Annotated in this window: 61 protein-coding genes, 2 pseudogenes and 1 riboswitch (1 of these 64 running past the window's edge); of the genes and pseudogenes, 15 read left to right on the top strand and 48 right to left on the bottom strand. The window is 34.1% G+C overall.

The annotated features are described in order from the left end of the window. Positions 1-163 precede the first annotated feature (163 nt). The 9 genes from ACK1U5_RS02305 to ACK1U5_RS02265 all read right to left on the bottom strand — a co-directional run bounded on the left by ACK1U5_RS02305 (position 164) and on the right by ACK1U5_RS02265 (position 11,132). Positions 164-937, bottom strand: a complete 774-nt coding sequence (locus ACK1U5_RS02305; RefSeq protein ID WP_000738991.1) for a DUF6612 family protein — start codon at positions 935-937, stop codon at positions 164-166. Positions 938-1,018: 81 nt separating this feature from the next. Next, complete coding sequence (locus ACK1U5_RS02300; RefSeq protein ID WP_000025025.1) at positions 1,019-1,384, bottom strand: hypothetical protein; 366 nt, start codon at positions 1,382-1,384, stop codon at positions 1,019-1,021. A 455-nt stretch (positions 1,385-1,839) separates the two neighbouring features. After that, the gene (locus ACK1U5_RS02295) at positions 1,840-5,253 is read right to left on the bottom strand and encodes a DUF4132 domain-containing protein (protein WP_069604644.1); all 3,414 of its coding nucleotides are present in this window, start codon (positions 5,251-5,253) and stop codon (positions 1,840-1,842) included. A gap of 110 nt (positions 5,254-5,363) precedes the next feature. After that, the gene (locus ACK1U5_RS02290; protein ID WP_000312088.1) at positions 5,364-6,146 is read right to left on the bottom strand and encodes a DnaD domain-containing protein; all 783 of its coding nucleotides are present in this window, start codon (positions 6,144-6,146) and stop codon (positions 5,364-5,366) included. Between the two features lie 455 nt (positions 6,147-6,601). Beyond that, complete coding sequence (locus tag ACK1U5_RS02285) at positions 6,602-8,401, bottom strand: S-layer homology domain-containing protein (RefSeq protein ID WP_069604652.1); 1,800 nt, start codon at positions 8,399-8,401, stop codon at positions 6,602-6,604. A 335-nt stretch (positions 8,402-8,736) separates the two neighbouring features. Beyond that, positions 8,737-9,195, bottom strand: a complete 459-nt coding sequence (locus ACK1U5_RS02280) for a hypothetical protein (protein WP_000591634.1) — start codon at positions 9,193-9,195, stop codon at positions 8,737-8,739. Between the two features lie 155 nt (positions 9,196-9,350). Then, positions 9,351-10,307 carry a DUF3994 domain-containing protein gene (locus ACK1U5_RS02275; protein WP_000992211.1) on the bottom strand — a complete coding sequence of 319 codons (957 nt, stop codon included), beginning with the start codon at positions 10,305-10,307 and terminating at the stop codon, positions 9,351-9,353. Between the two features lie 55 nt (positions 10,308-10,362). Continuing rightward, positions 10,363-10,692, bottom strand: a complete 330-nt coding sequence (locus ACK1U5_RS02270) for a hypothetical protein (RefSeq protein WP_000587853.1) — start codon at positions 10,690-10,692, stop codon at positions 10,363-10,365. A gap of 101 nt (positions 10,693-10,793) precedes the next feature. Next, complete coding sequence (locus ACK1U5_RS02265) at positions 10,794-11,132, bottom strand: DUF4064 domain-containing protein (RefSeq protein ID WP_000831724.1); 339 nt, start codon at positions 11,130-11,132, stop codon at positions 10,794-10,796. A 285-nt stretch (positions 11,133-11,417) separates the two neighbouring features. Between ACK1U5_RS02265 and ACK1U5_RS02260 the strand changes: the two genes are divergently transcribed. Then, on the top strand, positions 11,418-12,125 hold the full coding sequence (locus ACK1U5_RS02260; RefSeq protein WP_000364670.1) for a DNA alkylation repair protein: 708 nt from the start codon (positions 11,418-11,420) through the stop codon (positions 12,123-12,125). Between the two features lie 110 nt (positions 12,126-12,235). Here ACK1U5_RS02260 and ACK1U5_RS02255 read toward each other — a convergent pair whose 3' ends face one another. The 21 genes and pseudogenes from ACK1U5_RS02255 to phaZ form a co-directional block, all read right to left on the bottom strand. Continuing rightward, positions 12,236-12,562 (bottom strand): DUF3895 domain-containing protein, encoded by a 327-nt coding sequence (locus ACK1U5_RS02255; RefSeq protein ID WP_001071909.1) that lies wholly within the window; start codon positions 12,560-12,562, stop codon positions 12,236-12,238. A 243-nt stretch (positions 12,563-12,805) separates the two neighbouring features. Beyond that, positions 12,806-13,013, bottom strand: a pseudogene (locus tag ACK1U5_RS02250) (hypothetical protein). Positions 13,014-13,190: 177 nt separating this feature from the next. Next, on the bottom strand, positions 13,191-13,679 hold the full coding sequence (locus ACK1U5_RS02245; RefSeq protein WP_001233207.1) for an SMI1/KNR4 family protein: 489 nt from the start codon (positions 13,677-13,679) through the stop codon (positions 13,191-13,193). Then, positions 13,676-14,047 (bottom strand): HNH endonuclease, encoded by a 372-nt coding sequence (locus tag ACK1U5_RS02240; RefSeq protein WP_000610642.1) that lies wholly within the window; start codon positions 14,045-14,047, stop codon positions 13,676-13,678. Before ACK1U5_RS02240 ends, ACK1U5_RS02245 begins: the two co-directional genes overlap by 4 nt. A 126-nt stretch (positions 14,048-14,173) precedes the next feature. After that, complete coding sequence (locus ACK1U5_RS02235; protein ID WP_000551888.1) at positions 14,174-15,409, bottom strand: IS110 family transposase; 1,236 nt, start codon at positions 15,407-15,409, stop codon at positions 14,174-14,176. 158 nt (positions 15,410-15,567) lie between these two features. Beyond that, positions 15,568-16,350 carry a recombinase family protein gene (locus tag ACK1U5_RS02230; protein WP_069604645.1) on the bottom strand — a complete coding sequence of 261 codons (783 nt, stop codon included), beginning with the start codon at positions 16,348-16,350 and terminating at the stop codon, positions 15,568-15,570. Positions 16,351-17,085: 735 nt separating this feature from the next. Then, positions 17,086-17,640 (bottom strand): T6SS immunity protein Tdi1 domain-containing protein, encoded by a 555-nt coding sequence (locus tag ACK1U5_RS02225; RefSeq protein WP_050821999.1) that lies wholly within the window; start codon positions 17,638-17,640, stop codon positions 17,086-17,088. Between the two features lie 14 nt (positions 17,641-17,654). After that, a complete protein-coding gene (locus tag ACK1U5_RS02220) occupies positions 17,655-18,131 on the bottom strand; it encodes a polymorphic toxin type 15 domain-containing protein (RefSeq protein ID WP_050399644.1) in 477 nt (158 codons plus the stop codon). Positions 18,132-18,581: 450 nt separating this feature from the next. Next, positions 18,582-18,776 (bottom strand): annotated as a pseudogene (locus ACK1U5_RS02215) (immunity protein YezG family protein); the annotation flags it as partial. Positions 18,777-18,813: 37 nt separating this feature from the next. Continuing rightward, the gene (locus ACK1U5_RS02210) at positions 18,814-19,515 is read right to left on the bottom strand and encodes an SMI1/KNR4 family protein (protein WP_000095661.1); all 702 of its coding nucleotides are present in this window, start codon (positions 19,513-19,515) and stop codon (positions 18,814-18,816) included. Between the two features lie 31 nt (positions 19,516-19,546). Beyond that, on the bottom strand, positions 19,547-21,238 hold the full coding sequence (locus ACK1U5_RS02205; protein WP_080481802.1) for a hypothetical protein: 1,692 nt from the start codon (positions 21,236-21,238) through the stop codon (positions 19,547-19,549). A 33-nt stretch (positions 21,239-21,271) separates the two neighbouring features. Next, a complete protein-coding gene (locus ACK1U5_RS02200) occupies positions 21,272-21,598 on the bottom strand; it encodes a hypothetical protein (RefSeq protein WP_001198201.1) in 327 nt (108 codons plus the stop codon). After that, positions 21,598-22,317: a DUF5081 family protein gene (locus tag ACK1U5_RS02195; RefSeq protein WP_000514121.1), complete on the bottom strand. Its 720-nt coding sequence runs from the start codon at positions 22,315-22,317 to the stop codon at positions 21,598-21,600. The genes ACK1U5_RS02200 and ACK1U5_RS02195 overlap by 1 nt, the downstream gene beginning before the upstream one ends. 22 nt (positions 22,318-22,339) lie before the next feature. After that, the gene (locus ACK1U5_RS02190; RefSeq protein ID WP_000014535.1) at positions 22,340-22,645 is read right to left on the bottom strand and encodes a WXG100 family type VII secretion target; all 306 of its coding nucleotides are present in this window, start codon (positions 22,643-22,645) and stop codon (positions 22,340-22,342) included. A gap of 26 nt (positions 22,646-22,671) precedes the next feature. Then, positions 22,672-23,094, bottom strand: coding sequence for a hypothetical protein (locus ACK1U5_RS02185; protein WP_000883469.1), 423 nt, complete (start codon positions 23,092-23,094; stop codon positions 22,672-22,674). Between the two features lie 601 nt (positions 23,095-23,695). Further along, positions 23,696-24,427, bottom strand: coding sequence for a M15 family metallopeptidase (locus ACK1U5_RS02180; protein WP_000241986.1), 732 nt, complete (start codon positions 24,425-24,427; stop codon positions 23,696-23,698). A gap of 48 nt (positions 24,428-24,475) precedes the next feature. Beyond that, positions 24,476-25,711, bottom strand: coding sequence for a CapA family protein (locus tag ACK1U5_RS02175; RefSeq protein ID WP_069604646.1), 1,236 nt, complete (start codon positions 25,709-25,711; stop codon positions 24,476-24,478). Positions 25,712-26,309: 598 nt separating this feature from the next. Continuing rightward, a complete protein-coding gene (locus ACK1U5_RS02170) occupies positions 26,310-26,510 on the bottom strand; it encodes an NETI motif-containing protein (protein ID WP_000166303.1) in 201 nt (66 codons plus the stop codon). Next, positions 26,494-27,690 carry an MFS transporter gene (locus ACK1U5_RS02165; protein WP_000062798.1) on the bottom strand — a complete coding sequence of 399 codons (1,197 nt, stop codon included), beginning with the start codon at positions 27,688-27,690 and terminating at the stop codon, positions 26,494-26,496. The genes ACK1U5_RS02170 and ACK1U5_RS02165 overlap by 17 nt, the downstream gene beginning before the upstream one ends. Before the next feature lie 117 nt (positions 27,691-27,807). Continuing rightward, positions 27,808-28,041, bottom strand: a complete 234-nt coding sequence (locus tag ACK1U5_RS02160; RefSeq protein ID WP_000554161.1) for a hypothetical protein — start codon at positions 28,039-28,041, stop codon at positions 27,808-27,810. Between the two features lie 60 nt (positions 28,042-28,101). Beyond that, on the bottom strand, positions 28,102-29,004 hold the full coding sequence (gene phaZ / locus ACK1U5_RS02155) for an intracellular short-chain-length polyhydroxyalkanoate depolymerase (RefSeq protein WP_069604647.1): 903 nt from the start codon (positions 29,002-29,004) through the stop codon (positions 28,102-28,104). Between the two features lie 189 nt (positions 29,005-29,193). Between phaZ and ACK1U5_RS02150 the strand changes: the two genes are divergently transcribed. From ACK1U5_RS02150 to ACK1U5_RS02140, 3 genes are all read left to right on the top strand, one after another. Continuing rightward, complete coding sequence (locus ACK1U5_RS02150; protein WP_000343675.1) at positions 29,194-29,610, top strand: MarR family winged helix-turn-helix transcriptional regulator; 417 nt, start codon at positions 29,194-29,196, stop codon at positions 29,608-29,610. 15 nt (positions 29,611-29,625) lie between these two features. Next, positions 29,626-30,825 (top strand): MFS transporter, encoded by a 1,200-nt coding sequence (locus tag ACK1U5_RS02145; protein WP_001190318.1) that lies wholly within the window; start codon positions 29,626-29,628, stop codon positions 30,823-30,825. A 100-nt stretch (positions 30,826-30,925) separates the two neighbouring features. After that, positions 30,926-32,185, top strand: coding sequence for a serine hydrolase domain-containing protein (locus ACK1U5_RS02140; RefSeq protein ID WP_044584690.1), 1,260 nt, complete (start codon positions 30,926-30,928; stop codon positions 32,183-32,185). A gap of 146 nt (positions 32,186-32,331) precedes the next feature. Here the strand turns inward: ACK1U5_RS02140 and ACK1U5_RS02135 are convergent, their stop codons facing one another. Further along, the gene (locus ACK1U5_RS02135; RefSeq protein ID WP_000597312.1) at positions 32,332-32,814 is read right to left on the bottom strand and encodes a hypothetical protein; all 483 of its coding nucleotides are present in this window, start codon (positions 32,812-32,814) and stop codon (positions 32,332-32,334) included. Between the two features lie 347 nt (positions 32,815-33,161). Here ACK1U5_RS02135 and ACK1U5_RS02130 point away from each other — a divergent pair, with 347 nt between their 5' ends. Next, complete coding sequence (locus ACK1U5_RS02130) at positions 33,162-34,508, top strand: short-chain fatty acid transporter (RefSeq protein WP_069604648.1); 1,347 nt, start codon at positions 33,162-33,164, stop codon at positions 34,506-34,508. Between the two features lie 40 nt (positions 34,509-34,548). Here ACK1U5_RS02130 and ACK1U5_RS02125 read toward each other — a convergent pair whose 3' ends face one another. From ACK1U5_RS02125 to ACK1U5_RS02110, 4 genes are all read right to left on the bottom strand, one after another. Continuing rightward, positions 34,549-34,902: a group-specific protein gene (locus tag ACK1U5_RS02125; protein WP_069604649.1), complete on the bottom strand. Its 354-nt coding sequence runs from the start codon at positions 34,900-34,902 to the stop codon at positions 34,549-34,551. Then, entirely contained in the window at positions 34,899-35,474 is a 576-nt protein-coding gene (locus ACK1U5_RS02120; RefSeq protein WP_448814763.1) for an NAD(P)H-dependent oxidoreductase, read from the bottom strand. Before ACK1U5_RS02120 ends, ACK1U5_RS02125 begins: the two co-directional genes overlap by 4 nt. Before the next feature lie 23 nt (positions 35,475-35,497). Next, the gene (locus tag ACK1U5_RS02115) at positions 35,498-35,887 is read right to left on the bottom strand and encodes an SWIM zinc finger family protein (protein ID WP_000271521.1); all 390 of its coding nucleotides are present in this window, start codon (positions 35,885-35,887) and stop codon (positions 35,498-35,500) included. Positions 35,888-36,149: 262 nt separating this feature from the next. Then, a complete protein-coding gene (locus tag ACK1U5_RS02110) occupies positions 36,150-36,407 on the bottom strand; it encodes a hypothetical protein (RefSeq protein ID WP_000171476.1) in 258 nt (85 codons plus the stop codon). A 100-nt stretch (positions 36,408-36,507) separates the two neighbouring features. Beyond that, positions 36,508-36,606: riboswitch (SAM riboswitch) on the bottom strand. A gap of 122 nt (positions 36,607-36,728) precedes the next feature. On the opposite strand from ACK1U5_RS02110, the gene ACK1U5_RS02105 reads away from it, so the two are divergent. Then, entirely contained in the window at positions 36,729-36,920 is a 192-nt protein-coding gene (locus ACK1U5_RS02105) for a hypothetical protein (protein WP_000554032.1), read from the top strand. A 30-nt stretch (positions 36,921-36,950) separates the two neighbouring features. On the opposite strand, the gene ACK1U5_RS02100 is transcribed toward ACK1U5_RS02105, so the two are convergent. From ACK1U5_RS02100 to rraA, 7 genes are all read right to left on the bottom strand, one after another. Then, positions 36,951-37,673, bottom strand: a complete 723-nt coding sequence (locus ACK1U5_RS02100; RefSeq protein WP_000779978.1) for a YwiC-like family protein — start codon at positions 37,671-37,673, stop codon at positions 36,951-36,953. Between the two features lie 182 nt (positions 37,674-37,855). Continuing rightward, positions 37,856-38,557 (bottom strand): ECF transporter S component, encoded by a 702-nt coding sequence (locus ACK1U5_RS02095; RefSeq protein ID WP_000044901.1) that lies wholly within the window; start codon positions 38,555-38,557, stop codon positions 37,856-37,858. Beyond that, positions 38,530-40,191 (bottom strand): ABC transporter ATP-binding protein, encoded by a 1,662-nt coding sequence (locus ACK1U5_RS02090; protein WP_061139082.1) that lies wholly within the window; start codon positions 40,189-40,191, stop codon positions 38,530-38,532. The genes ACK1U5_RS02095 and ACK1U5_RS02090 overlap by 28 nt, the downstream gene beginning before the upstream one ends. Beyond that, positions 40,164-41,042, bottom strand: a complete 879-nt coding sequence (locus ACK1U5_RS02085; RefSeq protein ID WP_044584695.1) for an energy-coupling factor transporter transmembrane component T — start codon at positions 41,040-41,042, stop codon at positions 40,164-40,166. The genes ACK1U5_RS02090 and ACK1U5_RS02085 overlap by 28 nt, the downstream gene beginning before the upstream one ends. Before the next feature lie 22 nt (positions 41,043-41,064). Next, a complete protein-coding gene (locus ACK1U5_RS02080) occupies positions 41,065-41,904 on the bottom strand; it encodes a DUF4430 domain-containing protein (protein WP_000048895.1) in 840 nt (279 codons plus the stop codon). Between the two features lie 57 nt (positions 41,905-41,961). Next, the gene (locus ACK1U5_RS02075) at positions 41,962-43,863 is read right to left on the bottom strand and encodes a DUF4430 domain-containing protein (RefSeq protein ID WP_061139081.1); all 1,902 of its coding nucleotides are present in this window, start codon (positions 43,861-43,863) and stop codon (positions 41,962-41,964) included. Positions 43,864-44,202: 339 nt separating this feature from the next. Continuing rightward, positions 44,203-44,682 (bottom strand): ribonuclease E activity regulator RraA, encoded by a 480-nt coding sequence (gene rraA / locus ACK1U5_RS02070; protein WP_000266033.1) that lies wholly within the window; start codon positions 44,680-44,682, stop codon positions 44,203-44,205. 199 nt (positions 44,683-44,881) lie between these two features. Between rraA and ACK1U5_RS02065 the strand changes: the two genes are divergently transcribed. Beyond that, a complete protein-coding gene (locus ACK1U5_RS02065) occupies positions 44,882-46,312 on the top strand; it encodes a YfcC family protein (RefSeq protein WP_069604965.1) in 1,431 nt (476 codons plus the stop codon). A 157-nt stretch (positions 46,313-46,469) separates the two neighbouring features. Here ACK1U5_RS02065 and ACK1U5_RS02060 read toward each other — a convergent pair whose 3' ends face one another. Together ACK1U5_RS02060 and ACK1U5_RS02055 are read right to left on the bottom strand one after the other, a co-directional pair. Next, on the bottom strand, positions 46,470-47,297 hold the full coding sequence (locus tag ACK1U5_RS02060) for an endonuclease I family protein (protein ID WP_000672200.1): 828 nt from the start codon (positions 47,295-47,297) through the stop codon (positions 46,470-46,472). A gap of 500 nt (positions 47,298-47,797) precedes the next feature. After that, positions 47,798-48,154, bottom strand: coding sequence for a hypothetical protein (locus ACK1U5_RS02055; RefSeq protein ID WP_001229425.1), 357 nt, complete (start codon positions 48,152-48,154; stop codon positions 47,798-47,800). Positions 48,155-48,667: 513 nt separating this feature from the next. Here ACK1U5_RS02055 and ACK1U5_RS02050 point away from each other — a divergent pair. Next, positions 48,668-48,997 (top strand): hypothetical protein, encoded by a 330-nt coding sequence (locus ACK1U5_RS02050; RefSeq protein WP_000566272.1) that lies wholly within the window; start codon positions 48,668-48,670, stop codon positions 48,995-48,997. Between the two features lie 293 nt (positions 48,998-49,290). Here the strand turns inward: ACK1U5_RS02050 and ACK1U5_RS02045 are convergent, their stop codons facing one another. Together ACK1U5_RS02045 and ybaK are read right to left on the bottom strand one after the other, a co-directional pair. Then, on the bottom strand, positions 49,291-49,431 hold the full coding sequence (locus ACK1U5_RS02045; RefSeq protein WP_001156924.1) for a hypothetical protein: 141 nt from the start codon (positions 49,429-49,431) through the stop codon (positions 49,291-49,293). A 303-nt stretch (positions 49,432-49,734) separates the two neighbouring features. Further along, a complete protein-coding gene (gene ybaK, locus ACK1U5_RS02040) occupies positions 49,735-50,211 on the bottom strand; it encodes a Cys-tRNA(Pro) deacylase (RefSeq protein WP_000710861.1) in 477 nt (158 codons plus the stop codon). 339 nt (positions 50,212-50,550) lie between these two features. Between ybaK and ACK1U5_RS02035 the strand changes: the two genes are divergently transcribed. From ACK1U5_RS02035 to ACK1U5_RS02025, 3 genes are all read left to right on the top strand, one after another. Beyond that, a complete protein-coding gene (locus ACK1U5_RS02035; RefSeq protein WP_061139079.1) occupies positions 50,551-51,828 on the top strand; it encodes a histidine--tRNA ligase in 1,278 nt (425 codons plus the stop codon). 157 nt (positions 51,829-51,985) lie between these two features. After that, the gene (locus ACK1U5_RS02030) at positions 51,986-52,297 is read left to right on the top strand and encodes a hypothetical protein (protein ID WP_061139078.1); all 312 of its coding nucleotides are present in this window, start codon (positions 51,986-51,988) and stop codon (positions 52,295-52,297) included. A gap of 221 nt (positions 52,298-52,518) precedes the next feature. After that, entirely contained in the window at positions 52,519-53,118 is a 600-nt protein-coding gene (locus ACK1U5_RS02025) for a hypothetical protein (protein ID WP_000914244.1), read from the top strand. Positions 53,119-53,208: 90 nt separating this feature from the next. Here ACK1U5_RS02025 and ACK1U5_RS02020 read toward each other — a convergent pair whose 3' ends face one another. Then, positions 53,209-53,589 (bottom strand): winged helix-turn-helix transcriptional regulator, encoded by a 381-nt coding sequence (locus ACK1U5_RS02020; RefSeq protein WP_000340642.1) that lies wholly within the window; start codon positions 53,587-53,589, stop codon positions 53,209-53,211. 128 nt (positions 53,590-53,717) lie between these two features. Here ACK1U5_RS02020 and ACK1U5_RS02015 point away from each other — a divergent pair, with 128 nt between their 5' ends. Both ACK1U5_RS02015 and ACK1U5_RS02010 read left to right on the top strand, forming a co-directional pair. Beyond that, entirely contained in the window at positions 53,718-54,401 is a 684-nt protein-coding gene (locus ACK1U5_RS02015; protein WP_025966656.1) for an NAD(P)H-dependent oxidoreductase, read from the top strand. Positions 54,402-54,554: 153 nt separating this feature from the next. Beyond that, on the top strand, positions 54,555-54,836 hold the full coding sequence (locus tag ACK1U5_RS02010) for a DUF1292 domain-containing protein (protein WP_002005464.1): 282 nt from the start codon (positions 54,555-54,557) through the stop codon (positions 54,834-54,836). A 53-nt stretch (positions 54,837-54,889) separates the two neighbouring features. On the opposite strand, the gene ACK1U5_RS02005 is transcribed toward ACK1U5_RS02010, so the two are convergent. Continuing rightward, positions 54,890-55,948, bottom strand: a complete 1,059-nt coding sequence (locus ACK1U5_RS02005) for a pyruvate kinase (protein ID WP_061139077.1) — start codon at positions 55,946-55,948, stop codon at positions 54,890-54,892. Positions 55,949-56,230: 282 nt separating this feature from the next. On the opposite strand from ACK1U5_RS02005, the gene ACK1U5_RS02000 reads away from it, so the two are divergent. Next, positions 56,231-56,707 carry a XoxI protein gene (locus ACK1U5_RS02000; protein ID WP_069604660.1) on the top strand — a complete coding sequence of 159 codons (477 nt, stop codon included), beginning with the start codon at positions 56,231-56,233 and terminating at the stop codon, positions 56,705-56,707. Between the two features lie 71 nt (positions 56,708-56,778). Then, a protein-coding gene (locus tag ACK1U5_RS01995; RefSeq protein ID WP_061139076.1) for a hypothetical protein crosses the window boundary here: on the top strand, positions 56,779-57,671 show its 5' portion. It continues 46 nt past the right edge of the window; 893 of the gene's 939 nt are visible here — the first part of the coding sequence; it begins with the start codon at positions 56,779-56,781; its stop codon lies beyond the right edge, outside the window.

Below are 57,671 nucleotides of genomic sequence, written 5' to 3'. Positions count from 1 at the left end.
CCTATAATTTTTGCCTTTCTTGATTATTTTATACAACGTTTCACATTTATTCCAGAAAAAAATGAAGTGCCGTTCAACTATATTCATATAAATCTTCTAAAAATAGTAGGAAAAATAAAAAAGGAGCAGATTTCCGCTCCTTTTTATCCTTTTACGATTGAAATTATTGAATCCCTTCTGGTAACTTAATTGAATCAAACTTTTCATATGAATCAATCTTTATACTCACAACTGCATCCAATTTTTCCTTATCTGTACTAGCTTTTTTATCTGAGTTACTTTCACTCACTTTTATAGTTGTTCGCATCTCTTCAAATTTATAATCTTTTGTTATTATATATTCAATATTAAACGCATCCATATTAAATCCTTCCGTTAATTTTTTCATATCTCCATTAATTTTTTGTAACGTATCTACCGCTTCTTTTCCCTTTAATTCAAGTGTAAGTTTATATGTGTCTCCATCTTTCTTTGCTTTCATTTTCTTAGCCAAAGCTTCCGGTAAATCTAACTCATTAAGTAAATTTTTACTGACCATTACATCATTTACATTAAATTGATCATTAGGTATCGTGACTAACTCTCCTGTATCAGGATTTTTCACTTGAGCAGCGACCTTTCCATCTACTTCATACGTTACAATATCTGTACCACTTATTTTCATTTCAGCTCTAGAATTCTTCAGTTTCGGCTCCATTTGTATTTTCATTTTAATTTCTTCTGATTGGCCGCTCCCCTTCATTGACATAAGAGATGTCAATGTAAGATATTCCTCTTGTTTTAATCCGTCAGCTGCTTTTTTAAAAATATCTTTCGCTACTAACTCTTTTTCTTTTTTTACAGATACTGTTTTAGGTCCACTTGTTTTTTCACTGCTACAACCAGTTGTTAAACCTACTATTAGCGCCAAACTAGATATTACAACCATTTTCTTCATACTGATTCTCCCCATTTCCCACTTAAAAATATTTTCATCCCATGTATAGTAAATCAACTGAAATAAATATATATACAATAATTATTTAACCTCTAAACGAAACCAGTTATTCAATCCGTATACTAATGTAACTAAAGCTCCTATCATACCAAAAACAACAATATTTATACCAATTGACGAACCAAATAAAACAGCCATCATTGACACCATCAGTAATAGCATAGCAATACTATTTATCTTAATTTCTACTACATCGCCATCCTTTACTTTCTTTTCTTTACTTCCAAAAAAGAATTGTTTTACTTTAATATTCGCTTCATCTAATTCAAAAGGAAGCGTATATTCTTCGTTATTCTCAAGTTTCATTACTACTTCGTTATCTACCTTTACAGCAACTCTTGCTGCTCCTCCCATTACCCCTGTTGCTCTTATTACTTTAATACTCATGCTAAATCTCCTCTCCCCCTATGACTTCTCCATGTCATTCATTTTTGTAATTCTTCTCTTATGAAATCCTTGAATGTAAAACAAAAAATGTATTTGTATGACATCGAAATCTTTTACGCTATACACCCATTTCTCGTTAAACAAAATATTCCAACAGAAATTATAACAAGTTCCTGCAAATTTTTTTGTCAAATTTTGTCGCGTTTACAAAAAAAGAGACTCTTACATATAGTAAAAGTCTTTTCTATCATTACCGTGGCTGTAACGTTAACATTTTCCCTTCTATTCCCGCTGTATTCAGTGTAGTCGTATGATAAATCATCTATTTGATCATGATACCAATCCCTTCTAAAAGGATAAAAATCCTCTTCCCCCTAATTCGCTTCTATTATGAAAGAACCTTTTGAAACATTGAAAAACCCCCTTCATTTTCCTACCAATGAAGGGGGTTTTTCTTATCGTTCGCTACGCCAACTTTCATTATGCCCAAGATTTGAATCTGTCGCTACTTGCACATCATATAACATTTCACTAAAGAAGCGTTTATCTACTTCTTTTGGTACAATGCGTCTTTCATCATCAATCTCATCGTATTCATATGAACCACGATTCACTGTACCTGCTTTATAAAATTGAATGTCAAATACACATACATCTTCTTCATCTTCATAACCAATCGGCGCTCCGCTAAATGACAATTGCACGCCTAATCCGGTACGAGTATCTTCTTTGTAAAATGTATAATACACACCGCCATCTTGAACAGACCCACGGATCCATCCAAGCTTCGTCATCTTACCGAATAACGAACGACCATTTAGTAAAATACCGCCAAATCTCTCAATAGCACTCTCATCATTCTCTTCTACTACAAACACTGGACGCTCAATTTGTAGGAACGGCTGAACAATTCCCGCACTTTCTAATTGCTCTTTCCATAATTCCTTCTCCGCCCCAGACAATTCTAACGGATGAACGAAACCAATAACAGTGCCAGATGAAAGTTCATAACTCTTCCCGTCAATTGTACAGAACACGCCACCTTCTGCATAACGGAATGCCTTCAGCAACTTCCCCTCCTTATACTCACCCCAAATGAGTGAAATAGAAAATTGCTTCATAATTGGATTATCCATAAATACAGACTTCCATGCATTATGTGACCAATAACGCTTTAATGAAAGTGCCGTTTCCAATCGTTGTTTTTGCATGGAAAGAGTATTTCGGAGTTCCTTCTTTAAAGAGGCTAATTCTTTTTTAGCCTCTTCAGCCTTTTCTACATTATCTTTTGCATTCGGCTTTGGAAGTGACTTCATACGTTTTCCTTCTTCTGTCTCTAACTCAATTTTTGACTCTGTAGTTAAAATGGCAGTAAAACTTCGATTCCCGAAATCCATTATTTTTTCACCATGTATAGTAAAGCCAAGGTCCGGCACCAATTGATCTTCCAGCTCTTCCTCTGTTATACCACGTGTTTTCGCAGCAAGACTTAGCGCTTCTTTTGCTGCATTACGTACTTGCTTATGTTTATATTTAAATGCTATTGCATGAATAGACATAAGTGCAAGCTTAGATGAAGACAAACCTAAAGCACGAACGGCATCCGCTGCTATCTTTCCTCTCATTTGAAGCACCCATTCATCAATTTGCTTTATAAGTATGTCGACCATTTTGTCGTCACTATACATTCCGTATAGCGAAAGAATTCCACGTTTCTTCACATCTGCGTCTTGAGAAATCCATATTTGATATATTGTTTGCACATATTCTTTTAAGTCCTCTTCATTTAAAGCTCTACCAATTACTTCTGCTGTTTCTTTCTTCTCAATAACAGCATCTGAAATATACTGTTGTAAATAGGCTAACGGAATTGCAGCATCAGCAATTTCATCAGAGTCACGTAAACGGATTTGTGGCTCATCCCCAATCAATTGCAGAAGTGAATTTCTTGTTTGTTCAGTTAAAATACGTGCACATAGTTCTTCTATCTTTTCTTCCTCCGTTTGAAATAAAAACGAGAATTTTCCTGCGAAAGATTCATTTTTACTTTCTTGCAAAGCTTCCTGTACAAGTTTCGTATATTTTTCAAGCTTATACTCTATAAGTATTTTCATCACATTTTCACGAACAATTTTCTTTTTATTATGAAGTTCAACTGCTACATCTGCTGCAGCTTCTACATCTTTTGAAAGCAGTTTAACTACAGACTCACGCATTTTTTTAGATGAATCTCCTAAGCTTTTAATTAAAATTGGACGCATTTTAATCATGTTATCCTTTGCTAACTCTTCTAAAATATATGCTTTGGCCACAGCAGAATACTCATCAAATCGTTCAATGATGTACGCTTGTTCTTTTACAATTACACAAACAAGCGCTTCCTTCGCCTTATTTCGCTCTTCACTGTAGCATGCAGCTTCTTCAACTGCATAAGCGATAAGCTTTTCCTTACTTAATCCATACGAAAGCAGATCTTCTAATACTTGTTTCGGTTCTACTCCTCTGACAGAACATTCGTAAAGAAGTTCGTATAAATTAACACTATCTTCATTTCCAAACTGTAGTGTAAGTACAGCTTCCCTCTTCGCTACATCATCTATATCCCAAAGAAGCGCAACCTCTAACACCGGCATACCCCAATACATACTTCTATATTTCGGATTTTTAAGTATTTGCTCCATATCCTCAAGTGACAATTTCCCTAGTAAATAATCACGATATGTATCCCGCACTGTAGACAATTTTATTTGCAAAGCAGCAACAAAAAATTCTTCTCGCATTTTCCCTCTATTTAGCTCATATCCTTTTTCAGCTAGCGTTCGTGCGACGATGAGATAATTCATTCTACTTACATATTGCAAAGTACATTGAATAAATTCAGAATCTTCCTCCAACATAAAGCATAGCAATTCATATTCATACGTCTTACAAAAATCCTCACTATTTAAATCATGTTGCCTTAGACGATGCGCAAAAAATCTTTCCTTAGAAATCCAAAACTGTGTACAAAAACTTTGAATTTCTTCATATATTTCTCTATTTACACTACCAGTTTTTTTGTAGTTTTGAGACTGACCGAGAGTGTGACACATATAACGTGTTGCATAGTTTATAAAACCCCAAACATTTTTCTTCGCCAATATTTCAATATATCGCCTCGCAACATTCGAATATTTATGAACACAAAATAATAGCCGCCAAATATGTTCCGGTAAATTCCCACCTATAAATACTTCACTATCATCTTTACCTTTTAAATACCGTTTAACTGCTTCAACCTTTTCCTTTTCCCCTAGCAGTTTCAATATAAATTCTGTATGTTCTTCTAACCTCTCATTCAATAAAGAACTATATGTACGAAACTTTTCATAATCTACATCAAACATTACAAGAAGTAATGTTACTTGCTGGTTAGTTGGTAAAGTATGTAATTGTCCCTCTATATAGTTCGGATTCTCTCTTGTTAACTCTCTAAGAAAAACATCTGCTTCATTCACATAACTTGAAATACTGGATAAATATTTGCATGCGATTGCTACAAGTTTGTCCAAAGGAAGTGCACTTTTTTCTAAATAAATCTTCATTTTAGAAAAACTGACATGCGCAAAACGGACTACAAGAACATTTAATAATTGCTCCTCGAGTATATGGTAAAATAATTGAAAAAAATCCGGATCTTGTTTATGCACTTTCCTAAAATCGTTTATAAATCGCTCCGCAAAATCGCTTCTTTTTTGATCACGAATTGTCGTTAGTTGAATATCTTTTAAAATCTCTTCTTCTTTTGTCTGTAAATATCGTTGTGATAATTGTTTCTGTTCTTCTATCATATTAATATATTGAAACAACTCAGATGTACTAGTAGTCAAACTTTGTACCCCCCGCATCTTTTTATCTATTATAAAATACCCTTATTTAATGGTAGTATAGCATAAATCCCACAAAAACGAACATACATTCTATGTTAAGTTAATGTAAATTAAAATACACTACTCAAAATACATTTCCTTCTCTCTAAACTTCCCATTACGCACTTCTCCCCACTAAAATCCTTTAATTTTTCACTACACCAATTCCTCAAAATCCCCTTCACATAAGCTAACGTTTTCTTATTATTTTCAAACGCAATTTTAAGTGCCTCTAACACTTTCTCTCCAGAAAGTCTTTGTATCCAATTCTTCAATTCCTTCACAATATATGGGGATAAACTACTAATATTTTGTTCATAAAACTTATAAACTTCACTATTTGGAACGTCCTCTTCTATGGTTTCCACCTCTATCTCTTCCGCTTCTTCTTTCTCTTCAATAACTACTTGTGAACTACTATTATCCTCTTCTTTTGGCATACCAAAATGCTGCAATAATAATGGAATCTTGTATTCTTCTTCAAGGCATTTACGTAAAAATATATGTATGAACTCATTACTTTTTATAGTCTTTAACTCACGTAATACGCACTTCTCCACATTCGTATTTGAAATAGGGTTATAGTGTAACCAATTTATTATGAATACCTCTTTCGTTTCCGTATCATATAAAATCTTTCCATACTCAACAAACCTGTTTAGCAACTTCTCAACAGTCTCCATACTATAACCTGTTTCAAGCTCTGCCACACGCTTCGGTAATATGTAAATACCACATTGCTTTGTTTTCGTACCAGTTAACAAATATATGTAAAAATAACGCTCCTCTGGCGTTAAATCTAATATGAATTCATCTTGCCAAAAGTTCACCTGCACATTACGGTATACCGCCATATGTTTCCCTCCACTCTTTGCTAGTAAATAGGAAAATTTTAATCCTTCATTATAAAGATAGGCATACGGGAATGGTTTTGGCATTCGAATTACAATTTTTTTACTACTACAACGCCGGTTTCATTTTTTCGCGCTTGTTTTGTTCTTGTTCTTGTTTTTGTTTTTGTTTTTTCTTAGTGATTTATTACTTGGTAGGGGCTTATAAGGGGCTTAGAAGGGCATTCTACATTACAATCTATGAAATACAATTTGTTCTTCCTACTAAATAGGAGCTATTCCAAATTATTATTTTGGATAGCTCCTTTCAAATTCTTCTTATTTTTTACTTCTACCAATGTCAGCTTCTACATACCATTTATTCTGCTATTTGCGGGCAGTAAAACTCTCATTTCAAAATTCGGTGAATAAACTGCTCGATTGCAGTGCGAGTGGCCCTCACTGATTAAAGTTTCCTTTTATTTTTGCATTGAATCTAACATCTTCACAATAAAGGCAGCTGCCTGACCACGAGTTGCTGTACCTCGGGGATCAAACTCATTATTTCCAATACCATTAACTACCTTTAGACTGTATAATCGTTGAACCGATTCTTTGTATGTTATTAAATGCTTATCTGTAAATGGTAATGCTACTAACTCACCTGTAATTCCTTTATATCGCAATGCTTTGTCAATCATAATAGATACTTCTTCACGAGTAATTGGTGAGTTAGGATCAAAAATCCCTTCACCACGACCATTAATAATTCCTGCACTTGCACAACGTTTAATACCGTCATGAAGTGATGGATGTGCCTCATTAATATCTACAAATGACTTATTTCCCTCTGGTAGTTTAAGAGCATTCGAGATTAATTTCGCAAACTCCGCTCTCGTTACATTTCGATATGGCGCAAATACACCATTACCTTCGCCTTGCATAATACCTAGACTGTTTAATTTACGAATATGCCCTTCAAACCAGCCACCTGTAATATCATCTTTTGGTTTTTGTACTTCTTCCTTAGGCTTTTGTACTTCTTCCTTTGGTACATTGTAGTTAATTTTAATCCAACTTGGGTCATAGAAAATCCATTCTCCATTACCTACTTTATACCAACCATTTTTAACGGCTAATACTTTGTAACGATCTCCGTTTGAAGCTTTACGTACAACACGATGTTCAATACCCGCATCACTACGTACATTGATGCCACTACCATTTACCACTAGTTCCATGCTAGGTTCAGCTGGATTATTTTCATTTGGATTAAATGAGTCATTTTTATCTTGTAAAGGCGTATCAATCTGCGCATTTATATTTGCATACCACTGAATTCCTTGTACGAAACCAGCCCAATTACCACGTGAAATTAAAATGTCAGGACATTTTTTCCCGCTCCATTGTTGATGCTTGTAAATATGATCTGCACCAATTCCTTCTTTGTTCATTAAATAACCTGCAAGTCGTTTTGCATTTTCTAACGCTTTATTGTAATCACCGTCTTGGTTAACCGCAATCTCGATACCGATAGACTCCCTGTTTCCTGAACCATCTCCATCTCCTGCATGCCAACCATTTTCGTTTGTTGGTAAGTGTTGATAAATTTGTCTATCATCTACAGTAAAATGCCATGAAGCTGTTCGGAAAGTGCCTTCAGTTGCTTGCTTGTATAAATATTTCGCATGATTTTCAGCATTAGCACCAGCGGCTGTATTTGCGGTCTCATGAATTGTAATGTAACGTGCTTTCATCGGATTTGCAGGACGAATATCAGGATTTCCTGCTGGAACAATCCACTCCACAAATGGAACTCCTGCAAGTGTTCCATATTTCTTCGTACTCTGTGCACTATATTGAATACCTCTTGGCTTTGCAACAGGTTTCATTTGACGATCAGATCCATCATTTCGACCATCTACAGATTCAAATGCCTTTTCAATGTTTGAAATAGCTTCCTTTTCTGCTACTTGTCCCTTCTTAGCATCTTGCATTTTGTTTAATTCTTCTGTTTCATCATGTTTATGCTTATATTCTTCTAAAAGCATTTTTTCATTTTCAGATACTTCTGCTTCGTTAATTTGTACATGATTAGGAACTTCCAACTTGAAATTAGAATAATTTAATCCGCTCGTTCCGTGTTCTCCTTGGGCAATATTAAGTTGATCAGTTTGAGAGTTGTTTATCTCTTCTGCTGATGCTGATAAAGGTACGCTCCCTAAAATCACTAGACTTGTTGATAGTGCGATTACTTGTTGTTTGATTGTCTTATTCATTATTATAATAAATACATACACACTCCCACCGTGTATGTATCTCAACCTCCCTTTATTGTTACATTAATTTTTTAAAATATGAATCTACTATGTACTTCCAATACATTTTATTTTTTATTTATATATTTAAATTATCATATTTTATACTCATTAAGAAAATATTTATATGTCATCCCTACAGATGAATTTCATCTAACATACTTTTTATAAAATTCGTCAACAAACATTATTTTACAACTAATTACAAATACCGTCAAAATAATCAATTTAAACTTAGACAAATAACTGGCATACAATTTCATAATAAGAGATCCTATACTATCGAAATACATCTATTACAAATTCCCTTTAACGTTTTCAACAATCTCATTTATCGTATTCCGATCAAACTTATCACTAATTTCATATGACTCACGATCCCCTACGAATTGCACGCCTACGATATCATTGCGATCCTTACCGTATTGCACTTCAATAATAGATCCTCGCTCTATTTGTTTCCAAATGAGACCTGCTTCATCTTTATTATCTAAAATAATGCAGTCTTCAATATTTTCGTCAATCCCAATTAACTTATTATCATCCATATATCCAATCTCGTATTGTTGCCGTTCTTTCGCTTTGCCACTTACTAATATACCTTTGCTACCATATGAGTAATCCATATAGTCCTTTTTCTCCGTTTGTACCGCTTTCGGCTTTTGTGCTTCAGTTTTTTCAGCAGCCCCACAACCTGTAATAAGACTGATTGGGATAACCACTATTAATACTAATCTAGTAAATTTTTTTATCATTTGTAACCAACCTCATATATTTAATGCAAAACTCCATTTATTACTCTATTAAAGAATAACATGATACTAAGTAAACAGAACGAAAGATAACATATTATTTACATACTCGCACTTTAATGAAGGACCAGGCCATTTAAACCTAGTCCTACATAACTTTAACTTTGCTTCACATACTTAATTGTATTAAATGACGTCTCATTAAATAATTGCAAGTTTTCCCCATCATAATCTTGAACTTTATATGCTATTTTCTTTTTTTGAATTGTATCTTCTACACCGTCTACTAAACGTTTATTGAGATGTAAATAGATTGTAAAAGCTTCCTTATCATATTCCCAAGTTCCTTCAATATAATTCTTTTTATTTGGATACTCACCTTTACCATATGTTTCAAATGTCTTATCACCTTTTAAAATGAGTGACATATTGAAACCGTCTGTTCCTTGGAATCCCCAATTACCGATTAATTCCGTACCATCTTTCACATTCTTCATAACGTTATCTGTATTAATTCCAGCTTTCTTATCTAACTCTTTCAAATCTTTCATTGATACTGTACCATCACCGATTTTAATATCCCCTTCAAGATCTTTGAATGCCTTAAGCCAGTAAATATCTCCTTCTTTCACTAACTTTTCAGATTTCTCTATTAACTCTTTATCAGTCTTATCACCTTTTTCTCTTTTTTCTTTTCTGGTGAATACTTCATTTATTAAAGAAAAAGACTCTCTAAAATAACTAATTGCTTTTTCAAAATCTTTTTGTTGGTTTACATACTCTGTAGGGGGATCTATTGACTCAAATTTATCTAACACTTTATTTAATTCTTTCACACTATCTACTATATCTGATTTCTTTTTCTTACCGTCAAAAACCTCTCTTGTAATATTGTTATGCTCCGCAAACAACTTATCAAACTCTACTCCTAATTTATACACTTTATTAGGATAGTCTTCCTTTGAAACTTTTTCTTTCTTACTATTAGACTTCGATTCTTTTACTTTAGACTCTTCCGTTTTCTCCTGTTTAGAAGTGTTCGTTTTCTCAGAAACTCCACAACCAAATAACAACATGACCGGAACTGCTACCCCTAGTAGTTTCTTTGCATTCATGACTAATTTCTCCTTCTACTTGAATAGATTACTCTTGCTATACCCATCCTCTTTTTTATCTTGTAATTAAAGTTACAATCGCAATAACTCCTAGAATCGGTCCCCAATATTCCATTTTTATAAAAAATAATGAGTGCTTTTTGTTAAACATAACTTTTTCACCAGTTTCGGCATCTATATAAACTTTCCCATCTGGCTTATTAATATATTTACCTAAATACCAAGACATAACCCCCGATATAATAAACATTACCGCCATTGGCCAACTATGGTCTTGAAAATATGTAGCGTCCCCCGTTATAGATCCAAAGATAGCCTTACCCAAAAGAGTATTAATAATTACAATAATTGCGACTAAAAAACCCCAACCAGACCAAATAATCATCTATTTCTCCTCCTAAAGCGTACAACTTTGTACTTTATGTTAATTTGAACTGCAAACGAAAATGTTTAAAAAACCGAATATTCAGACGTTAATAATTATATTTAGCTTACATTCGATTCTAACTTTAATGTCCTAAATGCAAATGAACCAGATATAATTTGTAAAATTGTCGGAATAAGTAAAAAGAATAATGACATAAATAACATAACTATAGGAATCACAATCATACAAACTCCATAAACTTTATTATTAACCTTGTTTACTAAACACGATAAAATGAACAATCCTATTTGAACCGTTAAAATAATAGAGTAATAAGCTAAAAGTTCGTAATCAACACCTTCCATAATATTAAACGCTACAACTATTAATATTATGGAAATAATAATTCCCAAAATGCCACCAATTAAACCTAATACGAATTCAGGTGTTCTTTTCAATTCAATCCCCCTTTTATGAACCACTAACAACTTGTATATTTTTCCCATTCACCATCATACCAAATATTCATTGGAAAAACTATACAAATGTATTTTTTATTCTACTATACTTTGCTTCTAACTATAGATAGCTTGTAGCAGTCACAAAATCAAAAGCTTCAAAATTACTAACTGGTTTTGATACCTTTAGAAAGTAGACATACCTCTTGAATACAATTAGTATTAACATATGAAATACGAAAAGCTTAAAAAGGCTTTCACATGAAGAAAGGAAGTTGCACAACTATGGATCTTAAAACAGTTATGCAAGAACTTGAAGCTCTAGGTAAGGAACGAACGAAAAAAATATACATATCTAACGGTGCGCATGAGCCAGTATTCGGAGTAGCTACAGGTGCTATGAAACCAATCGCTAAAAAAATAAAATTAAATCAAGAGTTAGCTGAAGAGCTTTATGCCACAGGTAACTACGATGCTATGTACTTTGCAGGTATTATTGCCGATCCAAAAGCTATGAGTGAGTCTGATTTTGATCGCTGGATAGACGGGGCATATTTTTATATGCTATCTGATTATGTAGTGGCAGTAACTTTATCGGAGTCAAATATTGCACAAGATGTTGCTGATAAATGGATTGCAAGTGGGGACGAGCTTAAAATGTCTGCCGGATGGAGTTGCTACTGTTGGCTTTTAGGAAATCGCAAAGACAATGAGTTTTCCGAAAGTAAAATTTCCGATATGCTTGAAATGGTGAAAGATACAATTCATCATTCTCCAGAACGAACAAAATCCGCTATGAATAATTTCCTAAACACTGTGGCAATATCATATGTACCACTACATGAAAAAGCAGTCGAGACTGCAAAAGAAGTTGGTATAGTTGAAGTCAAACGTGATAATAAAAAAAGCAGTTTGTTAAATGCTTCTGAAAGTATTCAGAAAGAACTAGATAGAGGAAGACTTGGTTTTAAGCGTAAGTATGTAAGATGTTAAAAGTATGAAGGTGTCAATCTAGGAGAGATTGACACCTTTTTTGTGGACATTACTAGACTAACGGAGCTGCAAGTTAAAGGGAACCAATCATTCATCTCCCACTATACATCTCAAACTTCTTCTTTCAATTTATATACCCTATCTCTTTTCTCATCATCTTTGATAAAAATAAGTTTTCCTTCTGTAACAAAACCTTCTAATAGTAAACATACTTGTCCATATGCTTTAGGCTTATTCGTAGTGAATCTTTCATCGGGTATTTTACCAGATCGTATTAATCGTTCACATAGCTCAAGCGCACTTATTTCTTCAGAATCAATTAATTCTAAAATATCTTTTTGTAATGGTGATAAAGGGGCTGGTACCTTACATACCTCAGCTACCTCCACCTTTTCTTTTTCTTCTTCAAATAAATCTTCAAATGAAATTTGATTCATTACATCTGTTCCTTTCTAACGATTGATTTGTATAATATGAACTGAATCCTATAGCGTATTTATTATTATGTATTACTTACCTTTTTTCATAAATCTCAAACTCATGTACATCGTTTCATATAGTATGTTTTGATTATACCAAATATACGTTCTGTTTTCTATTGTAGAATTTTCATAACAGAAATGAAAGTAATAGTAAACATTTCTCTTCTCGTTAGTTATATAGAAAACTATGTAAAAAGTTTACATAATAAAATTATAGTGATCTGTTAAATTTCTATGCAAAAAAGAAGCACTTGTTGTCTCAAGTAGACAATCAAGTGCTTTAAGTTCATATGTTTTTAAGTAACATTAAATTTGTAAATTTTATTGTAACAGTTTGACACCTTTTATATGTCGTGACAACTACTACGTTAAAACTTACGAGTTTGTACGAGTTCGTTAGTTTTATGTCTCTTCCATGCGTTTAAATGTCATCTCGCCTAAGCTCGCACCTCTTTTTCTGTTCTATCATTGTACGTAACACTCCATGATGGTACAACCATCATGGAGTATCTATTTTCAAACACCCTATTATTTTTTCTATCCACTTCACATAAAATTTATTTTTCATTCATCATTATATTTTTTAATCGTGTAATTTACTTAAAAAATCAGTAAATGTATCTGCAATGTAAAATACATTTTCTCTTGCGATTTTCTCTGCTTCTTCTGCCGTAATCCCTTCACTTTCCATCAGCGCTTCCTTTTCCCATGCATCTTCATGTTCCCAAAAAACAACAATTGGATTTTCTTCATGATTTTTATAATCAAAGCAAATTAAATTTCCTGCTGGGTCAAATGCAAACGGAATTAATTCTTTAGGTAATGTACCATTAAAGTCATTATATACTTCAACTATATATTCGTCACTATTTTCATCAAAAGATAATAAATTCCCAAAAACTCTTTCATGATTATTCACATTAAATATTTCTGGTTCCACATTAGCACCATTATTCACAGCTACACATTTTATATAATCGTTTGGAAATTTAACACCTATTTCATTACCAATTTCCCCTACAAAATCTTCACTTACAGTTGCATCAGCAAATTGCCAATCTACTTTTCTCATCTAATTCCATCTCCCCATAATTTATTTCCGCCTAAGTGATTTACTTTATGTACTTTTGAAATAACTAATTGCATCTTGCCAGGGACTTGATGGTGATGCCAAGTTAATCCTTTTATTCTTGCCTTACCAGCATTTATTTGAGCTAATTGATCTGGAGAAAACAATTCTTTTGAAATCTTGCCTGAATCAATCGCTTCTTTTAATTTCCTTGTACATTCCTTAAATTGTGCCTCATCTGGACTAATATGTAAATTCTTATCTAGTCTCATTTTCGTTTTAGTATTCGAATATGTTTCTGTTAGTCCCACAACTTCTTTAAACTCTTCAACACTATCATATCCCTTAGGCACAATTGATCTATTAATCAAATTTCCGTCTTTATCGTCATTATTTTTAATTACTTCGTCAATTTCAGATCTATGAACAGGATTACCCGTACCCTATGTTGTAATCTTAAACCCTCACAATAAAAAAGCAAACCATGTAAACCCTTATTAAACTACTTCTTTTTCTTCCACTACTGGCAACTCATAAGCTGTTTTATATTTCATCATGCCATATACAATGTTTACAAGCCTTCTCATAATACATACCAATGCTTGTCCTTTTGTTTTTCCCTCTTTAAGTTTCTTTTGATAGTATGCATGAAACACTGGGTTTCTAGGTAACTTACTTCCTTTCGCTACTTGCACTTGCTGTACTGCTAAATTATAAAATAAAGCGTGTAGCGCCCTGTTTCCTTGTTTGCTTTTGTGTGTCTTACCTTTCCCACCAGAACCAAAGTAAACAGGCGCAATCCCCGCAAATCGTGCTAATTTATTGGCATTTGGAAATCGCCTTACATCCCCAATTTCTGCAATTAATGCTGATGCCGTTACAAGTTCTATTCCCGGCATCGTCTCTAATTGATAATCTAGTAGATTTACTAACCGTTTTAATTCTCTTTCGATGTATTTCATTTCCTTCTTTTTAAACTCAATATCCCGTACAATACTTCTTACTAAAAAGTCTCGTGTTTCTTGATACTCTTTCATTGTTTGTCCATCTTCTTTTACAAGTTTTAATATGTCGCTTGCTTTCTTTACTGAACATGTATTGTTGCTAACATCTAATAAAAAAGCTGTTAATTGCTTTATATTCGCACCCTCTAAACAAAAGGGTGACGGATACTGCTGCCAAAATGCTAATGCTGTTTTTCCATCTAACTCTGAGAAAAACTTTTTATAACTTGGATAATGGTGGTTTAATTGAATATGTAATTGGTTCTTTAACGCACTTTGTGCTTTTACTAATGCATTCCTTCTTGAAACTAGTTGTTGTATCGACCAAAATAAATCGTTTGGCTTTGCATCTGGTAATTGATTTAACTTATTTATTAGTATACGGGCTACGCATTCCGCATCCCAACTATCACTTTTTTGTGTCGTCACATGGCTTTTTCGCTCTAAAAATGATAAAGCTGGATTTACTTCTTTCACTACTTGTTCATGATCTACTAAATATTTCGCTAACGCTCTTCCATAACCACCAACATCCTCTAAACCAAATACAACAGTTATCCCAGCACTCACATATGTCTCTACTTCTAATAAAAACTTCGAAAATGCAGATGGTTTATTATCAAATTGTATTTCTCCTAATTTTTCTTGCCAACAATTAATAATAACAGCCGTATGATGCTCCTTATGTAAATCTACTCCTACATACAAATAGTTCTGTCTATTATGCATAACTCATCCCTCTATTCAATGATTTAGTCATATATAAAAACGTCGGCAACCTTAGTTCGAGCGTTCATCTTCCGATGCGCATAGGTACGCAAGCCTATCCATTTTCATAATTTCATAAGTACATATAGTAAAATGAGTGATTTTTTTAAGTACGACTATTATATAATTGCTGGATGTTTACCGTTTGTTTGTATTTGCCCGTATGTATATATCCCTCGATAAAAACTCTCTCGGTCTAACATGCGTTTCACTTGTACTTTCGTAAATTGTTTTCCTTTCTCTGTACGATAACCTTCCCTATTCAGTCGTTCTGCCAATTGAGTCAGCGACCAATGTTTAAAAAAGTGTCTTAACTCAAATAGTCTACGTACAACCACTGCTTTCTCCGTATCTACTTCTAACACCTTTTGTTCTTTCTTTACTCTATAACCAAACATCACACCGCCCCCCGCATATCCACCTTGTTCTGCTTTCTTCTTTCTGCCTCGACTTAGCTTTAATGCAATCTCAAGACGTTGATATTGATCTAATAGCTCTAACATACCATTTACTAAAAAGTCATTTGGGTCATGCGTGTATATACTATAATTTGGTTGTTCAATTGCTTTCACATCTACCTTGTGTTTCTTTAGCTCTCGTTGTATTAACACTTTTTCCATATCAGAGCGCCATAACCGAGATGTATTTAGTACAATAACTTTGCTCACTTGATGATATGCCATATCCGACAATAGCTCTTGTAGACCTTCACGTTCAACTGTTAATCCATCTTCATCTACTTTCGCTCCGCTGATTCCTTTATCTTCGTATATGTGAAGCAGTTGTAGTTTATTTTCGATGCAGTACCGTTCAATTTCTTCTACTTGATACGTTAGGCTATACCCTTCACGCACTTGTCCTTCCGTTGAAACTCGTACATAACCAACTACTTTCTCTCCCATATTGAGCCCCTTCCCGTTACAGCAATTACAATCCCTGTAACGTTTACCCGTTTTTTGCGGATAACGTGTGCATAACGTCCATCCGTTAAAACGTACTTTACGATGATTTCCAAAAATAATACAACCCTTTATTTTTTCCTCTACTATCGTCGTACGCTGTACATAGCCATTACAATCTATAAAACAACAATAAAAATTTAACACTTAATACACTTATAAAATTATAATGCTCTTTTAAATTTCTACGCTTAAACGCAAAAAAGCACTTGTTGCCTTTAATTGACAATCAAGTGCTTTAAGTTCATATGTTTTTAAGTAACATAAGTTTGTAAGTTTTGTAGTAACAGTATGACACCTTTTGTATGTCGTGACAACTACTACGTTAAAACTTACGAGTTTGTACGAGTCCGTTAGTTTCATGTCCATTCCATGTCTTTATATTCGTCGCACAGTAAAATGTCATCTCGCCTAAGCTCGTAATTCTTTTTCTATTCTATCATTGCACATAATACTCCATGACGGTACAACCATCATGAAGTACGTATTTTCAAACACTCTATTTTTTTCTCTCCACACCACATATACTTTATTTTCATTGATCCTTTTATGAATTATTGTATATTTAACTTTAGCAATACAAACATTGACATATCTGCAAATGAATTAGTAAGTGTAAGTTATTAAAACTAATCCTATATATCCATTCGCATAGGAGTAAAACACTTGCTTCTTCTATTATTGGACAGGGCCCATAAACTCAGTAATAATTAGAATATGTTCCTTCAATTTCACCTTTTTTAAATTCTCTACTTTTTCTTCTCCACCAAGCCCTAGTAAAGGTGTATAACCAAAACATTCTTCATACTCTGGTTCATTATATTGTTTTATTGCCTCTGGATAAGGTAACCAACCTAATGCCCTTTGTTTAAATGCTTCTTCCTCTAAAAATCTAATAAACAAGGAGAATTTTGAGGCTAACACTTTTGTTTTACCTTTCCGATAGTTAATCATAACTATATACGACTCTTGATTTTCATCTTTCTCAAAAATTATAATATCACCTAGGGATGTAGTAAAAATAGGAATCGTTCCTTTACTCCTTAAGTATGTGTCACTTACTAAAGAACTAAAATCATCCGGATTTATTACTTTTAAATAGCCATCCATAAAAGTCCCATAGCCATAAATTCTCCATGCTTCAATCAATTCTTTAGGAAGGTATTCTTTATACTTATTTATTGTAGACTCTTCTACTTTACTATTTTTTTTAAAATCACTATAAATACTCAATTGACAATCCTCCTTTAATATGTAAGTTTAACATTTAAATACGTATTTTTCCGTTGTTCTAGGGTTAAACTCTTTTCTAATTCCTTGATTTGTTCATCAACAATATCAATTCTATACCGCCATTGACTACCTAGTGAAGAATTTATCCTTTTATCCCCCAGACCACCAATATGCAACGGATTTCCCCCTGCTATTTGATCAGGATTATGAAGTGCTGCCTGTGTTTTCAACCAACTAGCTGCTTTTCCCTCAGCTTCTTCCCAAGACATTCCACTTTCAAATAATTCTTCTATTTTTTTACTTAAGGCTTTTTCACGAGCTGCTTGTTGTGCTGCATTTCCTTCTATTGCTCTACCTTCATCAATAAATCGCTTCCGATTTTGCTGATACTCATATACGGTTAATTCATTCATACCTTTTTCTTGATCCTTTAACTGTCTTGCAAATTCTTCTGAATCGAATTTAGTTTTATAATTAAAGTTTACTTCAATTTCATCAATTCGCGGAACGTTATCTAGGTTCTTTACTTCACCCGTACCCTTAGCAAGTTGATAAGCGTCATCTTTAGCTACCGTACTTGCCTTTGAAAACTTTCCAACTACTTCTCCAACAGTTGAAGATTCTATATAAGAAAGCTTCATTCCTATTCCAGTATCCTCCGTCCTAATTGCTGCTGGAATAGGAGTATTTTTCATAGCATCTAGTGCATTTTTTTAAGTCTTATTTTCCTTAAGCGATTGTACCACATTATTTCTACGCTAAAACGCAAAAAAGCACTTGTTGCCTTTAATTGACAATCAAGTGCTCTAAGTTCATCTGTTTTATAAGTAACATTAATCCGTCACTATTCTTTTTTCAATAGCCCAACTAAAGTTAGTTGATTTGGATATTTTACATATTTACTCGCTAATAATGCATTCCTTAATTTAACAGAGAATATTTTAAGATTTATTTTGCTCTTCATATTCTTTCATCTCTTCGAATTTTCTTCGCTCATTTTCATTACTCGGTTTCTTCCCTAAATATTTATATTCAAAATAATCCACTCGGTCATTCGGTCCAAAAGTAGATTGATACCATTTAGTATACCCATAATAAATTTTTAATTTCCCCTCAGATGTCACAATCACGTCAAAAGGTTTATAGACTTTGTATCAAAATTTTAAAAACCTTTTATTCAAAACCGATAACAATCCATTCATCTACAAAATCCCAAAAGTGAACATTATATTTAGGCTGACTCTTAGCTGACCAAAAAGTAGCATTGTTATTCTTACAATTTTCATAATCTATAGCTATGTAGCTCCCCATACCATTACTAAAGAATCCAAAAGATGTTTTTAAATTAATCTTTATAGGTTCTTCCAATTCATCTATAATCCCCCACTCTAAGTCATCATCCCCAAAGTAAGTTATAGCTTCTAATGGCATCAATCCCATCGATTCACTTGTGTAATCATAAAATCCATTATGAACATTTTCATAAAAGTCCCTAATAGATTCAGGAATTTCTCTCCATGAAGATTCTAATTCCTCATTATTAAAACTATCTTTAGGATTTCTTCCTTCATAATATAAATCTTCTCCACCTTGATTTTTTATTGTATACAAGATTGAATAGGTGTCCTCACTTATCATCAGTTCAATATCCTCAAGGTATTCTGATAAGTAAGCAATAGTATTAGATAAATTATTATCTACATATTTTTTCCATATACTTAAAATTTTCTTGATTCTCTTTTCTCTATTATGTTCACTAAATACTTCCACCCATAAATCAGGAATTAAAGATGCATTTATATTCTTAAATTCATTTGCATTAATCAATTGAATATCTTCATTATACTCTCTTAATATATCTAACTTAGAACTCATTTTTCCCCATCCTTTTTAATATTATTTTATTTTATTCTTTTTTAAAATCATCAATTTGTTTTTGCAATATTCTTTCAAGCTGTTTTTCTCTTGTAATCATCTTGCTCCTAAAGTCAAGACTAACTTCTATCTCATCTGGTGTTCCCTTTTTATAATGTGTCCATTCTTCATACGATTTAGATTGCTTTGAAGTGTTTGCAGATTTACTTAATCCTGTAAAGTTTTCTGGGTTATTTAATACTTCTAACTGTTGTTTTTCTGTTAAATTACCAAAACCATCCATACTTGCAATTCTGTCCATAGACACAATATGATCTGCTTCTAGTGAACCTATAAAAGTTTTTCCAGGAAGAGCCTGATCCTCCGTTTCTATCTTTTTATTGTGGCCTTTATTTACTTGTTTTCTTATTTTTGCTGTCGGTGTTTTTTTTCTTAATGCTTCATATTCTTCATCTGTAATCTTTCTCTCACCGTACCTAGGAGGAATTCCACTATCCCCCGTACCCTTAACCCCACCACTCTCCAAATTCGAGATCTTACTCTGAATACTCGCCTTTGAGGCATCATGGGCTTCTTGGAATTTCCCGCTATAGTTCGTTCCAGATCTAACGACACTTCCATCTGGCATTATTTCTACACCTTTAGCGAATGGGGTTACGGAGTCCACACCTTTTGCCACTAGACCTTTAATGAAGTAGTCCGCATCATTAATCTTATCTACGGTTTTCCAGCCTTGTATTTTTAAATTTTTTAATAGATTATTTTCCTTAAGCGATTGTACCACATTTTTACCCAAATTTGGATTAAAACCAGGCATTCCTTCTTTGAATTTTAATAATTTGGCTAAATCAGCTAATTCACTCGTCCCTTTGAATGCTTTTACTCCTTTTCCTACTGCTCCAACAACTGGGATTGCATCTAATCCGCCAAAAATGATGTTTCCTACCCGCTCTTCTTGGCTCAATTTCCTATGTGTTCCCCAGTCTTCTCCGTCGATACCGCTTTTTATTTGTACACCTCCGTATACTACTGCGGCAGCGGCCCCGAGTGGTGGACAAAGGATTGTTGTGATGATGATTCCTACGCCTATTCCTATGTCTCGCACCATTTCTAGTTTTTTCTGTTCATCTTCTATCGATTTGTATTCAAATCCTCGTGTGGATGGGACTACTTTCTTGTATTCTTCATAATTTAATTTTGCATCTGGATTTTGTTTTTTTAGTTCTTTGTATTCCCCTCTCAGTACGTTATCAAATGCAGGTGAATCTCTAAAAATATCTTCTACTGTTATTTTATCTTTCTTCTTCTGTATTGTTTGTGGTACACTTCCGTAGCCTGCATGCGCACCTGGTAATACTGTCGTTGTTGTAGAGCCAATTCGGTTATTTGTTTCAAAACTGAGAATAGATGTATCTCTCATTTTTTGAGCAAATTTATCCATTTCTATTAAAAAAGGTTTATCTATATGTTCAGAGACTAATCGCCCTGCTTCTCCGCAATATTTTTGTAATGTCGAATAGCTATCAAGTAATTCCCCGATTTTTTGCGATTGATCTTTAGGATTAAAATGTATACTACCATCCGAGTCTAAATCTCGTATTCTTCCATCAATTTTTTTTAATAGTTCATTTGCGTCCCGTAATTTTATGAGTGCATCTTTTGTAATTCGATTCATACCATCCCCCATGTTTTGCCATGGTTCAGGTCTATATTTCACATCCATCTCGTTTTCATCCCCCCAGCCGTATGGTGATTTCTACAACTTACTTAATATTTCACGTAATTGTTCGTCCTTTTCAAGCATTTCTACACATACATTTCCTACAACTGTCGCTGACCTAGAATAGTGTTCAGCCAATTCTAGTGTTTTGTGTAATATATCAGGATATTTTTCAATTACTCTCATCGCTTCACCTTTTTGATAAAAATCACAGCTTAATAAACTCTCAATATTCGTTCCAATGACGTCTACATGGATTTTATATATATTTTCTAACTTCATTACTATATCAAGTAGTTCTTGAAAATTAACTAATACTTCTTCTCCACCACCAGAACCACTATCTCCCATTGATACTTGCATTATTGAATACCTCCTAACGAGAATTGTCTCGGGTCAATTAACTTTTTATATGGCATTTTTAACACGTCATACAATTTCTTATTAACCGCATAGAGGCTCACCCAGTCATATCGATTACGATCTACATCTATTTGAACGAAATCTTCTCCTTCAGTGAAATATAAGAAACATTCCCATTTTCCTCCTCTATTACTTCGAGGCCTCGTATACGTTTCTATCGCTATAACGTCTTTATTTGATAAATCTTTTTCCTCAAATGTTTGTTGTTCTGCCTCTGTCATTCTCTTTGAGAAAAATGTATCTTCTATTTCCCTCGGTTCTCTCAATAAGAAAGGAATGCGTGTTAATAATGAAAAATATACGTCCGGTTTTGGTATGTAGTCGATCTCGTATTTTTTATTTGGTTCTATTTCTGTTAATACAGCCACTCGGTCTTTATCCTCTTTTAAAAAGCCAATTAATACATTATTCATTCTCGTGTATTCATGACAATTTTCATATTCCTTTAATAGTTCAATTATTTGAAAAGCTGCAGGGGTAATTCCATTTTCACTTGTAAGTAGGCCTTTTTCTTTTAAACTCGTAGTTGCTTTCGTGACACATTCTGCATCAAGTAAAATAATTGCGTCACGGTTTGGCAATCCAAATATATCGGTAACCCCAGCTGCACCTGCGAGAACATATAATTCAGCAGGTGCAAAACTCATTTCTTTCCCCATTCTTTTATCCCTCGTTTCTCCATCACAGTTGTTTTATCGCCCTTACTTCCGATTTATCTCCGTACGTTTGAATGCTTTTATCTAACTCTTTCAAAGCTTTCGTATGTCCTTCAAATGCCTCTACCATTTCTGAATTATATTGAATGATCAAATCAAGATAACTTAAAAATGCATCTCTCGTTTTTCCATTCCATTTCGCACCTGTGACATATGCTTTTAAGTCTTTCGCTTGGTTTAAAGAATCCTTCATACCATTTTCAATGTTTTGTGCGTAAGAAATGGCACTTGCAGTGTTACTTCCTATAATTTCAACCTCTTTACCACTCATGTTCGTTCCCTCCATTCTTTGTATGCTTAATGGATAAGTTTTTCAAATTCCTTTTTCTTTTCTTCAAAAGCCTTGGTCGCTGCAGCGTATGCTGACGCTTTCTCTGCTTCTGCTTTCGCTTTATATTCCAAATACTTTGCATAAGCTGTACTTTTTGCAGATCCAACATCGCTTAATGCACTTTTAAAATAGGATACTAATGTATGTAATTCTTCATCCTTTTCATGACGTTTTTGTTCAAATTCAACTGCCGGAATTTTATTAGCTTCTAAACCATTACTTTTACTCTCATACTCTCTCTTCGCTGATTCAGCCTCTTGAATGAATTGCTTTAACTCTCTTTCTTTATCTTTTAAATAATCATGTAAATCATCATACCGATCTCGTTTCCTCGCACTTTCTGTAAAACCAGACGCATTTAAAAAAGCATTGTACAATTCATCTAACATCTTTCTCCCCCTTTAGCACAATAACTATGTAGTTAAATTCGTATATTTAAACATGAATATTCATTACATTAAGAATTAACAAATAATTATTTTTACATATTGCTATTTTATCAAAGGGATTTTAACATTTCCATATTTTATGAATGGCTTTCGCATTTTTCTTCAATAAAGTGAAACTTTAATCAATATGACTATGTATTTATTACTACCTTTTATCCAATTCATTCGTATTAAATCCTTGCTTGAGAGTAAGACCAGTTCTTTCTTATTTCATCAACAATTATTTCTGGATAATCCCAATGAAGCGTACGAGTAGGCTCCCTGATTCGTTATACTATTTCTTGGGCTGTTTTGTTTCTATATTCATTCCAATATTTTGGCTCAGTCGCTCTTAAAAGAACAATAGAAAAAGGATCTGATATGAATATCAGATCCTTAACTTTAATTTCTTAATACATACATCTTTTTACACGATAACTGGTTCGTACGTGCTCAAATTATCATACTCAGTTTTTACAATACTAGGTGGAAGGTTAACACATCCTCAGATTCACCTTTTCTTGTAGCAGTGCATAATATTTAATAAAATTAAAGCATATTTTTACTTACCAGACTTAATTTTTTCGTTATATTCTTCTAAAGTTAACCCTTTTTCTTTTAGATAAACGGCAACTTCTTTTCCTACATAACGATAGTGCCATGGCTCATACTTAATGCCAGTAATATTCTCTTTATCTTTTGGATAGCGGAGAGTAAACCCATATTCTGCAGCATTCTTATCTAACCATTTGAATGCATCGGTAGTTTCAAATTTTGCATTTAAATCTTCTACAGTATTTTGCCATTCAACTGAAATAATGTCTAACGCTAATCCAGTATGATGTTCACTTGCACCAGGATACTGAAGATATTCCAATGCCTTAGCACTAGCCTCTTTATCCGACAAACCTTGAGATTTATAGCTTTTAACTGAAGCATCATAATAAGTTTGTTGTAATTTTATAGCTCGATAACCTGATCTTAAATAAAGATTGATTCCCTCTTTTTTTGCAGCTGCTACCATATCCTGATAGGAAGTTGCAATTCTACTATCTATTTTCATATTTGGCTTCGCATTTTGAGTGATACTTGTTAATTCAATTCCTAGTTCCTTTGATAACATATGCTCTCTATTTACAAGGATAATTCTCCAATCATTAACATCAGAGATAGGTAAAACATCTTTTTTCTTCGCATGTATTTCATTTTTATTTTTATCGTTATTATTAGTAGTTGCCTGAGATGTTTGTTTTCCACTACAAGCAGCAAGACTCCATCCCATTGCTAATACCAATGCTAAAATTATAAATTTCTTAATTGTATCTCATTCCCTTTTTGTTTATTAGTCTTTATACCAATTTCCCAACACGTCTCTAGGAATCTCCTTGAAATCCTTCAAAGAAACGGGGCCGACAAATTTTTTAATTCCATGTTTTTTAGAATTTTCATCCGAATAATCTTTTAAAAATTGAATTTTAAATTGTTTCTTACCATCGGCATAGTCGGTTACTGTCGGTACGATTGCCGCTTGTCGTATACCAAAAGTTTTATCTTCATACTTAACAAATTGTACATAAGATAATCCTCCAACTAATGTTTCTAATTTTTCTTGCGCAGAAATAAGATTTCCAAGAGAATAATAGATTAGCGTTTCATGTCCATCTTTATTTTGTTTCCACTCAATTGGTTGAATTACATGTGGATGATTTCCAATTACTACATCTACACCTAAATCTGTTAAATATTGAGCAACTTCTTTTTGTTGCTTTGAAGGTGTTGAGGTATATTCTACTCCCCAATGCACCATAACAATCACCATATCAGAGCTACTCTTTGCCTTTTCCACATCATTTTGTATCGCTTTTTTATCAATTAAATTTAAAGCCCAAGGCTTATCAGCTGGAATTTTAATTCCATTCGTACCATATGTATAATTTAGTAACGCAAAACGAATACCATTTTTTGTAATCGTTTTTATTTCATTACGCTCGTTTTTACTCTCATTAATACCTACCGGGATAACATCCGGATATTTCTTCCAGTATTCTCTTGTATTCGCAACACCTTTAATACCCATATCCATAGCGTGATTTGTCGCTTGCGTCACTATATTGAATCCAGTGTCCACTAAAGATTGGCCTACTTCTTCAGGTGTATTGAAAGTCGGATATCCCTGTACTTTTAAATTATTTCCGGCAATCGGAGTCTCCTGGTTCACTATAGCAAGATCACTTGATTTAACAGCTTTTTTGATATTTTCATAAATATAATTATAATCATATGAACCGTCTTTTTGTTTGCCATCTTTAATTACTGCGTCATGATATAAATTATCACCCGTAGCTATTAAATTCACAACCGATTGTACTTTTTTGTCTTCCGTAAAATTAGGAGACTGTTGGATAGGACTTTTATCTACCCAATTCGGTGCTTTTAACGATGTATCTATATTGGATTCAGCCGGTGGTAATGAAGCTTTAGACGTCTTAACATCTGTATTACCACAAGCGGTTAAAAGCACTAAAAAAATAAGACATACTAAAAAAAACTTTTTACTTCTCTGTAAAGTATCTAACATGTGATCCTCTTTTCTGTTTTATTCCTTATAACCAGTTCTAACAAATCATTCTTTAAAACAACGTATTTTGGTTTTACCCTTAATTATGGAAGGACACTCTGTTACACCTGCTTCGGAATATACTAATAATTGTTTTCCGCTTTCTAGCAATCTATCGATTCCATCAGAAGTGATAGGTTACTAGAAAAAGATGATCCATCAGGATGTCGACTAGTTTGATATACCTATTCCAATTGCAATAACTCGTTTAATATTTAAACAAGATAGGAGAATCGTTCATATAGCCTCTTCTCTCGCTTTATGTTTAAGGTGCCTCCAAAAAAGGGATCGTTGCTGTACCCCTTTACATAGTGCGAAATTTTTGTAACTAATTTCTTTCATTCAAGCGACAAACATTATACCGATAACAATAAGTAAGACCCAAGAACTTATTTTACCAATATACGAAAAAAGTAGCAATCTTTTGTCCCATATAAAGAAGCCCATTAGGAGAAATGAACGAGAGATTCATTCTATTCAATTCCTGCATTGATTAATAAAAAAACAAGCCACCCAACTATTGGATGGCTCTATACTATAAAGAGAATTTGTTATTGGATTACTTCAATTTCCCTTCAAAAACAATCTTCCTACCGCACGGTTCAACTACTGTTTTGCCGTCTTTTTTTACTTCATGAAAGATTGGCTCTTCCATACGACGAGACGGAGCGTAGCCTTCTTGTTCCATACGTGCTAAGCAGTCTGTAATTGTTTCATTTTCAAGTACTTCAAATTTCTTTTTATTAGGTTGTTTTGTCATGCCCTAACCTACTTTCTATTTTTCTTGATGCAAATTGATTTTTCATGTAGACCATATATAACATTGCGAGAATTCCCATTATAATCATAACCGCAATAAAAAAGCTTGTATACTGTATTTTTTCTATAAATACGCCGCCTAATACAGGTCCCATAATACTTCCTAAACTAAAAGCGATTCCGGATAATATATTACCTGCCGGTAGTAAATGTCTCGGTAATAAATCAGTCATAAATCCAAGCCCTAAAGAGAAGCACGATCCAATAACCATACCCGCTAAAAGCATGCAGGCAAAGACGATCCAGTAATATTGATCAAATACGGCGGCAAGTAGAAAAATGCCCGTACTTATGCTAAACGTCCACGTTAATATACGGTCCCTTCCGTATTTATCACTCAATATACCGAGCGGAATTTGTGTAATAATACCCCCAACTGCAAATGCTGGTAATAAGAAGGATACATCTGAAACAGACCACCCTTTACGAAGTGCGTATACTGGTAAGTTACTGTTTAGCATTGCTTCAAGTACGCCATATGCAAGTGGTCCTAGCAGTGCAATCCATCCTAATCCAACAACTTGTTTATAACGAGAAAATGATGATTCACTCTTTACTTCTCTTTCATCTTGCGCTGGGAATGCATTTTTTGTTGGAAGTAGTAAAAGCCAACCTATTAGACAAAGTATAGTAGATATAATAAATGGCGTTGCAAGACCGTACTGCACAGTGCTTGCTAAATACGGGCCAACGGCAAAACCAATTCCGAAGAATACACCGTATATCGATACTTGTCTCCCTATTTTACTTGGGTCTGATGTTGTCGTGATCCACGTTTGTGTTCCGACATGAAGCATATGATCTCCGACTCCAACTAGAAATCTAAGGATAAACCATACCCAAAACGAAAATGTTTGTGTAAAAAAGAATAATGAAATAATAACGAGAAACCCACCTATAACAATAATCGGCTTCATTCCAAACCTTTGCATCGGTTTTTCAAGAAACGGCGAAATGACTAATATCCCAATGTACAATGCCGTCGCATGAATACCATTAATACTTGAACTAACCCCTTCTTGTTCAAAAATCATTGCAATGGCCGGTAAGAGCATTCCTTGTGATAAACCCGAGATTGCTACAATCCCAACCATAATCCAAAAAGTAAAACGCATTGACATCCCTTTCCCTCTCCTTCTCACGCTTCCACTTTTCATTATAAACTGTTTCTGCAAATGCGTGTACGAATATTCGCAATAAAAAACAAGCTAAAAGAATGAATCTTTTAGCTTGTTACCTTATCCTTCCCAAACTTGTGCTTTCACATTGTTATGAAATTGCTTAAAGTATGGATGTTTATAAAAAGCAGTTTCATATAAGTATTGCTGTGCGTTAGCGATTGGTGGCTGCGGATATTGCATTTGTAAAGGAACTACAGCTGGCGAAACTTGCATATACAGCGGGTTTATCATCATTTTTGTATATGCGTAATGATTATATGGCGAATAAGCGATGAAAAATGGTTGATGCATTGATAATCTCCCCTTTTACCTACAATGTTATAGTATATGCAATACCTTTCATTTCGGGGATTATTTCTGTTCTAACCAATCCTCTACATGTTTTATAAATACATCTAAACAATCAATAAACGGCGAGTGTCCGCAATCTTCTAATACCTTCAACTCTGCATTTGGCAAATGTTTCGCTAATTCCTCACCGACTACTTGGGGTACGACATAATCTCTATCACCTTGTATGACGAGTGTTGGCGCTTTAATACGATGAATTTGCTTACTTCCCTCTACAACCCCATTATGTTCATCTGAAATATTAAATGTAATGAGCGCATAATTCACATCTACGAAATTACGTTGCGTTAACATATCATCTAAATACTTTTCATAACGGTCCGGTTCAGGTTGATTATGTGTATATATTAATAGATTCCATACTGTACGGTAATATAGTTTGTTCATATTTTTTATCGCGTCTAATACTGGAGTAATTTGTACTGGATCTTGCGCAATTTCTTCTTTCGTCTTTACTAAACTTGATACAATTGGCTGCCCATTCGTATCTTTTTTAAAGATTGGGTAACCTTTCATTCCTACTGATTCTACTAAAATTAACTTTTCTACAAAATTTGGGTGATTCGCTGTAAATTGCATCGCAACGCCACCGCCCATTGACCAGCCCATTAATGAGAATTTCTCTAGCTTTAACTCGTCGATAAATAATTTTACATCTTCTGCAAAGTCTTGTAATGAATCTATCGATTGATTATACGTTGATTGTCCAAACCCTCTTAAATCAAGAGCGTAAATATGGTATTGATCTTGCAACTTTTCAATAACTAAATCCCAATGTTGTGACGATGTCATGTTCCCGTGAATGAGTACAAGAATATCTGTATTTCGCCTTCCAACTTCCTGATATGCAATCGTTTCTCCGTTCGATAGTGAAACAAACTCCATTGTTGCAGGCTTAATCATCACAAGTTCCCCCATTCTATTTAATAGAAAGAAAATTCTTTACTTAATTAAAGAATAGCACGTAGAATGTACGTTCGCAACATAAAACCTATAAGAATTTTTTACATAAATCAACATGTCTATTACTAGACAATTATTATAAAAAAGTATATAGTTAGCTAGGTAACTAATTTGAAAGGATCAAAATACATGGACGAAAAACAACATTTTTTTCACATCGTCAGCCAGACTTCTCGAAAGTTTACGAAGAAATTTAATGAACGTGTATCTCCAACAGGGTTATTTAGTGCGCAATGGGCTGTTATTTTCCGCATTAATCAAACTGGTTCTTGTACGCAAACAGAATTGTGCCAGTATTTAAATGTTGAATCACCAACGATGACTCGTACGTTAACACGTATGGAAACGATGGGATGGATTATTCGTACAGAAGGTAAAGATCGCCGTGAGAAGCTCATTTCTTTATCCGAAACAGCGATAAAGATGATTCCAATATGGCAAGAAGAAGTTGATACTTTCGAAGAAAAAACGCTAGAAGGTATTAACGAAGATGATTTACATCAAGCATTTCAAGTGTTACAACAAATTATTAAAAATTTAGATTAAATTGGAGGGATGACGATGCAAAGTGAGAAACTTTGGACGAAGGATTTCCTCGGAACTTGTTTTAGTAGTCTATTTCTCTTCTTAACATTTTACATGCTTATGACTACTCTACCTGTCTATGTAATAGACGGCCTAAAAGGAAAACCTGAGGAAATTGGTTTAGTTGCAACTGTGTTTCTTATTTCTTCTGTTTTATGTAGACCATTCACAGGAAAATGGCTCGATGATTTAGGAAGAAAGAAAATATTATTTATTTCACTTTCATTATTTTTAGCCGCTACTGTTATGTATTTCGGTGCGCAAAGTTTATTCTTATTACTTGCCCTTCGCTTCTTACACGGTATTGGGTTCGGGATGGCAACGACAGCTACTGGTACGATCGTAACTGATGTTGCGCCAGCTCATCGACGAGGCGAAGCACTTGCATATTTCGGCGTATTTATGAGTCTGCCGATGGTAATTGGTCCTTTTTTAGGTTTAACAATTATTTCTCATTTTTCGTTTACTGTGTTATTTATCGTTTGTTCCGTATTTTCATTACTTGCATTTTTATTAGGACTACTTGTAGATATTCCACACGAAGCACCTGTTAGCAAACAAAAACGTGAAAAAATGAAATGGAAAGACTTAATCGAACCATCTTCTATTCCAATTGCACTTACAGGATTTGTTTTAGCCTTTTCTTATAGTGGTATTTTATCCTTTATTCCTATTTATGCGAAAGAACTCGGTTTAAGTGAAATTGCAAGTTACTTCTTTATTTTATACGCACTTGTTGTTGTCATTTCTCGTCCATTTACAGGAAAGATTTTTGATCGCTTCGGTGAAAATGTACTCGTTTACCCTGCTATCATTATTTTCACAATCGGAATGTTCATATTAAGCCAAGCACAAACTTCATTTTGGTTCCTTGGCGCAGGTATGCTAATCGGTTTAGGTTACGGAACATTAATTCCGAGTTTCCAAACGATTGCGATTTCTGCCGCTCCAAACCATAGACGTGGTTCTGCGACAGCTACGTATTTCTCATTCTTTGATAGTGGTATTGGCTTTGGTTCTTTCATTTTAGGTATTGTCGCAGCGAAATCCAGTTATCATAATATGTATTTTATCGCAGCTATTATCGTTGCGTTCACTTTACTTTTATATTATGGATTACACGGACGAAAACAAAAATTCAAGAAACAACCTACAGACGGAAAAATTTCCGCTTAACGTTAATAAGGAAAGTAAACTTCCCCGTTTACTTTCCTTATTTTGTATTTCTTTCAAGACGAGCGTATACTTATAGTAGAAATAAAAAGGAGGGCCATATATGAAACTAAAAAAATCTCCCCTACTCTTACTTATACTAACATTCATATTTGTAATTACAGGGCTTGGGTTTACTTACTTCAAACAAAATAAAACGACCCCATCAAAACATAATGTGACAAAAGAAAACTGGTTAAATGACCCTTACTTACGTTGGTCATATACCCATATGAAAGAATTCACTTTAGTTAATAACGTAAAAAACAATCCTGACCAAATTGCTCACTTCCCTTCCGCATTGCAAAACTTAGACGATTTTGCTGTGGAGCGTAGATTCGGAAATACAACTCCTCTAAAAAAACTTTTAGACGATAACAAAACAGATGCTTTTGTCGTTGTACATAATGGACAACTTGTTTACGAACGATATTTCAATGGGTATAAACAGAATGAACCTCATGGTATGGCATCATTAGCAAAAGTCTTTACCGGGGCAATTATACAATCTCTCGCTGAAGAAAAACGTATTGACTTAGAAAAAACAGCTGACACTTACATAAAAGAATTAAAAAACACACCGTTCGGTAATGCCACACTTCAGCAATTAATGGACATGCAAGTGTCAGCAGAATACCCGACCCACGGATATGAGCAGCCTGGGCTAGAAAATCAAGATGCACAATTATATTTAGCTAGCAATATTTTACCCCGCGGCAAAAACTACGACGGTCCGATGAAAATTTATGATATGTTACGAGAAGCCGAAGAAACTGCACCGCCTGGTTCTTCCTTTTCTTACAATAACGGATCAACAGAAACGCTCGCTTGGATTATTAGAACTATTACTGGTAAATCACTAGCTGAAAATGTAAGCGAACGAATTTGGTCTCAAATTGGTATGGAAGAAAACGCGTATTACGTTACAGATGAAACAAAAGTAGAACAAGCTAGTGCTGGATTAAATGCAACTGCTAGAGATATGGCGAGATTTGGGCAATTACTATTAAACAACGGGGAATATAATGGAAAACAAATTCTCCCTTCTTCTATTACTGAAGATATAAAAAATGTCCAAGAAGGTGAACTTGCAATTGGCCCTGGAGCTTCCATTTCTTATCATAATCAATGGTGGATTCCGCACAATGAACAAGGTGCTTGTGAAGTGTTAGGTAGTTACGGACAAACACTTTACATCGATCCGAAAGCAAATATGGTAATCGCCCACTTCTCTTCTAACGCAACGCCAAGTAATGAAATACATTCGGTTTACTCAAATATGTATGTTGCTATTGCACATTATTTAGAAAAGCTTCCACAGTAGTGGAAGCTTTTTCTTGTTGGGATATTTACATATTAGAAGATACTGAAAGAATAACTGCTTAAAACACGCCTATCAAAATTTATATAAGCAGTTTACATGTTTAATTAAGTGTTTAACTAATACATCCACACCTTTTGGAGAATTCGTTAAAACACTTCCCTTACAAAGATTGTCTGTTCATATTGGTCGAAAATTTCTTCTATAGATGAAAATAAAGTTTCTTCCGGGATGATGAACTTTATTTTTTGACCATTTTTTAACATAAAGGAAATTGTTCCATTATCATTAAAACCTGTATGAAACGTTCCTCGTTTATTTAATACTACCTCTTCAATTGTATTTATTTCAATTGAAAAGTTATTCTTTAATTGCAAGAGTTCATGTACATCGCCAGTATGTATTTTTGTATCTATTTCAGTTTCTAAGTTTAATTGTTTTTTCTCAATTTTTTTGAACCAGAGCAAAAACAATAGCTCTGAAATACCAGGTAATTGTTTTTTATAAGCATGTCGACTATGAAACTGTCCGCCAATCTTTATAAAATATATACAGTCACCTGTAATAAAAACTTTATAATACATATCTGCCGTAAACATTTTAGGCTTTAAAAGATAAAAACTTTTGATCATAATTCCCCCATCAATTTTAAATGTATTTGTATAAACATTTTTAGCTAGATTTGTGCTAAAACATATTTCTCATGTAATACAACACTATTGTATTGAATCTCCTCTCCCTTTGCAACAGTTGCTTTGAAGCCAGCTAGTAACCTTTCTCTATACTATCCCTATAAGTGCTACCCCATTTCCAACCGTTTTCTTCTAGTATATTAAAAGCAGAATCTGATACAAGGCTCTATATCAACCTATCAATAAATTATCACCCTATAAATATCTGAATTTTCTTTATATTAGAGGTTATCTCCCAAACAACCTCGAATAATTGTAATACATATACATAAGGAGGCTGATCTATTTTGTTTCGTTCCTTTACAAATGGTTGCGTCGCCTTAGTGCAACGCTTCTTGCCAGAACCGTTTATTTTATCATGTTTACTAACTGTTTTTGTTATCTTCTTTGGTATGTTTGCGACTCACCAAACCCCTGTAGAAATGATTAATCACTGGGGTAATGGAATTTGGGGACTCCTCGCCTTTTCTATGCAAATGGCACTTGTACTCGTGACTGGATCTGCTTTAGCAAATGCTCCTCTTATTAAAAAGGGATTAACGAAAGCTGCCAGACTACCAAAAACGAATGGACAAGGCATTATTGCCATTTCAATTGTAAGTTTACTTGGTGCATACATAAACTGGGGCTTTGGAATTGTTGTATCTGTTTTATACGCAAAAGAAGTGGCAAGGCAGCTGGACGGATTAGATTATAGACTAGCAATCGCCTCTTCTTACTCTGGATTTCTCATTTGGCATGCGGGTCTTTCTGCCTCTATCCCTCTTACGTTAGCAACAGGCGGTGAAACGTTAATTAAAACGACTGCTGGAAGTATTAAAGAGGCGATTCCAATAACAGAAACGTTATTCTCACCATACGCTCTCGTTCCAGTTATTATTTTTCTCATTACGATGCCTCTCATTAATAAGGCGATGCATCCAGATGAAAAACATACGATCACTGTAGATCCTAGCGTGTTCCATGAAGAAGCCGCTGCTCAAGAAGTAGAAAAAAATACATTCGCTGAAAAGATGGAAAATAGCATTATTATTACACTTTTCGTTGGATTGTTAGGTCTCATTTATATTTTCAATTACTTTTATACGAAAGGTTTTAACCTTACTCTCGATATCGTGATTTTCATGTTATTAATTGCAGGTCTTATTTTCCACAGTACTCCGATTCAGTATATTCGCGCTTTTTCAGACTCTACGAAAAGTGCTTCTGGCATTTTACTTCAATTTCCGTTTTACGCAGGAATTATGGGCATGATGATTGGAGCAAATAGTGAAGGACTTTCACTTGGAGGAGCTATTTCTAATTTCTTTATTAGCATTTCAAATGAAACGACTTTTCCGCTCTTTACATTTTTAAGTGCTGGCATTGTTAACATTTTCGTTCCATCTGGCGGCGGTCAATGGGCTGTGCAAGCACCAATTATGATTCCAGCTGGCGCTGAACTTGGTGTACCTGCTGCAAAAACAGCAATGGCAATTGCATGGGGCGATGCTTGGACGAATTTAATTCAACCTTTCTGGGCATTACCAGCATTAGCGATAGCTGGTTTAGGTGCTCGTGACATTATGGGATTTTGTGTTGTGAACTTACTATATGCGGGTTTTATCATTAGTCTATGCTTCTTATTTATTTAAACGAAAAGCTAGTTTTATACTAGCTTTTTTACATAATAAATCACTTATTTCCCATGCAATTTATAATCTTCTCCCACTCTATCTCCGTAAGATGTAATGACTCAAATGCAAAAAAATCTTCGCAAATTTTTCCGATCAAGTGTAGATGTTCACTCAAAAAATTCCACTGTAACGCTTTAGGAAGAAAATATGTTTCATATTCTTTACTTCCCCGTACTACCTCATCAACTTCTCTTTCACAAATTCCTCTTATCAAGTAGTCATTTCTTAACTCTATTTGAATTTGCTGAAATGTTTTACTACATTTTTTCAATTGAAGTAAACACGTAACATACTTCCGAAAAAGTTCGCCGTCATACTGAATACAGTTTATAATACGGTCGACTTCATTCATAATGTACGAGCCTTTTCTTCTATTTGTAATAACCATTTTTCACGCTTTGATACTTTACTCGTTTTCACAGATTGAAACACTGAACGTTTTATATCGCGAATGCCACAAAAACGTAAAACACCTCTCTTCATCATAATCCAATCTGCTGATCGATATAATAGTGCGACGTACCATAGGGGCGAGTCTAACTTATTAATAACCCATGCTTTTTTCCCTTGCAATAATCCTTTCGACAGAGCCCCTTCATATTTATAAGCAAATCCAGCTACGAAAATACGATCGATAAATCCTTTTAAAATTGCTGGCATCCCCCACCACCATATTGGATAGATGAATAAAAGTGTATCTACTTCTTCTACTAACGTTCTGTACCGAGCTGTTTCTTCTTCATTTACTAAATCACGTCTTTTCTTCTCTTCATTAAATACGAGGACTGGATCAAATTGTTCTTTGTATAAATCAAGCAGCGTAACTGAATGATTTGTTTCCGGTAGTCCTTTTTGCACATGATTGAAAATCGCCGCGTTAAAACTTGAAGGATTAGGATGAGCGTATACAATTAGTACGTTCACTACATAACAACTCCCTCTATACATTAAAGTTTCTCCTTCTTTAACATCTTCTCTACAATTTGCACGTTTTTCGAACTTTGCAATAATCGATTCAATAATATAAGTAATTCTTCTTTTTCTAAATCTTTCAGTTTCTCTTTAACTGCACTCTCACCAGCACCTTGAATATCATAAACAACTGCCGCCATATGCTTACAAAGATTCTCATATGGACATTCGCAGCTACTTTCTGAAAAATCTTCGAGATCGATAACTACTTCATAATTTCCTGCATTTCCAGTAACGAAAGCAAACACTTTTTTATCATGTATTTCAACATCTTCTACATGTCCATCTTCATAATATTCATATCCCTTATCTACAATGTACTTTGGGATCCATTTCGTTATATCTTTTAATAAGTAAGCGTACATAATTGTACCCCTTCCTTTAATTCCCTTTTGACTTCAAAAATCCTGTATGTTATTCTAATAACTGTCAAATAGCAAGTCTATATGACAAAACGACTGACACCTATTCGGCGAAGGTGTCTCTTTTCATTTGCAGCCGATATGAATTGCCTCTTTCAGGCACATTCAATTTTTGACACTACACACTCAACACCATTCCCTGTATCAGGCTGCTTTAGCAGTCTTTTACTCTACATACTCCGTTATTTTAAGAAAAAAAGAGAGCTTAGCTCCCTTTTCTCGCCTTATACAATACCCCTTTTTCAGCATAGAGATATTCATCAGCTAATGTAATTTTCCCATCCAGTTTTAGTTCGTCTAATAATCTTGATAAATAAAATTGATGCAACATCTTTTTCGTGAATTTTCCTTCATGATGCGAAACGATATGTTCTTGAATATCTAACAATGATATCGGCTTATCTTGCTCTATCATATATTCATAAACTGTACTACGCAGTTTTACGTATTTTTCGAGTGTCACAGTAATGCGCAACCCCTTTCTTCTTAATATAAATTTTCGTAATCGGTTTTTTTGCAATAAAAAAACCTCTCCGATAAGAAGAAGTTACGTATATATCTTCGTCTTATCTCCCAGAACAAATATGTTCTGCTGGAATTAGCACCTGCATCGCGGTTGCTGGGTTTCATCGGGCCAGTCCCTCCACCTCTCTGGATAAGAAAATATTCACTTAATTCTTACTATACGTAATTCCACTTTAATTGTCAAATAAATATAACAAATTATATTTTCTTCCTTACTGTTCATACTACCCATATACGAACACGCAAGGAGGATTATGAAATGCATCAAAATGCTCGCGGATATGTACAAGATTCTTTTCAATCATTACAAGAAGCTAAAAATTGTTTAGAAGAAGCGCTCGAAACAGTTGAAAAAGATTTTAATCGCGCTCGTATTGAACAATCACTTTATGCTGTTGAACAAGCTATTCAACGTTGCGAGTACACCGTTCACATTTTAGAAAAAGATTAAAAACTTCCCATCAATTGATGGGAAGTTTTTTCAAATGGCATACTTCATAATTATTGCCGTTATAATTAAAAAATATACAGAATTAGCAATTTCTAAAATTCCTACTTTTATAATAGAAATTTTTTTGCCATACAACACAATTGCTCGAATGACACTTGGTATAAAAATAAGAGAACACCAGGGATTAATCACAAATATGATTATTGTTAATACGATATGATATCCCCAAGATATAAGACGATACTTCGGGTTATTTTTTTCACGAATCATCGTTTTCACATAGAACGTACTACCTAAAAAGTATAAAAATGAAATAAGTGCAATGAATATAGCTGTATGATCGATTTGCTTCATTGAAAAGGAATAACTAATTAATCCACCGATACAAAACACAATAATCGCACAAATATCATTTAATAGTGCTCTTTCATTTTTTTGACGAGCGTAATACATATTCACTATAAATAATGGAATCATTACTATTACGAATAAAAGAATTCGCCACTCATATAATAAAGAAATCATCCCAAATAGGAACGCAATGCTGAAATAAACAATGGCAGCTTGTAAAAACTCTTTTTTTCGTCTTTGCTTTATGTATGTAAGAAATGGATACGTGGCTAAATAGATAAAAAACCACGCTAAAAACAATGGAATATGATAAATAGTAGGTTTCCCAAGTATGACACTTAATAAAAAAGGAATAACAAGCATAGCCCATGCACCATGTTGCTTCGGAATAACTAACTTCATTAACTATACACCTCCCTTTTGAAAAAAGTTCTCACCTACCATTATACAAATAATTTTATATAATAACGGATGTATATTAAATCGATTTTTTGACAAAAAAATGCTCCTTACAATATGTAAGAAGCATGAAAGAGGCAAACGAATATGTAAGTCGCGACCCTACCTTATATGAGTATGCTTTTCTATGTCACGTTATGCTCATCTAATATACCGTATTTCTTTTTAAATCTTGTAAGAATCGTAATCCATGAAGTACTAAATAGTAATAAGAAAATAACATTCGAAATCGCATGGCTCAAATCAAAGTAAAAACTTGCGATATAATACGAAATGACAGTTTCCCACGTTGCTTCTCGTATAAAACCGAGAAGGCCCCAGAAATTCATAATCCAGCCAAATAAAAAGCCAACAATTACTCCGTAAAGAAGTCTTCCCCATAGCTTTTTCATAAAAAATGTATTACGAAGTAAACCTGCTATAAAACCAATCATACCCCACGAAAACATTTGCCACGGTGTCCATGGACCTTGTCCTAAAAAAATATTAGATACGATTGCTGCTGTAGCACCAATCATAAAACCAGTTTCACTTCCAAATACAATTGCAGAAACGATAATGACAAAAGAAGTTGGTTGTACACTTGGTAAAATAGAAAATGGCACCCGGCTTACTGCTGCAATTGCCGCTAATACAGCAACGAGAACAATTTCACGTGAAACAAACGCCTTTCTTTCAAAACGGATATAGAAAGGTAACATAATAACCGCTAATATAAACAAACTACTTAACATGTAATAACCGTCCATGACAAGTGTCGTAAAGAGTAATGTGCCGATTATTACTGCAAAGATACATATTATGAATGCAACATATCGTTTGGACAAGCTTCGTACACATCCTCCCACGTTAATGCATATGGCAATTCTTTTCGAATGAATCGGTTAATAGATGTTGTATAAAAGAAGTTGCCGCTAAAAAATTCTTTCGGTGCATCATTCATAATGACTGTTCCATCAAATAACATCATACATTGATCAACGTATTTCGCTGCAAATTCAATGTCATGCGTCGCCATTACAATTGTTGTTCCTTCTTTTTGTAGCTTCCTAAATAGCTCTCCTACTCTTTCTTTCTTCCATGGATCTAACCCCTTTGTCGGTTCATCCAGTAATAATAAAGTCGGCTTTGATAATAACGTCGTACATAACGCAAGTAATTGTTGCTCTCCTCCGCTACAATCGTGCGGATGGCGTTCTTTAAGCGAATACAACCAAAACTGTTTTAGCCTATCTTCTGCTATTTCTTTTCCTTGTTCTCCGTATAATTCACGTGCACGTTCATAAACCTCGTCCCATACTGTATCAAATGTAAAATGATAATACGGATGCTGCGATACATACCCAATACTTTTAAATCGTTCTTTCGAATCAATTTTATGTATCACTTTTCCGTTCCACTTTACTTTCCCTCTTCTCGCTTTTTGTAATCCTGCTAAAATCGTTAACAGTGTAGACTTACCTGTACCGTTCTTCCCAACGAGCGCTACCCATTTTCCTTTTTCAATCGAAACTGATAAATCACGTAAAATAAGCGGACTATTTTTTTCATATTGGAACGAAATATGCTCTGCGCTTAAAATTACCTCTTGCTTTTCACTTTGTGCTATTGGCTCATTTACATATGATATCGCTGCAAAATCATTCATTTTCATTTGCGCCTCTCGCACTGTAAACGGAATATCTCTCACATTCCACTCTAAAAATAGCCTTGGAATTTGCGGAATAAATGGACGGAATGTTTCTACTCCCCACATATCCGTAATAACAATTTTAGGACTACCATCATACATAATACGGCCATTATCCATACAAACAACGCGTGTTGCAAGCGGGATAACTTCATCTAAACGATGTTCACTTAAAATAATCGTAATTCCAAGTTCTTCATTAATCCGTTTTAATAATCCTAAAAACTCTTTTGCAGCGATTGGATCTAACTGCGCTGTCGGTTCATCTAATAATAGCAATTTCGGCTGCATAACTAATACCGCAGCTAAATTAACAAGTTGCTTTTGCCCACCAGATAACGTGTGAACAGATTGATGCAATAAATCTTGAAATCCTAAAAAGCTAATAAGCTCTGCTATTCTTTTTTGAATAATATGTGATGGTAATCCGATATTTTCTAAAGAAAATGCTAATTCTTGAATCACTGTATCCATAACGATCTGATTTTCTGGGTTTTGAAATACCATCCCAATTTCTTGGGCAGATAACAAATCAGCTACTTCCTCTATTAAAACACCCTCATAAAATATCTCTCCAGAACGCGTACCAATTGGAAGTAACTCCTTTTTAAAATGTTTTAATAAAGTCGTCTTCCCAGATCCCGATCCTCCAGCAAGTGCAATAAACTCACCTTTTTGAACAGAAAGAGAAATATGCTGTAACGCGTATTCGTTTTCATCAGCATATACAAATGATAAATTGTTTATTTCTGCATGCGCCACCATATCCATTCTCTCCCTTCCATTATGATTGGTAAACTAATAAACATCGTTAATACGACAAACATCATCCCATCGTATTGCTGAAATAGAATCGATTCGACTTTCGGATAAATAATCAATTTCCCCCCGCCATAATTACTACATATAATAGCAGCTATAAATAAAATGATTAAATAACTGAGCGTATACCAATCGCGCCTTTCCATTCTATAGCGAATATACGTCGTACGCTTCGTTACACCAAATCCACGAGCTTGCATAGAATCTGCCGTTTGCAGTGCATCTTCTAATGAACAAATTAATAATACTTGCAGCAATTGCATACCATTTTTGACGCGTTCAATTATCGAACCTGAATCTACCTGCACACCTTTCGTCTTTTGAACGAGTGTGATTTTCTTTAATCGCCTCATAAACAAAGGAACAAATCTCACTGTAATCATCGTTAACAATGCAACTTTCGGTGAAATTCTTGAAAACAAATATAAAAATTTATGACTGGAAATAATATCATTGTATGACGCAAACGTAAACATAACTGCAACTAGTAATAACCCCATTACTATTCCAAACATAATCGCCTCAAGCTTAATACGGCTATCACCTAACCAAAATAACGTAGTTCGACCTCTATGCGTTAATAACGAATTAAATAAAATTACCATAAAGAAGAAAACAATTGTGCTCGGTAGCATCTTTCTTATCTTTTCGCTATTTCCTTGCATCACATTTAACATAATAATTAATACTATTGCTCCAATTAAAAAAAGAGGATGAAGACACATCGTACATAGTATCATCACCCCGATATAATAGAAAAAATTCACAAAAGGATGTAAAGAAGAAAAACTTATTTTCATAGCCCTTTACCGAATGCCTTTCTTATTGTAATACGTATACCCACTCAATTGTATCTCCTGGTTTTACCGTAGCTACACCAGCACTATGGTTTGGAAAAGCACCGTTCACACGATATTTCCATCCACTAGTATCCGCAATATCTTTTTCATATAAATCATTAATACCTTTTACATAAATACTATCTCTAGATCCGCTTGCATCAACATCTAATCCTGTACGTTGTAATACTTTATACACAGTATCGCCATCTTGTACATCCATCTTTTTCGCACCCATTATATATCCGTTATTTCCTTTTACCGAGATTGTTACTTGTTTTGCTTGCGGTTTCGGTACTGGTACTGGATCTGGTTTTGGTGGTTCAGGTTTTGGTACTGCCGGAGTCGGTATCGTTTTCTCCTCTTTATTCGGATCAACTTTTTGCTCCTGCTTCGGTGTTTCTTTCGGCTGATTCACAACCTTTGCTTCTTCTTTTACTTCTGGTGCTTTCGGTTGTTGTTTCTCTTCTTGTACTTGTTGCTGCTCTGGTTGCTTATTTACAGCAGGTTGCTCTTTCGGTTGTTCCTGTTGTTTCTCTTCTTTCTTTACCTCTGATTGTGCCTGCGGCTTTTCCTCTTTCGGCTTCTCTTCTACTTTTTGTTCTTGTTTCTCTTTCTGCTCTTCTTGCTGCTTTTGCTCTGATTCAGCTTGCTTTTCTTCTGTTTTTTCTTCCGGCTTCGCTTCATCTTTTTGTTCTTCTTGTTTCGCTACCTCTTCTTGCTTCGGTTCTACCTTCTTCTCAGGCTTTACAGCTGCCTCTTCACATCCGGCAAGTAGCCCGAGCGAAAGCAGTAAAGAAATGAACCATTTCACCTTACTCATCCTATCTCTCACCTTTCATACGAAAATTAGGAGCAAATATTTGCTCCTAATTTTTTGTTAAGCTGCTTTACGTCTCCATAATACATATGCAGAAGCAATACATAATACACCCATACCTACTTCTGTTGCTGCACTATGAGAAGATGCTCCTGTTTTTGGTAGACTGTTACCGTTTCCGATTTTTTTATTCTTAACCGGTTCGTTATCTACAACTACTTTTAGATTTTCATCTTTTGTTTCTTGTTGTACTTGGTCTTGTTCTTTCGGTTCTTCAGTAACTTCTTTTTCTACTACATTATTTTCTGGTTCAACGACCTTTTCTGGCTCTTCAATCGGTTTTGGCTTAATTACATCACCAGCGTCTACATTAGACCAATCATAAATAGATTTTCCCATTTCCTTAAATTGAAGTAATGCTAAAAGAGCCTGTTCTGTAGCCATTCCGTTACCATTTTGATCACTTGGTAACCATTTAAATTCACCATTTGAAAGTTGATATGATAATAGGTTTTGCATTGCCTTATGAAGACGATTTTGATCTACATCTTTAACAAGCGATAATCCAATAATTGCTTGCGCAGTACTATTTGAATTTTCTTGTCCATCAGCTGAAAAACCGCCATTTTGCAGCTGTTCGTTATATAAATACGCAACAGCTTTTTGTATAGCTGGTTTCACATCTGATCGCTCTTGATAAGGAGCTAATGCTGATAAAACCATACCTGTTACATCAACGCTACTAGCACTATCTTTACTACCTGAACTATTATAAGTCCATCCACCGTCTGTATGCTGATTATTTAACAGTGCTTCCACTAGAGCAACTCTGTTCCATTTTGATTCAACTGGAATCTCATACTTCTTCGTATCAAATGCAAGTAAAGCAAATGCATAACCTGTAACAGAATTCACTTTATCTGACTCATACAATTTTTGAACTAAATTATGTCCACCTACATTTTTAGGGTCTGCACTCATTGCATTCATCATAATAATTGTTCTAGCTAAATCTGTCGCTGAAAAACGATTAATGCGCTTTTCTACTTTTTCAGTTACTGACTTAACATAATTTAATTTTGCCTCAATTGGCACATTCTTTCCAGAACGAGAAAGCGCTACAGCTACCCAATCACTTTCAATTCCATCTTGTAACATCTTGTCTGATGTTTTAGAAATGGCTTCATTTAATTGTGCACTTGGAACTTGAATGTTCTCTTGCTGTGGTTGTTCTGGTTTTTCCCCATTTGGCGTTTTACCGTCTTGGTCACCTTGGTTTTTCCCATCTGGTTTTTCACCGTCTTGGTCACCTTGGTTTTTCCCATCTGGTTTTTCACCGTCTTGATCACCTTGGTTTTTCCCATCTGGTTTTTCACCGTCTTGATTACCTTGGTTTTTCCCATCTGGCGTTTTACCGTCTTGGTCACCTTGATTTTTCCCATCTGGTGTTTTACCGTCTTGACCTTCTGGTTTTGGTTCTTCTGTTTTGCCACCGTTAGGTTCTTCTGTTTTACACGTCCCGAACTTATCTAACGTTTCTTTCAATGTTTCCTGGCTTATATTGCTCCAGTCTGAAACAAAGCGAAAGACAACAACATCTCCAGATTTTAATTTATAACTATCTGCTCCGACTTCTGCAGACTTATCATTTACATCATACAGCCAAGCACTTGTAGCCCCGGCCATTAAACCATCGATGCCTTTTACATATGTTCCAAACGACATCGTTTCAGATTCTACCTTGTCCCCCATGACCTTTTGCAGCAAACTTAAAGCTGTTTCCCCATCTTTAATTTGCTCTTCTTTCGGACATAACATAATGCCTTTTTGTGATTCCCCAATAATTGCAAGTTTTGCTGTATTTTCTTCAGCAAACGTAATATGTACTGTATTCGCAAAAGAAACAAATACAAGTGTCACTGCCATTAACGACGTAAGCAGCCACTTTTTCAACATTGCCATCCCAAAATTTCCTCCCTTACTACCATTTACACAAAAAAAGGCCCTTCAAGGGCGTGCGATTGACACTCTCTTTTTGTAAGTGTCGAACAAAAATGTACAACACCTCCTACCCGCATTATTCGCGGCTATATTTGTATAGGAAAAATAATTTTGTTTATGAACGTATCATTGTGATAACATTCACTTTTCTTGGCACAACTTACTCCCATTTAAGTTATCGTAAAAAGATAAACCTATACATTCTGTAAATTTTAAATTTCTGTATTATTTTACTATTGACAAAGAATTTTGTCCATGCTTTATCGGATTTATTTTCTAAGAATAATAACTTATTAACTCTTAACTATGTAAACTCTTTTCACTAATAATGACGCCATCTTCATCCGCATAAACATATTCATTTGGATTCCAATCCACTTGTCCAAAATGCAATGAAATATTTCGTTCTCCTTTTCCTTCTTTCACACTTCTATTTGGCATTGTCCCTAACGCTAAAATACCAATATTAATATTCTTTAGTTCACTAGAATCACGAACATACCCATTCACAATAATTCCTGCTAGCTTTCTTTCTTCCGCAATAGCTGCCAAATTATCACCAAGTAACGCACAATTCCTAGACGCTCCGCCATCAACAACTAATACTGTTCCTTCTGGTAATGTTTGCAATCCTTCCTTCACTAGTACATTATCATCTTTCACTTTTACAGTTGCAATTTTCCCGTGGAATTGTTCTTTCTTCCCAAAAGACCGAAAAGACTGGCGACATATTTGTAATTCCTTTTCAAACTCATCACATAGATCTGTAGTTTTCCACATCTTGTTCCCTCTTTTCCTTTTTCTTTCTACATAACATATTCTTGGCTTATTATCGTTTCCCTGTCTAATATTGCAATAATTTGTATGTACGGGAAAAGGATACAAAAACTATTGCCTTAAGAAGCTACCTTTATTATAATCTATTTCACAGATTGAATTCAGAATATTAAAATTAATAAAGTGAAGAAGGAGGAATTTTATGCAAATACAAACTGAGGCAAAAAAACAACCTAGTAAACAAAAGTTTAAAATGCCTGATGCGTACGTACTACTATTTTTTATTGCCTTACTTTGCGCCATTGCTACGTATTTCGTTCCTGCTGGAGAATTTAAAAGAGTTACAAACGGGACCGTTACAACGACAATACCGGGAAGCTATCATTCTGTTCCGCAATCACCTGTAGGATTTGTTTCTTTTTTTACCGCTATTGAAAAAGGAATGACACTTGCTGCTCCGATCATCTTTTTAATTTTATTTACAGGCGGTGCCATTGCCATTCTTGAAAAAACAGGTGCTCTTGACGGTTTAATCTATCATGTTATTAACAAATTTCGTAATCAGCAATTACTTTTCATTTGTATCGTTGCCGCACTTTTTTCTATTCTCGGAACGACTGGCATTATCGTTAATTCAGTTATCGGTTTTATCCCCATCGGTATCATCGTTGCACGCACATTAAAATGGGACGCTATCGTCGGTGTAGCAATTATTTATTTAGGCACTTATACTGGTTTTAACGCTACTATTTTATCCCCCTCACCTTTAGGCATTTCACAAAAGATCGCAGAACTTCCGATGTTTTCGGGAATTGGTTTACGCACAGCTATCTATATATCTTTTTTACTTGCCACTATCCTTTATATTAATTGGTATGTAAAGCGCTTGAAAAAATCGAATAAAGGAAGCATTCTTGGCGATAACTGGTTTCCAAGTAACGCTCTTTCAAGCGAAAAGGAAGCAGAGAAAAAAGAAGTTCCTTGGACGATACGTCATAAATTAATTTTACTCGTTTCAGCTTTATCATTAATTGCATTTTTAATAGGCGCTTTTCGTCTACATTGGACGGACGCAGAAATGACCGCTACTTTTATTTTCATAGCAATTACAGCCGGAATAATAGGTGGCATGAAAGCAAACGATATCGCTTCTACTTTTCTAGCGGGCTGCCAAAATCTCATATATGGTGCTTTAATCGTCGGAATGGCTCGCTGTATTTCAGTCATTTTAGAACAAGGAAAATTACTTGATACAATCGTTAACCAGCTCGCACAGTCTCTTGAAGGACAAAGCCCTGTATTTGGCGTTATCGGTATGTACGTAAGTAGTGCTGCATTACATTTCCTTATTTCATCCGGGACAGGAGAATCGGTTATTTTTATTCCGATATTAGCTCCATTAGCTGATTTCATGCACATTACACGCCAAGTTACAGTACAGGCTGTTATGCTCGGCGAGGGTGTAGTAAACTGCCTTAATCCAACTTCCGGTGTTTTAATGGGCGTTCTCGCAGCAAGCGGGATTTCTTATGGAAAATGGATTCGTTTCATGGCTCCACTTGCACTCATTTGGTTTATCATAGGACTTGTTTTTCTTATTGTTGGGGTGAATATTGAGTGGGGACCTTACTAAATACTTAACTTGATAAATAAGTACTATCGTTCCATATAAATATCTATTCTATTTCCCTCACTAGTCCTATAAAAATCATTTATTCTAGTAAAAATATAAGAAGGGATTGATCATAATGATCAATCCCTTTTATCAAAATATAATACCTTTAAAGATCTTAGTTCCAGATTTTATTTACCCATTCAGGATGATCAATAAAAGGATTGCGGTTATGTTGATATTTTGTAAAAATCACTTCATTACGCTTTCGCTCTAAATCATCGACCGGGTCTTGTTCATTCCATTTTAATAAGACAGATAGTTTCCCCATGTATGGATCTTTATTGTTATTTACTTTTTCATTCAGTTCTAAATCTATTTCGCCGTTGTCTCCCTCGTAACGAACAGCCATATAAAACAGCATTCTAGCAATATCTCCTTTTACACTATCACGAGGTTCCCAAGAATCACTATCATATTTACACTCTGTCGCTTCAGAATGATTCACACCACCATTATCAAAATCTAGATTTCCACGTGAACTATTTACAGATACATCCGTCGCTCTTAAATGATGTAGATCTGTTCCAGGTCCTGCAGTCGTTCCAAAGTCACCGTGAGATTTTGCCCAAACATGCTCTCGGTTCCAGTTATTTACTCCTGATCCATTCGTAAGTTTCCCTTGCGAACGACCAGTATATAAGAGTATCACATTATTTTTATTATTTGGGTCCTCATCAGTATCTCTTAGCGCTTCCCAAACCGCACTGTATGATAGCTTTGTATGATTATCAATAATATTATGCAGTTCCTTCTTTAATTCTAAACCCGTTTTTCCTATTGCGTTATTATAATATGTATCGTCATAATTTTTCACAATAATCTCTTGTGCTGATGCAGAAGCTACTTCACCGTGTATAGTATCTGTGAATGATAGAGATGCAGAACCTAAAATAAAAAATGAAGACAGTGTAATCATAGCAAGCTTTGTATTTCGAAACTTCATATACCCATTTCCCCTTTAAAATATAATTTGAAGCTATTCACTAAAAAATGCTTTCTAACTCCCGAAACCTTTTAGAAACCCCTACCCCTTTTCTGTTTATTTAATACAAGACTCTATCCAGTCTGTATCACTTCTAAACTTTTTATTTATTCACATTCCAAACAATTTCACTTTTAACAAGAAATATCCTTCTCCTATAAAGATTATTAAAATATTCTTTACAATTTAAAAGTAGTTTAATATTAACTTATAAATTTAAATTTATTTATGCAATAATGCATATTTGATAAATACTTTAAAAAACAGTTTGAATAAAATGCATTCAAAGAAAACCGTGCCACAAAACAGATACAATCTAAGACAGAAATAATAAAAATCAAGATGATAGCTCGACTTTTCCCTTTTCCATAACTGTCTTTATTTTTGTGTAAAACCTTTCTTTCCCTGAATAATACGCACAAAAATAGATTGGATACCATGTAGGCACCAATCTATTTTAATTAAAGAAACTGTGTCAATTCTGCGTTCACAACACGTTGTGCAGTAATAATAACATTTTCAGCTGTTAGTCCATAAACACTATATAGTCCACCAGGTTGATTAGGAACAATTTGAACTTCATATTCAAATGCTTGTCCAAAAGTAGGATGAACTAAACTTAGAGTTGCAAAAGTAGAAGCATTAGAATTCACATTGAAGTTTACCTGTTCAATTAATACTAATGAACCGTCAAGTCTAAAAACTCTAGCTACTCCAGTAAGTGGGCCCGCAGTACGGTTAAGGATTTTCACCCTAACTCTATTTGCATTAGCAGGTTGATTTCCTACGTTTTCAATTGGTCCTGTAGTAAGAGCCATATAACATCACCTCCATTATATTATTATTATATTCAACGATAAACATTAATGTTATAGTCTAATTACCCAATTTACTTAAAATAAAAAGAAGCTCCAAATTCTATTATATTTAGGTCATAGATATTAAACTTAATAAAATCAAAGGCAGGAGCATATTTGATATGTTCCTGCCTTTTTATTGTGGGATACCGATAAATAGCCCTCTAGCTAAGATTTTAAAGTGCTACAAAATCAAAAATTTTATCTCACCACAGTTTTCTACGAGAATCCAGTGAACAGCTTATTTACATAATTTTTGTTCTCGGAAGTTGATTTTGTAGCGCCCTTTCTCGTAATTCACTATGTTTTCCAAAGAAAATAGTGAAAAACAGGGCGATGAATACATTTACAAAATGACAAAACTGTAAGAATACACGAATGTTTGTAAGAAAGTTCGATGTTTTCTTTTTCCTTTTTTTATTATAGTGAAAAAGAAGAACAAAATATTCTCTTATGTAGGAAAGGAAGATAATAATGATTGATCTATTAAATAAATGGATGTTAGAAAGTACAGCCAATTTTAATATCGTTGTAGGACTTACAGCACTTCTATTTTTGGGTTCAGTAATTGCACTTATTATTATTTACAAAAAAATTGGTAAACCGGTTGAAAGAACAAATACTATTTATTTAAAAATTACTTCTCGTATGTTTACTACTCAAATTCTAATGAATGCTATATTTATTTCTTTAGTTGGTAAAGATATTGAGAATTTCCGTCAAATCTTTATATTATTTGAAGCTTTTGTATTCTTTATTGGAGCTATTTATTCGTTTAAATTATATAGACAGGAGTACAAATGATTCACTTATAAGAAACAATAAAAAACAGTAGTGATTTTACATTACTGTTTTTTATTGTTCATTTTTAATTGTAAACTTTTCATTTTTAGTTAACTGTATATTCTATACATATGAGGTTAACATAACCCATCATTAGCGTTAGCGAGGAAAAAGGACAACCCTGCTCTCACAAGTGAACCCTTTTTTAGTTCTATGAATCTATACATATTATATACATTCCTATCCTAACGTGGTTTTAGTGCTCTTGTTTGTTACTGGATTAGCCAAAAAACTGTATAAAATCTTGCATACTATTAGCGTGTTTTTTCAAAAATACTGGCATCCCCCAATTTGTGCTTTCTTATGGATATTTCTTGACTCCTCATTAAAACACTCTCCTGTTCTTTGTCTATCTTTAAGAATAAACCCTGCTTGTTTATTTCAAGTTCTTGCATCGAGGATTTACCTTCTCCCAAAGCCAAACAAACAATTCAGATTACATGCCTATATCAAACTAAACATTCAATCTTTATCCAGTTTGTAAATAAAATAGGATAATCAGCCCCATAACGGACTAACTATCCTATAAATTATTATCTAAATTCAATAAAGTGAAACTTTAATCAACCCTCACCAATCGGGCTTTTACGGGCAGTTGATCCCCACCTAATTTCTTTGCTTCCGCTGAAATTTGAGATGAGGGTCTTACTGCCCGGCAAATAGCGGGATAAAACTAGAACTTCTTTTCCTATGTATCATTACTTCGTTACCTCACCAAACTGCGCTCTCGTTACCTTCGCCAAGTCCTCTACTTTAAGCTCAATTTGTATACCAATTTTCCCGCCACTCACTATCATCGTTTCAAGTGATTGGGCACTTTCATCAATACATGTAGAAAATAGCTTTTTCATTCCAACTGGTGAACAACCGCCGCGAATGTATCCTGACACTTTCGTAATATCTTTAACAGGAATCATTTCAATTTTCTTTTCACTTACTGCTTTTGCGGCAGCTTTTAAATTTAGTTCCTCATCTACCGGAATAATAAACACATGATAATTTTTACTATTCCCTTGAGCGATTAACGTTTTATATACTTCTCTCACTTCTCGTCCAATTTTCTCGGCTACTGATACGCCATCAATTTTCCCATCGTCTGGATCATATGACATCATCGAATATTCAATTTTTTCTTTATCTAATATTCGCATCGCATTTGTTTTATCTTTTTTCATAACGTTCTCCTTAAAAGGTTATTTCATATTATTAAGTTTTATTATACACCCTTTTCCATTTCTCCTACATAACTTCACGTATATTTCAAAACTAAAAATATTGATAATTCAAAAATCATCTGATATAATTTGGAAAAACTTATGTTAAGGAGAGATTTGTAATGCGAAATTTTAATACTTCTTTCCAACTTCATCATCATACGTAACGCCGTGTATCCGAAGAAAAATTTTTCTTCGTGGGTACAGGGCTTTTCCTGTTGACCCACGAAGCGTTCATAAAGCTATGTGGGTATTTTTATACTCACATAGCTTTTTTTAATTTAAAAAGGAGTGATTACAATGGAAATGAGAAATGTAAAAGGAACGAAAGACTATTTACCAGAGGAACAAGTGCTGCGAAATAAAATTAAAAGAGCTTGTGAAGATACGTTTGAACGATACGGATGCAAACCTTTAGAAACGCCGACGTTAAATATGTATGAGCTTATGTCTTACAAGTACGGCGGTGGTGATGAAATATTAAAAGAAATATATACACTTCAAGATCAAGGAAAACGTGAGCTCGCCTTACGATACGATTTAACTATTCCATTCGCAAAAGTTGTGGCAATGAATCCGAACCTCCGCCTCCCTTTTAAACGTTATGAAATTGGGAAAGTATTTCGAAATGGGCCAATTAAACAAGGAAGATTTCGTGAATTTATACAATGCGACGTTGATATTGTCGGTGTAGAATCAGTCATGGCTGAAGCGGAACTCATGAGCATGGCGTTTGAGCTGTTCCGAACATTAAACTTAGAGATAACGATTCAATATAATAACCGAAAATTGTTAAATGGTATTCTTCAGGCCATTAACATCCCTACTGAATTAACAAATGACGTCATTTTATCATTAGACAAAATCGAAAAGATTGGGATTGATGGTGTACGAAAAGATGTATTAGAGCGCGGAATTTCTGAAGAAATGGCTGATACAATATGTAATACTGTATTATCTTGTCTAAAGCTTACAATAGCTGACTTTAAAGAAGCTTTCAATAACCAACTCGTTGCCGATGGAGTAAACGAATTGCAACAATTACAGCAATATTTAATCGCTCTCGGAATAAATGAAAATACGATATTCAATCCGTTTTTAGCAAGAGGACTGACAATGTACACAGGTACTGTATATGAAATCTTCCTAAAAGATGGCTCAATTACATCTAGCATAGGTAGCGGCGGCCGTTACGATAACATTATCGGAGCATTCCGTGGTGATAGTATGAACTATCCAACAGTCGGTATCTCATTCGGTTTAGACGTTATTTATGCAGCACTATCGCAGAAAGAAACAATCTCATCTACAGCGGATCTATTTATCATCCCGCTCGGGACAGAATTACAATGCTTACAAATTGCCCAGCAATTACGTTCCACCACTTCCTTAAAAGTCGAACTTGAACTAGCAGGACGCAAATTAAAACGCGCCCTTAATTATGCCAATAAAGAAAATATCCCTTATGTGCTTATTATTGGGGAAGACGAACTTAGTACAAACACTGTTGTGTTGCGGAATATGAAGGAAGGTAGTGAGGTAAAGGTTCCGATTTCTTCTTTAAGTAGTCATTTATAATACGAACCACCCTCGTTTGGGTGGTTTTTCTATTTTATAGATTATAATTAGTTTACATAAAATAATTACAATCTACTCAAAGCTACAAATATATAATATCAAATTATTCATTATTTTTGGCAATATATAGATATGAATTGTTTTAGGAGGATTAACTTTGAAAACCTACATCCAAGCACTAAAGTGGACTACAGGGATCTATCATCTTTTATTACTTCCCTGTTATTATTTATTTCTAAGTCACGTTAACCTATATGGGATACCTTTACTTCTATTGATTGTGTTGCATATCACTACTATTTTATTAGCTAAAAAAGTAGACATGAATACGTACCCTCATTATATCGGCATTATCGTTACTCTAGTTGCCTTCTTTCCTTATATAGTAATCGTTCTACATATTATAGCAGCCATTTTCCTTATATTAGATGCTGCTTCTACGAATGCAAAAGAAGTTTATGATTCATAGATGGATAAAATGAAACTTTAATCCATTGAGTTTTGAAATAGGTCAGCAAAAAGGATTTACTTTTTAAGTAAACCTTTTTTCATTTTTAATTACTTTCCTTACTCCAGAATAATAAAAGAATATTCTGTTTAATTTTTATAAATTTCTAAATATTTATAAAACATTCAAATTAACATACATTTTAGTTATGTAAAAAATCTAAGTTTTAAGGAGATGAATCCATGCTTAAAAAGTTGATAGCAGGTGCATTATTAACTGTTTCGTCGTTAACTGGAGGAGTGGGATTAGTATCAGCTAGTACCGAAAAGGATTATTCGATTTCCTCTTTCGAATATGTAACTGTAGATGAAAAGACTGTTGATTCGTTTAACAAATTGAGTGCTCCATCAAAGAAAGACGTAAAAATAACATTAGTTCTACCGAAACAAAATCAAAATGGAGACTGGTTATCTTATGGATTTTCGAGCAAAGAAAGTTTAGAGTCTTTTATTGAAAAAGATAAACAAAGGTTGAATAATTCAATCACTCCCCTTGGTGTTGGTGGAAGCGGACCTGGTAGTACAGACTTCTATAAACACACAAATCAAGGTAGCGAGTATTTTTCTCTAAGTAGCGGTTATAAAAACTTGTCTGCTAGTTGGCAAAATCAAATTGTTTCTGTACGTACAGCATCCCCCACTGCTAGCTATTCAACAACGCTATGGGAACGTACTTCAACGGACGGATATGGAAAAGGTGTTGTTTTTAAACACGCTGATTGGTATGGCCAAATTGCAAACTTAAATAACTTTCCAACTTCAGCAGTTGAAGTTAAAAAGTAAAAATATAGAAATAAAAGGTGTTTTCACGTATGGAAACACCTTTTATTTCTACAACTATTTCACATATCTCGTCTATACTAATTTCAACTCTTAATTATTATTTTTCGTATCCCTACTCTCCAAAACTTTCTCCATATTATGAGTTGCCCATTCCATCATTAATAGAATCACTGGACGTAGTGATTCACCAAGATCGGTTAACGAATATTCTACTTTAGGTGGCACTTCACGGTATACTTCACGATGTATGATGCCATCTGCTTCAAGTTCTCTAAGCTGAAGTGTTAACATTCTTTGTGTGATATTAGGTTTTAATCTTTTTAATTCATTAAATCTCTTTTTTCCATCTAATAAATGATACAAAATAACACCTTTCCATTTTCCACCAATCACCTCTACCATCGCTTCAACTGGACAAGAATATTTATTTAAAAATGGGTAATTTATATTTTTTTCATTTGAACAATCCATAATAAATCCCTTCCCTTAACAATAGTATCTTTTTTGATACTATAACACATAAATGTGCGTACTTGTATCTATGTTACTTTAAAAATATAATTTACTTACAAAATAAATTAACGAAAAGAGGAACTTTTATGACAAATACAAACGAAATTACAAAAGAGAAAATTATGGAGGCTTTTCATTTCAGACATGCATGTAAAGAGTTCGATCCTATGCACAAAATTTCAGAAGAGGATTTTAAATTCATTTTAGAAACAGGCAGATTATCTCCTTCTTCTTTTGGATATGAACCTTGGAAATTTATTGTCGTACAAAATAAAGAATTAAGAGAAAAACTACAACCGTATTCATGGGGCGCTGGTGGGCAACTTGCAACAGCAAGCCATTTCGTCATTGTTCTTTCAAGAAACATTAAAGATATGCATTATGATGCAGAGTATATTAAATATATGATGAACGATATTATTGGATTGCCTGAAGACACTCAAAAAATTAGATATGAATTCTTCAAAAAGTTCCAGGAAACAGATTTTAACTTATTACAATCCAATCGTACTGTATTTGATTGGGCATCTAAACAAACTTATATTGCTTTAGGTAATATGATGACGAGCGCAGCTCAAATCGGCATTGATTCTTGTCCGATAGAAGGATTCGATAAAGAGAAAGTAGACTCCTTACTTCGTCAAGAAGGCATTATACAAGGCGATAATCTTGAAGTATCAGTTATGGTTGCCTTTGGTTACCGTAAAGAAGATCCAAAACGTGATAAAACAAGACAGACTATGGATACAATTGTTGAATGGATTAAGTAATATAGCACACACAAATAATGCTCCTAATAGCTGTATACTCATACTAAAGAAGAATGAATTGTTTTCTTACGTATGAATTTGGTTTTTCATGGAAAGATATGTTAGTATGTATACAGTTTGAGTGCTCTATTTTTAGAGTCGAACAGGAGGAGAATGAATATGTCTGATATTGAAGTTGGCGAAGTGTTTACTCTTAGTGATGAGAATAACGAAGAGCAAGAAGTAGAAGTACTTGGAGCGATGGATGTCGAAGGTGCAGAATATATTGCAGTTGCCTTTGTTGAAGATATCCAAACAGAAACTGAGGAAGACATTGATATTTTCTTTTTAAAAGTAGAAGAAGATAATGAGTTTTCATACATTGAAAATGATGAAGAGTTTGATAAAGTATCTGCTGCGTTTGAAAAGATTTTGGATGAGCAAGAGCAAGAATAGTATGAATGAAAAACACGAGGGCGGGTGCATATCCGCCCTCGTGTTTTTATTCATCACTCATTCAGTGATTTATGCAGTAACTCCAGTACATCTTTCATCGCAAAAGGTCCATCTTTTTTAACATGCTCTGCAAATTCTGAAACGAGACGTAATGTTCTCACACTTTCGATTGGATGTTCTCCTGATGCACTTTCAGCTGAAAGCATAACTGCATTCGTCCCGTCCAGTACAGCTTGAAACACATCAGTCACCTCTGCTCTTGTTGGAATAGAATGATCTACCATAGATTGAAGCATTTGTGTTGCTGTAATGACATATGTATTCGTTCGATTACATTCCTGAATCATCATTTTCTGTAAAAGCGGAATGCATTGATACGGTAACTCTACTCCTAAATCGCCCCTTGCAATCATAATTCCATCTGCTTCTTTACATATATCCTGAAAATTCTCGATTGCTTCCATCGTTTCTATTTTTGCAATTACATTAGGTGACGTTTCTTTATACTGTTGTATAAAATCTCGTATTTCTTTTATATGACTAGGTTTTCTTACGAAAGAACACGCGATAAAATCAACATTCTCTTCTAAAAGAAACTGAATATCTTTTTTATCTTTCTCTGTAATAGCTGGTAAACGAACAGCCGCACCTGGTAAATTAACTCCTTTATGGGATGAGATATTGCCACCTGTTTTTACCTTCGTTTCTATTTTGTCCGTACTTATCTTTTCAACAATTAATTCAACTTCTCCATCATTAATTAAAATTCTACTGTCTACTTTCACATCATTCGGTATTCCTTCATAATCAACGCTTGCTTCTGTATTACTCCCTGTAACTGGTTGTGTATGTAAAATAAAAGAATCTCCTGCCTGAAGTGTAATTTGCTCTCCCTTCACTTCACCTAATCTTATTTTAGGTCCTTGTACATCACCCAAAAATTTAATAGAGTCATCTAATGATTTCACTAAACGAATGATGTCTTTATGACTTTCATGCGTGCCATGCGATAAATTCAGTCGAACAATTTTCATACCATTCTTTATTAACTGTGCTAATGTTTCTTTATTATTACTTGCGGGTCCAATTGTACAAATTCGATCGATTGTCATTTTTGTCACCATCCTTTTTTTAATAAGTTTCCCATATGAACTTAAAAATAACAGAGATTCTGACATGAATAGATTTAAATTTACATGAATTTCATAAAATTAAACCTGTATCCCTTGCTGACTAAGCATTAGAAGATATATTCGCTTTTTTGCAAATGAAGACATGTTGAATCGAAAGTAAAAGAAAAGTTAAGTATGGGATAAACCATTGAGAGTTTCGAAATTTTCATATATTGTATGAATTGAGTTCGAACTCAAAAATTTAAAAAGGTGGGAAAATTAGTGAATATGAAAAAATCTTTATCGGTGACAACTTTAGGGTTAGCGGTTTTAGGTTTTGGTTTTACTAATAACGCAAGTGCTTCAGAGATCGATATTGTAGACAAGCAGCCCGTTTTAGTTGACTTTGATACAATTCAATCAACAAAAACATCTAGTGTTCCTAGTTTGACTATTGCAGCTGCACCTAAGAATGACTCTAACATTAGCGTATATACTCCCTTTTTTGGTAACCCATATGCAGTTGCTAAATCGAAATCAACTACGACCGAAGACTATGTTTATGCAAAAGCAAGAACTTTCAATGGCGATGGCTCATTAGTAAATACGAAAAGTAATAGTGCAAAAAAATCATCCTTTGTAAGTGCTACAGCGACCAACACAAGCATTTATTATGGAGATGATTACGCTATCGGTAATCATACCTATAAATTAAGTGGTTATAATGATGTGAATCACGAAACAAAAGCTTTCTGGTAAGAAAGAGAAAAAAGATATGCATCTTGCATATCTTTTTTCTCTAATATTTTACATATATTGAGGTGCTATTTATGAAACAAATATATATTATTAGCGGTGTTTTACTTATTTCATTACTTACAATTTATATTTTGTTCAATACTTCAATCATACAACCTCATCCACCCTCCATAGAAAATAAACGAGAGCAACAAACCAATACTATTTCTTACGGATTGAAGGATAATCAAGGCCAACACATTAACAATGGCAGTACAATTACTAGTGAGGATAATAAAATTAATGTAACATTATCATTCGTACATACTATTAATGAAAACCGAAAATATGGATTAATTGTTCTAGAAGATTACGAACAAAAACCTTTTAAAATAGAAGATACTACTAATGAAATATCACACTATTTTTTTGATATGAAACCAAACAGTTCAATTACTACGAAAATCTCTTTACACACTTCTCCTAATGCAAGTGAATTAACCTTTTTAATAATTAAAAAACCTGAATACAAATTAAAAGATAATAACTTAAATAAAGCAGCTATTTTAGAAGATATTCTAAGTATGCGATATTCAATACATCCTCTTCAGAAAGAAAACGAAAAAATAAAACTCTCCCTTATAAATCCAGATGCAATTTTAAAAGACGGTCTTTACGAACCAGTATTTGTTACGAACCGTGAAGAGAATTTACAAACTGTCTTCTTTGAAAAGGAAGGCAAGCAATTAATTCTATCAAACGGTAATGAAACAAATGATGAAATGACTTACGCAATCGTGGCTTTTAAAGATTGGAAACAAGTTGAAATATTTAACAATAGAAAAGTTGTTTATACTAAGCTTGCACCTGAAACGAGACAAATCTTTAATTTCACATTGCCTTTAGTGGATCAGGAAAGTAATTTTCAACTCGTCGCTTTTCCATTTCCTTTTAAAGTTAGCGAAGAAGATTATATCAGTCAACA

It is taken from the genome of Bacillus sp. XB1, assembly GCF_053557995.1.
The sequence above is the reverse complement of the archived record's forward strand: the minus strand, read 5'-3'. Positions and strand labels throughout refer to the sequence as shown.

Bases quoted from the DNA above. Each gene is read 5' to 3' on its own strand.
- ACK1U5_RS02305 (WP_000738991.1), bottom strand. From the start codon at position 937: ATGAAGAAAATGGTTGTAATATCTAGTTTGGCGCTAATAGTAGGTTTA.
- ACK1U5_RS02300 (WP_000025025.1), bottom strand. From the start codon at position 1,384: ATGAGTATTAAAGTAATAAGAGCAACAGGGGTAATGGGAGGAGCAGCA.
- ACK1U5_RS02290 (WP_000312088.1), bottom strand. From the start codon at position 6,146: ATGGCGGTATACCGTAATGTGCAGGTGAACTTTTGGCAAGATGAATTC.
- ACK1U5_RS02285 (WP_069604652.1), bottom strand. From the start codon at position 8,401: ATGAATAAGACAATCAAACAACAAGTAATCGCACTATCAACAAGTCTA.
- ACK1U5_RS02280 (WP_000591634.1), bottom strand. From the start codon at position 9,195: ATGATAAAAAAATTTACTAGATTAGTATTAATAGTGGTTATCCCAATC.
- ACK1U5_RS02275 (WP_000992211.1), bottom strand. From the start codon at position 10,307: ATGAATGCAAAGAAACTACTAGGGGTAGCAGTTCCGGTCATGTTGTTA.
- ACK1U5_RS02270 (WP_000587853.1), bottom strand. From the start codon at position 10,692: ATGATTATTTGGTCTGGTTGGGGTTTTTTAGTCGCAATTATTGTAATT.
- ACK1U5_RS02260 (WP_000364670.1), top strand. From the start codon at position 11,418: ATGGATCTTAAAACAGTTATGCAAGAACTTGAAGCTCTAGGTAAGGAA.
- ACK1U5_RS02255 (WP_001071909.1), bottom strand. From the start codon at position 12,562: ATGAATCAAATTTCATTTGAAGATTTATTTGAAGAAGAAAAAGAAAAG.
- ACK1U5_RS02245 (WP_001233207.1), bottom strand. From the start codon at position 13,679: ATGAGAAAAGTAGATTGGCAATTTGCTGATGCAACTGTAAGTGAAGAT.
- ACK1U5_RS02235 (WP_000551888.1), bottom strand. From the start codon at position 15,409: ATGCATAATAGACAGAACTATTTGTATGTAGGAGTAGATTTACATAAG.
- ACK1U5_RS02230 (WP_069604645.1), bottom strand. From the start codon at position 16,350: ATGGGAGAGAAAGTAGTTGGTTATGTACGAGTTTCAACGGAAGGACAA.
- ACK1U5_RS02210 (WP_000095661.1), bottom strand. From the start codon at position 19,515: ATGAGTTCTAAGTTAGATATATTAAGAGAGTATAATGAAGATATTCAA.
- ACK1U5_RS02205 (WP_080481802.1), bottom strand. From the start codon at position 21,238: ATGGATGTGAAATATAGACCTGAACCATGGCAAAACATGGGGGATGGT.
- ACK1U5_RS02200 (WP_001198201.1), bottom strand. From the start codon at position 21,598: ATGCAAGTATCAATGGGAGATAGTGGTTCTGGTGGTGGAGAAGAAGTA.
- ACK1U5_RS02195 (WP_000514121.1), bottom strand. From the start codon at position 22,317: ATGGGGAAAGAAATGAGTTTTGCACCTGCTGAATTATATGTTCTCGCA.
- ACK1U5_RS02190 (WP_000014535.1), bottom strand. From the start codon at position 22,645: ATGAGTGGTAAAGAGGTTGAAATTATAGGAAGTAACACTGCAAGTGCC.
- ACK1U5_RS02185 (WP_000883469.1), bottom strand. From the start codon at position 23,094: ATGTTAGATGAATTGTACAATGCTTTTTTAAATGCGTCTGGTTTTACA.
- ACK1U5_RS02175 (WP_069604646.1), bottom strand. From the start codon at position 25,711: ATGTTAGATACTTTACAGAGAAGTAAAAAGTTTTTTTTAGTATGTCTT.
- ACK1U5_RS02170 (WP_000166303.1), bottom strand. From the start codon at position 26,510: ATGACAAAACAACCTAATAAAAAGAAATTTGAAGTACTTGAAAATGAA.
- ACK1U5_RS02165 (WP_000062798.1), bottom strand. From the start codon at position 27,690: ATGTCAATGCGTTTTACTTTTTGGATTATGGTTGGGATTGTAGCAATC.
- ACK1U5_RS02160 (WP_000554161.1), bottom strand. From the start codon at position 28,041: ATGCATCAACCATTTTTCATCGCTTATTCGCCATATAATCATTACGCA.
- phaZ (WP_069604647.1), bottom strand. From the start codon at position 29,004: ATGATTAAGCCTGCAACAATGGAGTTTGTTTCACTATCGAACGGAGAA.
- ACK1U5_RS02150 (WP_000343675.1), top strand. From the start codon at position 29,194: ATGGACGAAAAACAACATTTTTTTCACATCGTCAGCCAGACTTCTCGA.
- ACK1U5_RS02145 (WP_001190318.1), top strand. From the start codon at position 29,626: ATGCAAAGTGAGAAACTTTGGACGAAGGATTTCCTCGGAACTTGTTTT.
- ACK1U5_RS02140 (WP_044584690.1), top strand. From the start codon at position 30,926: ATGAAACTAAAAAAATCTCCCCTACTCTTACTTATACTAACATTCATA.
- ACK1U5_RS02135 (WP_000597312.1), bottom strand. From the start codon at position 32,814: ATGATCAAAAGTTTTTATCTTTTAAAGCCTAAAATGTTTACGGCAGAT.
- ACK1U5_RS02125 (WP_069604649.1), bottom strand. From the start codon at position 34,902: ATGAATGAAGTCGACCGTATTATAAACTGTATTCAGTATGACGGCGAA.
- ACK1U5_RS02115 (WP_000271521.1), bottom strand. From the start codon at position 35,887: ATGTACGCTTACTTATTAAAAGATATAACGAAATGGATCCCAAAGTAC.
- ACK1U5_RS02105 (WP_000554032.1), top strand. From the start codon at position 36,729: ATGCATCAAAATGCTCGCGGATATGTACAAGATTCTTTTCAATCATTA.
- ACK1U5_RS02100 (WP_000779978.1), bottom strand. From the start codon at position 37,673: ATGAAGTTAGTTATTCCGAAGCAACATGGTGCATGGGCTATGCTTGTT.
- ACK1U5_RS02090 (WP_061139082.1), bottom strand. From the start codon at position 40,191: ATGGATATGGTGGCGCATGCAGAAATAAACAATTTATCATTTGTATAT.
- ACK1U5_RS02085 (WP_044584695.1), bottom strand. From the start codon at position 41,042: ATGAAAATAAGTTTTTCTTCTTTACATCCTTTTGTGAATTTTTTCTAT.
- ACK1U5_RS02080 (WP_000048895.1), bottom strand. From the start codon at position 41,904: ATGAGTAAGGTGAAATGGTTCATTTCTTTACTGCTTTCGCTCGGGCTA.
- ACK1U5_RS02075 (WP_061139081.1), bottom strand. From the start codon at position 43,863: ATGGCAATGTTGAAAAAGTGGCTGCTTACGTCGTTAATGGCAGTGACA.
- rraA (WP_000266033.1), bottom strand. From the start codon at position 44,682: ATGTGGAAAACTACAGATCTATGTGATGAGTTTGAAAAGGAATTACAA.
- ACK1U5_RS02065 (WP_069604965.1), top strand. From the start codon at position 44,882: ATGCAAATACAAACTGAGGCAAAAAAACAACCTAGTAAACAAAAGTTT.
- ACK1U5_RS02060 (WP_000672200.1), bottom strand. From the start codon at position 47,297: ATGAAGTTTCGAAATACAAAGCTTGCTATGATTACACTGTCTTCATTT.
- ACK1U5_RS02055 (WP_001229425.1), bottom strand. From the start codon at position 48,154: ATGGCTCTTACTACAGGACCAATTGAAAACGTAGGAAATCAACCTGCT.
- ACK1U5_RS02050 (WP_000566272.1), top strand. From the start codon at position 48,668: ATGATTGATCTATTAAATAAATGGATGTTAGAAAGTACAGCCAATTTT.
- ACK1U5_RS02045 (WP_001156924.1), bottom strand. From the start codon at position 49,431: ATGCAAGAACTTGAAATAAACAAGCAGGGTTTATTCTTAAAGATAGAC.
- ybaK (WP_000710861.1), bottom strand. From the start codon at position 50,211: ATGAAAAAAGATAAAACAAATGCGATGCGAATATTAGATAAAGAAAAA.
- ACK1U5_RS02035 (WP_061139079.1), top strand. From the start codon at position 50,551: ATGGAAATGAGAAATGTAAAAGGAACGAAAGACTATTTACCAGAGGAA.
- ACK1U5_RS02025 (WP_000914244.1), top strand. From the start codon at position 52,519: ATGCTTAAAAAGTTGATAGCAGGTGCATTATTAACTGTTTCGTCGTTA.
- ACK1U5_RS02020 (WP_000340642.1), bottom strand. From the start codon at position 53,589: ATGGATTGTTCAAATGAAAAAAATATAAATTACCCATTTTTAAATAAA.
- ACK1U5_RS02015 (WP_025966656.1), top strand. From the start codon at position 53,718: ATGACAAATACAAACGAAATTACAAAAGAGAAAATTATGGAGGCTTTT.
- ACK1U5_RS02010 (WP_002005464.1), top strand. From the start codon at position 54,555: ATGAATATGTCTGATATTGAAGTTGGCGAAGTGTTTACTCTTAGTGAT.
- ACK1U5_RS02005 (WP_061139077.1), bottom strand. From the start codon at position 55,948: ATGACAATCGATCGAATTTGTACAATTGGACCCGCAAGTAATAATAAA.